Origin of the sequence: Sphingobacterium sp. UBA7038, assembly GCF_002494055.1 — a bacterium.
Classification (GTDB): Bacteria; Bacteroidota; Bacteroidia; order Sphingobacteriales; family Sphingobacteriaceae; genus Sphingobacterium; species Sphingobacterium multivorum.
In genome coordinates this window covers 115,344-173,014 of the sequence record NZ_DLAV01000020.1, presented here as the reverse complement: position 1 = coordinate 173,014, position 57,671 = coordinate 115,344, and the positions used below count along the sequence as shown (strand labels likewise).

The 57,671-nt window shown below is 39.3% G+C and carries 51 protein-coding genes, 1 pseudogene and 1 riboswitch (2 of these 53 cut by a window edge); of the genes and pseudogenes, 29 read left to right on the top strand and 23 right to left on the bottom strand.

All coding sequences use genetic code 11. From position 1 onward, the window contains the following. The 7 genes from B3H30_RS14355 to B3H30_RS14325 all read left to right on the top strand — a co-directional run. On the top strand, positions 1-316 hold the 3' portion of the coding sequence (locus tag B3H30_RS14355) for an arsenate reductase family protein (RefSeq protein ID WP_070565675.1). The gene continues 38 nt to the left of window position 1, outside the view; the window shows 316 of its 354 coding nt (coding positions 39-354); its start codon lies off the left edge, out of view; its stop codon occupies positions 314-316. A gap of 715 nt (positions 317-1,031) precedes the next feature. Beyond that, positions 1,032-1,430 carry a hypothetical protein gene (locus B3H30_RS14350; RefSeq protein ID WP_217493528.1) on the top strand — a complete coding sequence of 133 codons (399 nt, stop codon included), beginning with the start codon at positions 1,032-1,034 and terminating at the stop codon, positions 1,428-1,430. 72 nt (positions 1,431-1,502) lie between these two features. Further along, on the top strand, positions 1,503-1,679 hold the full coding sequence (locus tag B3H30_RS14345; RefSeq protein WP_217493527.1) for a hypothetical protein: 177 nt from the start codon (positions 1,503-1,505) through the stop codon (positions 1,677-1,679). 33 nt (positions 1,680-1,712) lie between these two features. After that, positions 1,713-2,450, top strand: a complete 738-nt coding sequence (locus B3H30_RS14340; protein ID WP_070565427.1) for a DUF1266 domain-containing protein — start codon at positions 1,713-1,715, stop codon at positions 2,448-2,450. Between the two features lies 1 nt (position 2,451). Beyond that, positions 2,452-2,649 (top strand): hypothetical protein, encoded by a 198-nt coding sequence (locus tag B3H30_RS14335; RefSeq protein ID WP_070565425.1) that lies wholly within the window; start codon positions 2,452-2,454, stop codon positions 2,647-2,649. Positions 2,650-2,787: 138 nt separating this feature from the next. Beyond that, a complete protein-coding gene (locus B3H30_RS14330; protein ID WP_139144972.1) occupies positions 2,788-3,162 on the top strand; it encodes a hypothetical protein in 375 nt (124 codons plus the stop codon). A 91-nt stretch (positions 3,163-3,253) separates the two neighbouring features. After that, on the top strand, positions 3,254-3,700 hold the full coding sequence (locus B3H30_RS14325) for a hypothetical protein (RefSeq protein ID WP_070565421.1): 447 nt from the start codon (positions 3,254-3,256) through the stop codon (positions 3,698-3,700). Position 3,701: 1 nt separating this feature from the next. Here B3H30_RS14325 and B3H30_RS14320 read toward each other — a convergent pair whose 3' ends face one another. Then, positions 3,702-4,151, bottom strand: a complete 450-nt coding sequence (locus tag B3H30_RS14320; protein WP_070565419.1) for a hypothetical protein — start codon at positions 4,149-4,151, stop codon at positions 3,702-3,704. Between the two features lie 303 nt (positions 4,152-4,454). Here B3H30_RS14320 and B3H30_RS14315 point away from each other — a divergent pair, with 303 nt between their 5' ends. Next, a complete protein-coding gene (locus B3H30_RS14315) occupies positions 4,455-4,889 on the top strand; it encodes an SRPBCC domain-containing protein (RefSeq protein WP_070565417.1) in 435 nt (144 codons plus the stop codon). Positions 4,890-4,934: 45 nt separating this feature from the next. Next, a complete protein-coding gene (locus B3H30_RS14310) occupies positions 4,935-5,720 on the top strand; it encodes an alpha/beta fold hydrolase (protein WP_046674583.1) in 786 nt (261 codons plus the stop codon). A gap of 34 nt (positions 5,721-5,754) precedes the next feature. On the opposite strand, the gene B3H30_RS14305 is transcribed toward B3H30_RS14310, so the two are convergent. Then, positions 5,755-5,955, bottom strand: a complete 201-nt coding sequence (locus B3H30_RS14305) for a YqaE/Pmp3 family membrane protein (protein ID WP_046674694.1) — start codon at positions 5,953-5,955, stop codon at positions 5,755-5,757. Between the two features lie 285 nt (positions 5,956-6,240). Between B3H30_RS14305 and B3H30_RS14300 the strand changes: the two genes are divergently transcribed. Further along, complete coding sequence (locus B3H30_RS14300; RefSeq protein WP_139144971.1) at positions 6,241-6,444, top strand: hypothetical protein; 204 nt, start codon at positions 6,241-6,243, stop codon at positions 6,442-6,444. A 106-nt stretch (positions 6,445-6,550) separates the two neighbouring features. On the opposite strand, the gene B3H30_RS14295 is transcribed toward B3H30_RS14300, so the two are convergent. After that, positions 6,551-7,096 (bottom strand): hypothetical protein, encoded by a 546-nt coding sequence (locus B3H30_RS14295; protein ID WP_070565414.1) that lies wholly within the window; start codon positions 7,094-7,096, stop codon positions 6,551-6,553. A 343-nt stretch (positions 7,097-7,439) separates the two neighbouring features. Between B3H30_RS14295 and B3H30_RS14290 the strand changes: the two genes are divergently transcribed. Beyond that, positions 7,440-7,790 carry a GNAT family N-acetyltransferase gene (locus B3H30_RS14290; protein ID WP_254667696.1) on the top strand — a complete coding sequence of 117 codons (351 nt, stop codon included), beginning with the start codon at positions 7,440-7,442 and terminating at the stop codon, positions 7,788-7,790. Between the two features lie 200 nt (positions 7,791-7,990). On the opposite strand, the gene B3H30_RS14285 is transcribed toward B3H30_RS14290, so the two are convergent. After that, positions 7,991-8,839, bottom strand: a complete 849-nt coding sequence (locus B3H30_RS14285; protein ID WP_286709993.1) for a transglutaminase-like domain-containing protein — start codon at positions 8,837-8,839, stop codon at positions 7,991-7,993. An 8-nt stretch (positions 8,840-8,847) separates the two neighbouring features. Beyond that, the gene (locus B3H30_RS14280) at positions 8,848-9,189 is read right to left on the bottom strand and encodes a hypothetical protein (RefSeq protein WP_286709994.1); all 342 of its coding nucleotides are present in this window, start codon (positions 9,187-9,189) and stop codon (positions 8,848-8,850) included. Between the two features lie 338 nt (positions 9,190-9,527). On the opposite strand from B3H30_RS14280, the gene B3H30_RS14275 reads away from it, so the two are divergent. After that, positions 9,528-10,313 (top strand): hypothetical protein, encoded by a 786-nt coding sequence (locus B3H30_RS14275; RefSeq protein ID WP_139144970.1) that lies wholly within the window; start codon positions 9,528-9,530, stop codon positions 10,311-10,313. A gap of 105 nt (positions 10,314-10,418) precedes the next feature. Then, positions 10,419-11,558: an acyltransferase family protein gene (locus B3H30_RS14270; RefSeq protein ID WP_070565408.1), complete on the top strand. Its 1,140-nt coding sequence runs from the start codon at positions 10,419-10,421 to the stop codon at positions 11,556-11,558. A gap of 135 nt (positions 11,559-11,693) precedes the next feature. Here the strand turns inward: B3H30_RS14270 and B3H30_RS14265 are convergent, their stop codons facing one another. The 3 genes from B3H30_RS14265 to B3H30_RS14255 form a co-directional block, all read right to left on the bottom strand. Then, positions 11,694-12,191 carry a hypothetical protein gene (locus tag B3H30_RS14265; protein WP_286834510.1) on the bottom strand — a complete coding sequence of 166 codons (498 nt, stop codon included), beginning with the start codon at positions 12,189-12,191 and terminating at the stop codon, positions 11,694-11,696. Between the two features lie 47 nt (positions 12,192-12,238). Then, positions 12,239-12,922 carry a dihydrodipicolinate reductase C-terminal domain-containing protein gene (locus tag B3H30_RS14260; protein ID WP_286834508.1) on the bottom strand — a complete coding sequence of 228 codons (684 nt, stop codon included), beginning with the start codon at positions 12,920-12,922 and terminating at the stop codon, positions 12,239-12,241. A gap of 140 nt (positions 12,923-13,062) precedes the next feature. Next, entirely contained in the window at positions 13,063-14,118 is a 1,056-nt protein-coding gene (locus B3H30_RS14255; protein ID WP_070565402.1) for an SDR family oxidoreductase, read from the bottom strand. Between the two features lie 88 nt (positions 14,119-14,206). Here B3H30_RS14255 and B3H30_RS14250 point away from each other — a divergent pair, with 88 nt between their 5' ends. The 7 genes from B3H30_RS14250 (at position 14,207) to B3H30_RS14220 (ending at position 19,788) form a co-directional block, all read left to right on the top strand. Next, the gene (locus tag B3H30_RS14250) at positions 14,207-14,995 is read left to right on the top strand and encodes an AraC family transcriptional regulator (protein WP_286709996.1); all 789 of its coding nucleotides are present in this window, start codon (positions 14,207-14,209) and stop codon (positions 14,993-14,995) included. A gap of 140 nt (positions 14,996-15,135) precedes the next feature. After that, positions 15,136-15,627, top strand: coding sequence for a DUF6624 domain-containing protein (locus tag B3H30_RS14245; RefSeq protein ID WP_083295905.1), 492 nt, complete (start codon positions 15,136-15,138; stop codon positions 15,625-15,627). Between the two features lie 106 nt (positions 15,628-15,733). Further along, positions 15,734-16,321 (top strand): TetR/AcrR family transcriptional regulator, encoded by a 588-nt coding sequence (locus tag B3H30_RS14240; RefSeq protein WP_070565398.1) that lies wholly within the window; start codon positions 15,734-15,736, stop codon positions 16,319-16,321. A 149-nt stretch (positions 16,322-16,470) separates the two neighbouring features. Beyond that, entirely contained in the window at positions 16,471-16,764 is a 294-nt protein-coding gene (locus tag B3H30_RS14235; protein ID WP_070565396.1) for a hypothetical protein, read from the top strand. A 7-nt stretch (positions 16,765-16,771) separates the two neighbouring features. Then, entirely contained in the window at positions 16,772-17,002 is a 231-nt protein-coding gene (locus B3H30_RS14230) for a hypothetical protein (RefSeq protein WP_046674596.1), read from the top strand. A 273-nt stretch (positions 17,003-17,275) separates the two neighbouring features. Beyond that, positions 17,276-18,331, top strand: a complete 1,056-nt coding sequence (locus tag B3H30_RS14225) for an NAD(P)-dependent alcohol dehydrogenase (protein WP_201639082.1) — start codon at positions 17,276-17,278, stop codon at positions 18,329-18,331. Positions 18,332-18,489: 158 nt separating this feature from the next. Then, on the top strand, positions 18,490-19,788 hold the full coding sequence (locus tag B3H30_RS14220; protein ID WP_115049318.1) for a cryptochrome/photolyase family protein: 1,299 nt from the start codon (positions 18,490-18,492) through the stop codon (positions 19,786-19,788). Positions 19,789-19,867: 79 nt separating this feature from the next. On the opposite strand, the gene B3H30_RS14215 is transcribed toward B3H30_RS14220, so the two are convergent. Further along, on the bottom strand, positions 19,868-20,650 hold the full coding sequence (locus tag B3H30_RS14215) for an alpha/beta fold hydrolase (RefSeq protein WP_204991071.1): 783 nt from the start codon (positions 20,648-20,650) through the stop codon (positions 19,868-19,870). Between the two features lie 221 nt (positions 20,651-20,871). Between B3H30_RS14215 and B3H30_RS14210 the strand changes: the two genes are divergently transcribed. Next, positions 20,872-21,426, top strand: coding sequence for a cysteine hydrolase family protein (locus B3H30_RS14210; protein ID WP_046674600.1), 555 nt, complete (start codon positions 20,872-20,874; stop codon positions 21,424-21,426). Positions 21,427-21,511: 85 nt separating this feature from the next. Here B3H30_RS14210 and B3H30_RS14205 read toward each other — a convergent pair whose 3' ends face one another. After that, on the bottom strand, positions 21,512-22,363 hold the full coding sequence (locus tag B3H30_RS14205; protein WP_286709998.1) for a helix-turn-helix domain-containing protein: 852 nt from the start codon (positions 22,361-22,363) through the stop codon (positions 21,512-21,514). 560 nt (positions 22,364-22,923) lie between these two features. Continuing rightward, positions 22,924-23,685: a type I methionyl aminopeptidase gene (gene map, locus B3H30_RS14200; RefSeq protein WP_286709999.1), complete on the bottom strand. Its 762-nt coding sequence runs from the start codon at positions 23,683-23,685 to the stop codon at positions 22,924-22,926. Between the two features lie 336 nt (positions 23,686-24,021). On the opposite strand from map, the gene B3H30_RS14195 reads away from it, so the two are divergent. Continuing rightward, positions 24,022-24,657: an NAD(P)H-dependent oxidoreductase gene (locus tag B3H30_RS14195; protein WP_070565384.1), complete on the top strand. Its 636-nt coding sequence runs from the start codon at positions 24,022-24,024 to the stop codon at positions 24,655-24,657. A gap of 67 nt (positions 24,658-24,724) precedes the next feature. Here B3H30_RS14195 and B3H30_RS14190 read toward each other — a convergent pair whose 3' ends face one another. The 3 genes and pseudogenes from B3H30_RS14190 to B3H30_RS14180 form a co-directional block, all read right to left on the bottom strand. Then, positions 24,725-26,746 (bottom strand): TonB-dependent siderophore receptor, encoded by a 2,022-nt coding sequence (locus B3H30_RS14190; protein ID WP_286777244.1) that lies wholly within the window; start codon positions 26,744-26,746, stop codon positions 24,725-24,727. A 66-nt stretch (positions 26,747-26,812) separates the two neighbouring features. Then, positions 26,813-27,049 (bottom strand): annotated as a pseudogene (locus B3H30_RS14185) (carboxypeptidase regulatory-like domain-containing protein); the annotation flags it as partial. A gap of 335 nt (positions 27,050-27,384) precedes the next feature. Then, positions 27,385-29,622, bottom strand: a complete 2,238-nt coding sequence (locus B3H30_RS14180; protein WP_070565380.1) for a glycosyl hydrolase family 95 catalytic domain-containing protein — start codon at positions 29,620-29,622, stop codon at positions 27,385-27,387. A gap of 515 nt (positions 29,623-30,137) precedes the next feature. Here B3H30_RS14180 and B3H30_RS14175 point away from each other — a divergent pair. From B3H30_RS14175 to B3H30_RS14160, 4 genes are all read left to right on the top strand, one after another. Then, complete coding sequence (locus B3H30_RS14175; protein WP_070565378.1) at positions 30,138-32,894, top strand: DUF1553 domain-containing protein; 2,757 nt, start codon at positions 30,138-30,140, stop codon at positions 32,892-32,894. A gap of 174 nt (positions 32,895-33,068) precedes the next feature. After that, on the top strand, positions 33,069-34,568 hold the full coding sequence (locus B3H30_RS14170; protein ID WP_070565376.1) for a DUF1501 domain-containing protein: 1,500 nt from the start codon (positions 33,069-33,071) through the stop codon (positions 34,566-34,568). A 4-nt stretch (positions 34,569-34,572) separates the two neighbouring features. Further along, entirely contained in the window at positions 34,573-35,445 is an 873-nt protein-coding gene (locus tag B3H30_RS14165; RefSeq protein WP_070565374.1) for a sugar phosphate isomerase/epimerase family protein, read from the top strand. Further along, on the top strand, positions 35,442-36,854 hold the full coding sequence (locus tag B3H30_RS14160) for a c-type cytochrome domain-containing protein (protein ID WP_286834501.1): 1,413 nt from the start codon (positions 35,442-35,444) through the stop codon (positions 36,852-36,854). Before B3H30_RS14165 ends, B3H30_RS14160 begins: the two co-directional genes overlap by 4 nt. A 279-nt stretch (positions 36,855-37,133) precedes the next feature. On the opposite strand, the gene B3H30_RS14155 is transcribed toward B3H30_RS14160, so the two are convergent. The 3 genes from B3H30_RS14155 to B3H30_RS14145 are packed head-to-tail and all read right to left on the bottom strand — an operon-like array spanning position 37,134 to position 41,605. Continuing rightward, complete coding sequence (locus B3H30_RS14155) at positions 37,134-38,432, bottom strand: hypothetical protein (RefSeq protein WP_286710002.1); 1,299 nt, start codon at positions 38,430-38,432, stop codon at positions 37,134-37,136. A gap of 30 nt (positions 38,433-38,462) precedes the next feature. Next, positions 38,463-40,217: a class I mannose-6-phosphate isomerase gene (locus B3H30_RS14150; protein WP_070565370.1), complete on the bottom strand. Its 1,755-nt coding sequence runs from the start codon at positions 40,215-40,217 to the stop codon at positions 38,463-38,465. A 50-nt stretch (positions 40,218-40,267) separates the two neighbouring features. Beyond that, on the bottom strand, positions 40,268-41,605 hold the full coding sequence (locus B3H30_RS14145; RefSeq protein ID WP_070565368.1) for a sugar porter family MFS transporter: 1,338 nt from the start codon (positions 41,603-41,605) through the stop codon (positions 40,268-40,270). Between the two features lie 27 nt (positions 41,606-41,632). Here B3H30_RS14145 and B3H30_RS14140 point away from each other — a divergent pair, with 27 nt between their 5' ends. Then, complete coding sequence (locus B3H30_RS14140) at positions 41,633-42,433, top strand: GntR family transcriptional regulator (protein WP_254667693.1); 801 nt, start codon at positions 41,633-41,635, stop codon at positions 42,431-42,433. Positions 42,434-42,497: 64 nt separating this feature from the next. On the opposite strand, the gene B3H30_RS14135 is transcribed toward B3H30_RS14140, so the two are convergent. Further along, positions 42,498-43,832 carry a hypothetical protein gene (locus B3H30_RS14135; protein WP_070565366.1) on the bottom strand — a complete coding sequence of 445 codons (1,335 nt, stop codon included), beginning with the start codon at positions 43,830-43,832 and terminating at the stop codon, positions 42,498-42,500. A 353-nt stretch (positions 43,833-44,185) separates the two neighbouring features. On the opposite strand from B3H30_RS14135, the gene B3H30_RS14130 reads away from it, so the two are divergent. Then, a complete protein-coding gene (locus B3H30_RS14130) occupies positions 44,186-46,516 on the top strand; it encodes a GH92 family glycosyl hydrolase (protein WP_083295903.1) in 2,331 nt (776 codons plus the stop codon). 63 nt (positions 46,517-46,579) lie between these two features. Here B3H30_RS14130 and B3H30_RS14125 read toward each other — a convergent pair whose 3' ends face one another. The 4 genes from B3H30_RS14125 to B3H30_RS14110 all read right to left on the bottom strand — a co-directional run bounded on the left by B3H30_RS14125 (position 46,580) and on the right by B3H30_RS14110 (position 52,770). Beyond that, on the bottom strand, positions 46,580-47,761 hold the full coding sequence (locus tag B3H30_RS14125) for a homoserine dehydrogenase (protein WP_046674614.1): 1,182 nt from the start codon (positions 47,759-47,761) through the stop codon (positions 46,580-46,582). A 37-nt stretch (positions 47,762-47,798) separates the two neighbouring features. Beyond that, complete coding sequence (locus tag B3H30_RS14120; RefSeq protein ID WP_070565364.1) at positions 47,799-48,842, bottom strand: homoserine O-acetyltransferase family protein; 1,044 nt, start codon at positions 48,840-48,842, stop codon at positions 47,799-47,801. 33 nt (positions 48,843-48,875) lie between these two features. After that, the gene (locus B3H30_RS14115; RefSeq protein ID WP_070565362.1) at positions 48,876-50,186 is read right to left on the bottom strand and encodes an O-acetylhomoserine aminocarboxypropyltransferase/cysteine synthase family protein; all 1,311 of its coding nucleotides are present in this window, start codon (positions 50,184-50,186) and stop codon (positions 48,876-48,878) included. Positions 50,187-50,447: 261 nt separating this feature from the next. Then, a riboswitch (SAM riboswitch) is annotated at positions 50,448-50,560 on the bottom strand. 182 nt (positions 50,561-50,742) lie between these two features. After that, positions 50,743-52,770, bottom strand: coding sequence for an FUSC family protein (locus B3H30_RS14110; RefSeq protein ID WP_070565360.1), 2,028 nt, complete (start codon positions 52,768-52,770; stop codon positions 50,743-50,745). Positions 52,771-53,112: 342 nt separating this feature from the next. On the opposite strand from B3H30_RS14110, the gene B3H30_RS14105 reads away from it, so the two are divergent. Then, the gene (locus tag B3H30_RS14105; RefSeq protein ID WP_175441982.1) at positions 53,113-55,563 is read left to right on the top strand and encodes a TonB-dependent receptor domain-containing protein; all 2,451 of its coding nucleotides are present in this window, start codon (positions 53,113-53,115) and stop codon (positions 55,561-55,563) included. Between the two features lie 108 nt (positions 55,564-55,671). Here the strand turns inward: B3H30_RS14105 and B3H30_RS14100 are convergent, their stop codons facing one another. Further along, positions 55,672-57,671 carry the 3' portion of a glutamine synthetase III gene (locus tag B3H30_RS14100; RefSeq protein ID WP_070565356.1) on the bottom strand. The gene runs 190 nt beyond the window's last position, so only the last 2,000 of its 2,190 coding nucleotides appear in the window; the start codon falls outside the window, past its right edge; its stop codon occupies positions 55,672-55,674.

Here is a 57,671-nt window from a genome sequence, read left to right as displayed (position 1 = left end):
TTGTAATGCATTGGAAGTGCTACAGCATCAAGCTCTGGATATAGAAGTGCAGGAGTACTTAAATGATGTTCCAACCAGAGACCAGTTGATTGAATTATTGGGGCAACTCAATTTAAAACCTTTGGAACTTATCAGAAAAGGAGAATCTGTTTTTCAGGAAAAATTCCAAAATCTTCATTTGACCGATGAGCAATGGATCGATGCGATGTTAACGTATCCGGTCTTAATTGAGCGACCTATCGTTGTAAAGGATGGTGTAGCCGTAATTGGTCGACCTATTGAAAAAGTTGTAAAGCTCATTCTGGCTAAACAATAAAGTTGGATTGATCCCTGTAACTTCTTTTTTATGAAGCATTTTATGAATATATTGACAGCTTTGTTCGATATTTTTTTTAAACTATTTGTCTGATCTAACTCATACTTATCTTCAGTGATCTGAACAGACTATTATTTGAGCAAATTAAGTTTATTGATGTCAAAGAGGCTATCTATGGTTATGTTTACTTAATCAAGGGCTTGCTGACGTATTCGGATGCAATATGCTGGTCATTTTTTTCTTATCATTTTCAAGGGCAACAAAGGAAAGATCAGACAGTACTCGGATTCTAGCTTTCGACAGTGCTTAGTCAGTGCTTGTTCAGTGATTACTCAGTGCTTGTTCAGTGATCATTCAGTGTAGACTGAATAAACAATGATTGACTACTGTCTAAAAATTGATTTAAAACTGTTATTAGATACAATTTGCTATCAATGTATTTCAGTTTTATCCTTGATGTCTATGACCTACTCTAGTAAATAAGGAAATCATACAGTCTACTTGTATTTAATTGGTTAAAATATTTGAAATTAACAATTGTCATGTTGTTTTCAAATATTGATTGTTAAGCTACAAATATCGCTAAGTTTTGACCTAATATGGGTTGCAGATTTAAGGGGTGAATAATTATGTGCAGATTTACGGTGATCAATGAAAACATGGGGTATGTTTTCACGATTTTACAGATTTAAATACTTCATTAAATATTTTTAGTTTGAAAAGAGTCCTCATTATCCTGTTCATATTGCTGGTTTCATTTTTAATTGCAGCGTTTTTTATAAAAGTCAACAAGAGGGAAACCTTACTCTATAAGATACAGCAGTGGGTTAGCTACGATGCAGCAGAATGGGAAAATTACAAAAAAAATAAGCAGCTATTGGCTTCCGGAGCCACCGAAGTAACGACGACAGAAGTGACGGCTGCCGAAGATGATCTATATCCGGTCGATACGAATCGCATATCGCCGGAATTTAGGGCTTTAGAAATCGAAAAAATTAAAAAGGCAGATTTTGGGCGAATAGTAATAGCAAAGTTACGACCCGATCATGAGGATGCACAAATTGCATTAATTCATCTCACAGATCGTAAATTGACCGATGTGATAATCAATTAGAAGATTAATATTAAAGTTGGAACTTGTTTTGAAAACCCAAAAACAGCAGGTAATTATCGCTGTGTAAGTTGTATGATTTTACTTTACAATCGAGAGAAGAAAGATTGGGTTGAAGCTCCAAACGGCGAGAATTTCTTGAAAAATGCCTATGATTTCTACCAGGCGTCCGAAGGGGATATTTGGCAAGCACGCGAGCTGTCCATGAGAATCCCGTACGATTATGCGCTGGTACCAAAATATAGTAAGTAAGATTTCTTTTAAGTAGTTAATATCAATACCGTTATGTTTAAATTTTTGAAAGAATTATTGAATGCGGCAAAGGAAGGTGTAAATGAAGCCAAAGATGAACTTACTTTGAAAGCCGAAGAGGAAAAAAGGGCGGGAAGTTTAGTATCTGATAACACTGTACTTCTGAATATTCCTTATGAAGAACAGTTTGGTAATGCGCTAGGAGCCGCATTTAGAGTGATTGTTTTTGGGGATTGGTTTACGGTATTCGGAAGTACCGGAGATGATGGTAGTTATCCGATTCACTTATATCAATTTGGTAATTATCCAAGAATTGATCAATATAGAAGTGATTTTATCAAATTGCTAAAGAGAGATTTTGGTATAACGGATAGAGAAACTTGTCTTCAAATGTTGAGTTCATACTTTACGTTACTTGGGATAGAAAAGACAGGGACCGCATTGGAGGGAAAAAACGGCAAAATTGATACATCCATTTGGGATATCTCCAAATCAGGGGTAAATGCCTTTGTTGTTGCTGTAGTGAGTCATATTACGACATCCGCAACGGACGTTGGATATTTAACAAAACCTGTGGCATTAAATGTTCTCAAGAGTTTGTCACTATATGCGAGAAAGCATTTTATTGATTGGTTGCAATTTTCCGATTATTTCCTGGAAGGAGAAGATCAAGTTGGTGTAAACAGTAAAATTGGGAAATCTTACTTGAAAAGGTATATTGGGTATCTTAAAGAAAAGAAAGGAAGTCCTTGGAATAATATCGCATGGTAGAATGGTAATCATTCCGTCTGAGTGTTGTCTCACGTGGCCTTCACATCCACTACATTTTACAGCTTTGGATTTGCTGTATCAATTTGAACAACAAATCGCTCAGAAACAACTCGGTGACCATAGCTATTTCGAAGGATTAGATGCTATCGAGAAAGATGAAGGGGGAATTCCGATGTTCTATCTGACTTGTGGAAGTTAATTTCTTTTTGTGGAATAAATGAATTCTAAAGGCATCATTTTGGTTCTCAGTTGTGTGTTGATCGTTGTCATGTTGATAGAAGTCTATAGGAAAAATGTAGCTAAGAAATATTTATACGGTGTTAAAAAAAGCTATGAAATGAATGATCATTTTGAGACAGATAAATTAAGAAAACTGTCATCACGTCCCTTTTTATTTGGTATAGAAGATAATCTGCTAAGTGACGAAGATTATTTTTTTGATGAAAATTATTTCTACGCTGTCGGTCGAAGAGGCGGGGCAGGTAGATCCTTTAGGTTAGTGGATATCATTGAGCTTCGTAGGACATCGACTCAAATTAATAATCACTATATCTGGCAAGTCGTCGTTCAATTGGATAGTAAGGGACAGTCCATTTTCAGTTTTACGCATAACTATTCCCTCTGGAATAGGAATTTCTATGCTTTTTATCAAAAAATACGGGAACTAAATCCACATGCAATCAAATCAAAATGGAGTTTGTGGAGGATGTAACAAATTCAATTTCAGCGTTTGTTTTGTACAGAAAAAGTTGTCGTAACTAAAACCGTAATCTAATAACTTTTGTTATCCTAAGTAAAAGTTTATGGGCAAATTACGATTATTGATCATGAATGTGTTGGCAATTTTTATTTATGGAGCTTGTCAATTTCCTCAGCGCCCACCACAATCCAGTACAAATGAATCTAATCACAAGGCACAAGAATTACCTTCTAACGTAACCTTTTTTGGTGGTGGAAGATCTAAGGAAATGAATATGGTATCAGGGAAAACAGATACTATTTTCATTTCAGTCCATCAGGCAGATTCGGTTCTTATCAAAATAAAAACTCCCATGGATACAGCCAATGTACGAATTAGTCAGCTTTTTCTGCCCGATGGTTCTTCTGATGGCCCTTTTGGCAAAGAGTTTACCTATAGATTTAAAGATATTGGCCAATATCATATTACTGTGAATGAGAATAAAATGATAGGGAATCATTATTCAGGGCCATATCTAGTGCAAATTGTGCCAATAGTTCAATCTTTCTAGGCTATTCGACATCACCTTTGTATTTAATCGTATTATTTACATAAAGTGCTGATTTTTTAGCATCATATTTATAGTTATCCTTTTGGTAAATGTCGTTTTCAACTTTATCTAGGATGACGGTTTTTTTACTGTCATCAGGTATGAATAATTCTACCTTTGATTTATCCTCGCTAAGGACAACAAAGGCACTAATGACAGCTTTTCCTTCTTCTTTCTCCGTTGGATTTAGGCGTAAGCCAACATTAAAGACCTGGATACATCGTTGTTTGATCTCACTCCAAGTTTGTCCTGCCGCGACCAAACAACCGTGCTCATCCTTGTTGCCGCCGATTGACGGGGTTACTTCTTCCTTGCTTTGATCACCTGCTTCTTTGGATTCATTGTTCTTGGGAGTATTATTACAGGCCGTGAAAGTAACAAGACTCATTGCTATAAATGCTAATTTTCTCATTTAAATCGGTTTTTATATGTTCCATGAGGTTCGTACAATAAATATACCACAGTCATCAGTTTATTCTTTAATCGACCCACTACGTTAAATTTTCCTCCTTTAATTAGCTATAAAGTGTATCTCTACAGTATCGCAGAAAAATGTGTAGCGTAGGTCAATATTGTCATAGGACAAGTCGAATTTCTGTATAGTTTATTAATATTGTGATGTCGTTCAATGTAGCCTTTTATCTCAGTACATTGAACGGAATGATTTTAAACCGGTGTAGATAGATAAAAGGATTCTTATCATTTAAAACATCCTATGAAACATAAAGATCAACCTGTAAAAAAATTGGTTTCGGTTATTTTAGTTGAAAAGCAGCTAGCCGATGTTTGGAAATACTGGAATGATGCTGATGCCATTATGCAATGGAATATTCCATTTGACGATTGGCACTGTCCGGCTGCTGGTATCGATTTTAGGGAAGGAGGGATGTTTAATTTTAGAATGGAGCAAAAAAATAGTCGCGAAGGATTTGATTATGTGGGTGTGTACGATGAGATTATTTGGATGGAGTCTATTGAAAGTAACAGTGGGGGAAGAAAGTGTATTGTGGAATTTCAGGCGATTGACAACAATACAATTATTCGCGAAACTTTCGACCCTGATCCGTTTACAAGTTTGGACCTGCAACAGTCTTTTACCGATGGGGTCTTGTTAAGTTTTAAAAAATTTATAGAAAACAAATCGCTGTAGAAGCGTGTTGCTAATGATAAAAATATAGACCATTTAGTATAAATTATGCGTGAAATAGAATCGAAAAGCGGTTATGCACCTGCTAACGGGATAAAACTTTACTACGAAATATTTGGCACAGGAAAACCTCTCGTTCTTATTCATGGTGGTGGCTCCTCCGGTTTTTCGGATTTTGAGGAGACTGTAAAAAGGTTGCATGATCAGTATCAGTTGATTTTGATAGATCTCCAAAATCATGGAAGATCCGATCATCGATCCTCAGCTGAAACATTCGAGCAGGATGCCAAAGATATTTTGGCTGTTCTAGATTTTCTTTCCATCGGAAAAGCTTCGTTTTTTGGCTTTAGTAATGGAGCGACAACCCTTTTGAAATTTGCGACGATGTATCCAGACAAGGTCGAAAAGCTGATAGCAGCATCTGGAAATACCAAAAGAGAGGGGCTTCTGGATGGTTTTTTTGAAAGTATGGAAGCGTCAACTATTAACGATATGCCGCCATTTCTGAAAGAGAATTTTATGAAGCTGAACCCAGATCCAGAGAAGTTTAGAAATATGTATGAAAAAGACAGCCAGCGCATGATACACTTTCAGGATTTTGACGCCGAATCCTTAACGCGTTTGACCTGCCCCGTATTTTTGCTAGGCGGAGACCAAGATGTTGTGAAAACGACACATTTAGCTGCTATGCAACAGCAGATTCCTGCTGCACGATTACTTATTCTACCGGCAAATCATGGCAACTATATGATGGCTGATTTTAATGGCGATGTCAACGTTGAACTGATTGATTTTACATTAAAACAAGTACAACAATTTTTGGAATCTAAATGATGTTCGGGTTATCGAATAACGGAGCCCTAATGATTTATCGGTAATTACGCATATTGCGTTCCAATTTACGCATGCGCTGTTCATTTTTCCCGTCAACACGCGATGCAACCGCCCATATGGCTGCGGGTATCCAACCAAGTATAGTTATCTGAAGGATCAAACAGAGAATGCCACTTAGAATTTTACCACGTAAAAAAAACGATAACCAAGGAAGTAAAACTGCTATTAGTATCATAAGTAAAAGGTTTATAAACATTAAAATACAAAATTACGGTATTCACTACTAAAAATTGCAAATAATATCAACTTAAGCAAAATAAGTAGTTTTTTTTAGAATTGTAATGTATTGATATATAACGCTTAGTGGTTTTGCCCTGTTAGCTTTTGTAAATGTTAAGAAAACTTAAAACATGCTATTGGATAGCCAAATTTAAAAATTTTAAGGAGGAGTGGCACCAAAGTTGATGTTTCCCTGTCGAATATTTTAGATGCAGATTACATATAATAAATGACGGAAAACATGGGAAACGATAATAATATTATTGAGAATTTAAACAGCAAATATCATGGATATCTAGAAGATGAGGGGAAATGGCTCAATGAAGGATTTAAGAATATTTTCATCGATGGGGAACCAAGTAAAGCAAATCTGAAAACCTCGGTTTATCTGATGTTACCCCAAGAGATCAGAGAATATGTCGATCAGTTGTTGCCCAACGATTGATTATAAAATTATACGAACAAGTAAATCAAATTAAAAGTTTACTAGGATCAGTTTGTCCTGATTTTAGTAAACTTTCTTCTTTAAAAAAAAGGACCAGTGAATCTTATTAAATGCCGAATTCTTTCACGGTTTGGCAAATTTGCTCTTTTTGTTTTCGGCTTAATACGTTCAACATGGTCAGGGTTTCTTTACCTTGAAAAGTCTCAAGCTCAAGTCTCGGACCCAACCAATTGCTTTCAATAATGCGGATATTAACGATTTGAATGTAGGGCACGAATACCAGCACATCCAAATCTGCCAAAGCCCAGACACTCCCGGTCTTTTTTTCGATCCGTTTAAAATACAATCCTTTTTTATCTGTCCGGGCTCGGATAACTTTCCTGCTGTTTTTTAGAAGAAGGAAGCCGCCGATAATAAAAGATAAGTGGAGTAACAGCATAAATAATGAGACTAAAAAGCGAAATACGTCTTTAAAGTCAAGTACCATGGCGCTGAAATTCTCTTTAAGTGAATTATGAGGATGATAACCGATAAAACAAGTCGATATCCCCATTAAAATCAAAATACTGCCAATGATAATGGATCGCCAATTTGGTAGGTAATAATTGATAAAGGTTTCACTGTCTGTAACTGCTAATTTTCTCCTTTTCATATCTAAATATAGGGACCTTATAAATTGACTGCATCGAAGAATTACAATTCGTTCAGAAGCATTTATAATTCGACAACTATTAGTTATAAGGGCATGAAGTCTGTTTTTGAAATTATTATGAACTTGTTTATTGGTCGCATCGAAATCCATGCTACCGAAGATTGGACCACTGTACATGTGCTATCTGGATGAGGTTGATACGAAAGAGTTAGGATACATTTACACTATAAATCAAACTATTTAATGAAATGAATTATAACATTAGAAAGGCAAGTCTTGAGGATCTTGATCAAGCAGCAACGTTATTCAATCTTTATCGAATTTCTATAGACAGGAATCGGATTTGGAAAAAGCCAAAGAATTTTTGAGGGAGCGATTTTTGAACGGAGAGTCAGAAATCTTTTTGGCAATTCAGGGCGAACATACGGTTGGTTTTGTTCAGCTTTATAAATTGTTTCATTATACTAAATTGCAGCGGCAGTGGTTGTTGAGTGATCTATTTGTGCATCCTGATCATCGGAGTAAAGGTCTTTCGGTTCGGCTTATAGATCGAAGTAAAGCTTGGTGTGAAGAGACTGGAGCTTGTGGTCTGATGCTTGAGACCGAGAAAACAAATGTTATCGGTAATAGTCTTTATCCGAGGTGTGGATTTGAATACGACGGCATGCATAACTATTATCATTGGTGGCGATAACTTTAATTGGATCGTCAGTGCACTCCAGCGCCTGGCGATCCAATTGGCAACTGAGATTAATTAGACGGCATCGACAGTCATTTTACCCCATTGGGCACTGCTGCCTGGATTAAGATTTTGAATCCGTGCTATCACTTCATCACCCACTGTTTTGTCAAAAATATTTTTCATAATTTCAATTTACGAAATAATAATCTACATTAATTGAAGTATAATATCACATTTAAAGGCTCATCGTTTACAGTTACTTTCTTTTCGGTAGGCCCACTTTTATTGCTGTACCTCAATGTATAAGACTGATTTTTTTTCACGATAAATGTTAAATGATCATTCGCATCCTGCAGTTTAGTAGCAGTCGAGCCTCCGCCAATTTGATCATTTCCTTGGAAGATATCTACATTGCATTTTGTTCTTCCTTCCGGTTGACATTGATCCTTACTGAGATACATGGTTACGTTTAGACGGGTGTAAGATTTGTCCTTCAATTGTTGGCTATATTGCTGATTGAATAGATCAATATAGCGCTGAGAAACATTATCGGCATACACTTCTGTTTCACTCCACGCCGGGAATGAGGTAGCTGCCGGTTTGTAGGAAGCCGCATAAATAGAATGTTCCTTGCTATTCGGATCGGCTTTACCCGCGTCTGCTAAAAACCAGCTGTAATTCAGGTCTTTGTCCGGATAATATTCAGTAAAATACCATTTACCATTAATCCACACCTCGACCCAACTGTGGTTACCACGGTTGTCATGCCAGTTTGGCGTTCCCGCAATCCGAGCCGGTATACCTACTGATCGCAATGCGTCGATCAATAAAATGGATAATCCGGTACAAGAAGCCATTCCTTGGCTTATCGATTCAGATGGATTTTGATCTGCTTTTTTTCGTTGCGTATTGTAATCGACTTTCACTTCATCTCTGATATTCTTATTTATGGCTACAATGGCATCTTTTATCGTTTTGCTATTTGTCACATATTTTGAGAAACGATCGTAGAAGTCACCACGCCAATCGTCGAGATCTTCAGAAAATACCCGATAGGGCAATACCTCATTTAGAAAAATTGAATCTGGAATTTCCTTTGCCCAGGAAAACGTTGATCTTGCCTGGTAAGCCTTTTCAATATTATGGATAAGATGCTCTTAATAGTCGTTAAATCATTCTTGGGCATATAAGCTATGAGAAAAGCTGCCCCTTCACGCATTTCTTTGGGTAGATTTGCTAGTACTTTCTCTAATTCAGTGCGATTCATGCCGGCAGCTTTTAGTGCATTTTTGACCGGTTTTTGATACTGACTTGGCAACGAGGAAAGCTTGAAATCTTGTGCAGATACGTTGAAAAAAATGGCTGTAGACAAACAGCAGAAAACGAAAGAAAATACCTTTTTGAACATCATATGAGCTTGCTTGTTCTTGATCTATTTAAATTAACACAATTTGTATATTTCAAACATAGATAAATTGATTTTTATATGTAAGAATACGTTTTATAGTCTGACTAGTAGCTTGGAAGCCCAATTTACTTAGTGATGTTTCTGAATTTGAGCAGAAGGACTCCCAAATAGCAAGCGACCACGAATGATGTACTTTTGGATTGCGCTGCACTTCTAAAAAGTCAAAAGGTGTTAATCCCGCACAATTTCATTTGCAAATGAATACAAATTTATTTTAGTTTGAAGATCTTTACGGCAAAGTAAAGATCATAACCCAAAAAATAATTTAAATGACAATTCCGATGAAGCCGTTTCATTTTCTATATTATAGTGTATGCTGTCTGATCCTTTTATCGGGTATGCTGTATTCCTGTCAATCGCAAGATCCAGACAGGGTGATACTTGAAAAATTGGATAGAACCTTTAATGCATCCAAATTTTATGGCCCCAAGATAAAAAGGAGCGAAGAGTTGCTGCATGCGGACGTTAAAAGTATGGATAAGAAAGAGTTGAAAGAAGTCTTTGAAACTGCCATATTTAAAAAGGATACGCTTGCTGTTTTTAATTCAGAAGGGAGTTTGCCAACACCATTTTATATCGAGTCTACTGCAGCCTGGGGAACACGAAAATTAAAGCCGGTCAGAGATTTCGGTTATCGTTACACCACGGTTTCTTACAATGAAGATAAGGACACCATAGCCATATTAAACGGAGTTCCTTTTCCAGCGTTGACAGTGGCAGAGGATAAAAATGGTGAATTTGCTTATCTATATGCACTGAAGACTTCAAAAAATAAAGATGATTTTCAAAATATTTACAACTATCTACAGAAGACGTTTACAAAATTGAAGGTTCAAGATGATGCGGGAAGTGATATAAAAGGTTGGGAAAATAAAGACTTTTACTATTTTTTGCATAAAAAAAATAGAAGGGAAGAACAGATTTTTTCATTTGGAGAAGATGAAGACGACAAGCCGACGACTACAGACATCACCGATATCCGTTTGGAAATTTATTCTAAAATTTACATCCAAAATATGCAAAAAGAGCAGGTTTACTTACCGGATTATATTCCCAGTGTTAATTAACAGCCTTTAAAAATGGGGCACCGGTAAACTTGTTACAAATCTGCATGGACGATTTTGTTTATATTTACGTCCTTGTAAAAAAATCAATCAAATCGTTTTGTTTTTATGTCCGATACTCAAATACCGACTTCCGTTTATGCAGATACCAAACCACATTATGCAGTACTTGACGGGTTACGCGGTGTAGCAGCTATAACTGTTGTTTGCTTTCATATTTTTGAAGCCTTTGCGACGAGCCATTTAGACCAGCGTATTAATCACGGTTATTTGGCCGTTGACTTTTTCTTTATGCTTTCAGGTTTTGTCGTGGGCTATGCTTATGACGATCGTTGGAAGACAATGACAATAAAAGAATTTATCAAGCGTCGGATAATACGTTTACATCCGATGGTTGTAATGGGTGCGATCATTGGAGCAGTCATGTTTTATTTTCAGGGATGTTCTGTTTGGGATGTGACTAAGGTGACATTTTCTTCGCTGGCAATCGCGACCCTTTTGAATGCCTTGTTGATTCCTGCCATTCCAGGGCAAGAAGTGAGAGGGCTTGGGGAGATGTTTCCATTAAATGGGCCGAGCTGGTCGTTGTTTTTCGAATACATCGGTAATATTCTGTATGCATTGATTATTCGTAGATTTTCAACCAAAGTATTGGCTGGGCTCGTTGTTTTATTCGGGATAGGGTTGGCGGCCTTTGCGATATTGGGACCTTTGGGAGATATCTGTGCTGGTTTTTCACTCACAGAAACGGAATTTACGGCGGGTTCACTTCGTCTTTTGTTTTCATTTACAGCAGGCTTATTCTTATCTAGAGTATTTAAGTCTTTACAGATCAAGGGCGCATTTTGGATTTGTAGTTTGATCCTAGTGCCACTTTTGGCTATGCCGCGCATTGGTGGTGCCGAGCAACTATGGATGAATGGTTTATACGACACGCTATGTTGTGTCGTGGTTTTCCCTTTACTCGTTGTGTTAGGCGCTTCTGGCAAGGGCGGTAATGGTATTACAAGTTGGCTTTGCAAGTTTTTAGGTGATATATCCTATCCTTTGTATATGGTACATTATCCCTTTATCTATCTATACTATGCTTGGGTTAAGAATGAAAATCTGAGTTTTGAAGAGTCGTTGCCCGGAGCAGCGGCTGTCGTGATCGGAAGTATTGTGCTTGCATACGGCTGTTTGAAGTTATACGATATACCCGTACGGCAATATTTGTCAAAACGATTTCTAAAGGCAAAAGGGAAATAGATGCTAGCAAACTAATCCTATTATTTATTATAAAATAAGAAAACACCATTTTTTGGTGTTTTTTTATGCATGTTACCTAGGACAGTGATCTGTACATAGAGAAAATATCTTGTCATGTTAAATAACGCTTCAATGTCAGTCTTTTTCAAAAAAAACGTTGTTATATTTCGACGAATAAAATACCAAATAGAAGCCTAAAGGGCTTCGGTATACCGTTGGATCTGAAGCAAGAATATGATGAGCGGGGAAGTCCATCCACAGTTTTAAGCGTGCGGATTGGTAAGGACAGACTGTTTCGATCTTGCCTTTGTAAACTTTGGATACTTTACCCGCACTTACGACGTTGAAATAAATCGAATCGTTATCCTTTATGACAAAATTGTAGCTATTATATTGCCAGTCAGCTTTTCCTGGGAACAGGTCACGCTTTATGTGGTAGGTACCATAATAATCTTCTTTTTTTAGGATTTTTGGGCTCGTGATCCATTGAAAAAATTGAGACAAAGAAAAAAGTATAATTGCGCCACCGATCAGAGATAAAATTGCATACCCGAAGAATCGTCTTTTTGTGATAACCCCGCATAACAGCAGAATTATCAGCAACGGTATAAAGATAAATACTCCAAATCCCATATTTTTAGACGTTGTGTAGAAAGCTCCTTTCTAAATTGAAAGTTTAACTAAAGTAGCCCCATAGCTACCAAATCGAATACAGTATGCCTTCTATTGGCTAATTTATTGTTGACACATGCTTCAAGGATTTTTTTGACACCATTTGAATAAGAATCATGTCCGAGGACCTTGGTCTCAATTTTAATTTCATCATTTTTATCTTTGATCACAATCTGATGGTAGGCATGCTTTTCTAAGTAGGCAACGGGAATATGGATTTTATAAGCTTGCGTTTTTGCATCGCGAATAGAGATAACGCGTTCATGAGCGACATGTAAAGAATTGGCTATATGATAAGCTGTACCTGGTTCAGTAAGCTTGGAGGACTGATGAGACTCCATAATAGATATTTCGTAGTCTTTGAAATTATGACCAAATTGTTGAAGCATATGGAGTGTTTTTAGCAAAAGTATGGAGGTATTTGGGCAAATGACAAGTGGAAACGCTGTCTCGAGCTTTTCGGTCTCTAGCCCTGTAGACAATTCAATGAATACCGAATCCGTACGTGCACAAAAATCAAGACAATCTTGCAGCTCCCGACCCGATCCGGCATGTATAATGATCGATGGCGACGACGTTGTAATGGATGGCTGCCAAGGTAGAATTTCTACATTGGGGATGGAATAATCGGCTTCCAGTATCGCGTTTGCCAGTTCTCCTGATCCAACTACAAAGGCTTTTTTTGTATTCATATTGTTTGTTTTATCAAAACATCTGCTATCCTTTTGACTATGAAACGATAAAATGATACCGGATGAAATTGCAATGAAGTAAAGGTTATGCTTGAGCCGGGTAAGTTACAAAAATAGACGGTAAAATTTAATCTTTGCTATTATGGAATTATTCTTTTTTTACGCATTTCGTCAAAGAGCTGATAAAACATTTGTTCGGTGTCAATAAATTCATGAAAGCCGAGACGCCTTGCCTTTGTGCCATCGGCAAAAAAATCATAATTCCAAGAAAATACAAAATCGCCAAAAGGCCAAGCTGAAACTTGATCATAGCTATAGCTTAATAAATGCTTTTCTTTTAATTTTTGCCATAAAGGCTCCTTGTCTGCCATCATTGTGTTGAGTGATAGCGGAATAGGATCAGCGCTTTCCATATCAAAATAGGCCGCTAATTTGGGCCATAGTTCCTTCCAGCGGAAGAGATCGCCGTTGTTAATGTTGAAGGCTTGATTGGCCGCTTGTGGATTGGTCGAGGCCCATACCGTTGCTTTGGCTAATAGTGTTGCATCGGTCATTTCCATCAATGTCTGAAAAGCGCCAATTTTTCCTGGAAATCGAAGTGGAATACCGAGTTCTTTTGAGATAGATGCATATACAGCAATGAGCATCGCTAGATTCATGGGATTATTGGGGGCCGTTCCACCAACAACTGACGGACGCATCGCTGACCAAGTCCATTTCTTACCCTTTTGCAATTGTTCGAGGTATTGCTGTTGGCTGGTATTGAATTCCGGCGGCATATGTCCGGCATCTGATTCTTTGGCTGGTGTCTTGAAAGGGCCCAGATGAGCACCATATACTTTATACCCTTGCATTAAGCTGATGTGCTGAAGATCACTTGCTACCGGTTCCACCGCGGTCAAAACATTGCTTAGCATTTTCATATTGGGCTCCACTAGCTCAGCCCAGGTCGGTCTATCCTGATAAGCAACGTAGTAAATATGGGTTACGGTATCCAAGTTGCCTAGCTTTTTGAGACAATCGGCTATATCCAATAAATCTACAGCGATAAAACGAACGTTAGCCCGATCGGCATTTGCTCGTCGTGATAAACCTATAATTTCCCATTCCTCCATCTTTTCAAGATAGTCTATGAGATTGTTGCCAACAACGCCATTGGCGCCAACAACTAAAGCGGTGTTTTTTCTAGTCTTCATCTTTCTATATTACTTATAGGGCCAAAGTTAGTTGGAAGCTTAGTGGGTTTTAATGTAAAAATCCAATATAATTAGGTATATTTCTGAAATGAAACGTTATCGTCAGTTTGAACCGGTGCTTATTTCAGGGTTTAAGATACTTGAATGGACTCATCCGGAACACAATCACAATCATTACGAGTTCATTTTTATTCGTGAGGGGACAGGGCGACATATTGTTAATGGGCATTCATTTCCTTACAAAGCAGGGTCGATCTTTCTACTAGGGCCAGATGACCAACATTATTTTGAAATCGAACAACTCACCCATTTTGTATATCTTAAGTTCACCGACGCCTACCTGGGTCGTAACAGTTCGGGTTCTACGTCCGCTATACAACAGCTGGAATATCTTATAAAAAGTAGAGAAACTCATCAGATGGGGTTTCAGTTAGTTGGAGAAGATAATGCGATAATAACACTGATCTTTGATACCCTTCTCTTATTAAGAAAAGATCAAATTGTAAATCAGGAGCTTATTTGGTTCCAATTATTCAGTGTTGTACATGTTTTGCAGCGGAATATGCCCGAATTGCGTAGCAATAGTTTTAAAAGCCGTGACCTGCAGGCCATGTTTTGTTATATCCATAAAAATATTTACGATCCCAATCGTTTACGGATACAAATAATGGCGGAGCATTTTAACATTGCCAACGATTATCTCGGTATTTACTTTAAACGTCAGGCAGGAATTACCTTACGCGAATATATTCAAAACTACCGCAATACATTAATACGTCAAAGAATAGCAACAGGAAGAGTTACCTTAAAGGAAATTGTCGCTGAATTTGGGCTGACTGATGTAAGTCACCTGAATAAGATTATACATAAAACGTAGTGTATTTCCGTCGATGTATTCAAATCAAATGTAATCTAGCAATAGTTGAGCAAAATAGCTTATGAATGTAATAGGTTACCGGCCGAGGCGGAAAGGATTTAGAGAAGTAAAATACGTATTAAAAATTTTAGAAAATTGAGATGTTATATAGAAATATTGCGGAAGAGATTATCCGATTAGCGCAGGACGACGAATCAATGCGGGAAAAGTTATTGCAGAGGGGAGAGCTTCATGGTGGATATCATGTGGAGATGGAAACAATTCACCGACGGAATGCAAAAAGATTACGTGAAATCATTGCCGAAATAGGTTATCCAACTATTTCAAAAGTCGGCGAAGCAGCTAGCAATTCAGCTTGGCTGATTGTTCAGCATGCGATAGGAGAACCTCAATTTATGCAAGATTGTTATCAGTTGCTTCTTGATAATATCTTGGACGTCAATCTCGCAAATCTGGCTTATTTGCACGATCGAATTCAGGTTTTCAAAAGTAAGCCGCAACGTTATGGGACACAGTTAAGCAGCTGTGGCAGTATTTATCCCGTGGAAGATAAAAATGCAATAAACAGCTTAAGGAGCACAATGAACCTTTTACCCCTTAATCCTAAAGAAATGAATAAATTGAAGATGTGAAGCGAATTCCATTTCTGGATCAGGAGAACGACACCTATAATGAGTGGCGAAAAAAAGTTGGCTGGGTGAATTGATTTTTCGACATTTTTTGTAGATTTGTCGATTAATGACAGGTCAACAAGAAAATATTAAAGAGGAAATTATCTTATCATCCATGAAAGTGTTTGAAACCTATGGATTTGCAAGGGTTTCCATGCAGGATATTTCAAAAGCTTGTGGAAAGGGGCGGAGCACGTTATATTACTACTTTACCAGTAAGATGGATGTCTTTGATGCGATTGCGGAGTACTTATGTCAGCAAGTGTTTGAGGTCGCGAGTAAAACTTATAACAGGGACGCTTCACTGGAAGATAATTTAGTTGGTTTTTTACAAGCAAAACTACGTCAGATTAATTTAATTACGAAACGTTTTCATCTCGCATTCGAAGATATGAAATCCGATCCGGCCCTGATGGTTTCAAAAACACGTTACATGCTGGACGACGAGATTAAGCTGATTCGTGAAATGATTGAATTAGCCGTTAGGAAAGAAGAAATTCAGGCCTTGGAGGAAAAGGATATCCTGTTTTTATCGGAAATGTTAGTGACAACATCACGTTGTTTTGAGCAGGAAGTTTTACTTTTTGATCGTTTTCCGGATTTTGAAGCTAGGCTTTCCTGGTTGACAAGTATATGTGTTAAGGGGCTGCGCTAGCCATTCGACAGGATAACGAGAAAAAGTTATTGTAAATAATAGGGACGTATATCGTTCTTTTTTTAGAAGGTGGTTTCGACAAAAATACAAAATATGTCTATTTTGATTGATCGATTCTTTTTATACAGACAATAAACAGGATGACAACTATGGTGTTAAATGCGAAAGTAGGCAAGTCGGTGGATAGCTTTGCATCAGAAAGATGCGTTTTGGTCATGGTGGAGACAGAGGAAACGATCCGCCCTGAAATGATGGGGGTACTGGATCCCGATATTGATTGTTATTTATTGATACACAATGATGTGGAGAGCTTGGATAGCCTCGCTCTTGCGCTGGAAAATGAAAATAAAAAGGTTCGACTAGCCCGAGATTTTGAGGAACTGAAACAGATGCCTTTTTTGAACCACCAATTACAACAAATTGCCGTTAAAATTTTGAAATAATCTAAATATGTATAAAGTTGTTTATTCTTTATCTCGTAAGCTGAAGTGGAAAGCCAGCGAGATTTATCATTTTCTCTATCAGAGTTTCCCGGAGATAAAAAATATTGATTTATTGTTGGATGATCAGCAATTTTTGCTTGTCCTGCGGATTAGTACCCGATTGGAATTTTCTATTCTGAACATCTGCCAGAAACAGGGGTTGGCAATGCAATTTGTACAGGTAGAAGATACTGATTAATCCGTCTGTACAGGTAGAAAATCCTGACGAACCCGTGCGGTTTACAAAGCTTAGCTTATCGCAGATGTTCAAGCATGATGCGGTGAGCCGTAAAGAAACAGCAACTTGAGCTTTATGGCAACATAATTCTGAAAGTTGCTTTTTACTTTTGTTATCGTTCCTTCAAAACATTTTTTCCATCCATTGGTTAATTTTATCGTGCGGATGGAATCTGTGTTGTACATAGGAATTTTATGCAGTCATTTAAAACAGAAAACAACAATTTTATCAAGTATGAGTACATTTTCAATTAGAGCTTTTGGAACAAGTGCACCAACGGCCGATCTAAAACAGATGGATATTGAACGTCGCGAAGTGACGGAGAAAGATGTCGAGATTGATATCTTATTTTGTGGAGTTTGCCATTCGGATTTACATACAGCGCGAAACGAATGGGGTGGGACCGTTTATCCGAATGTACCCGGCCATGAAATTGTGGGGCGAATTACTCAAGTTGGCTCAGCGGTGACCAAGTTTAAAGTCGGCGATTTGGCTGGTGTAGGCTGTATGGTAGATAGTTGTCGCGAATGTGAAAGTTGTAAGGAAGGACTGGAACAATATTGTGAAAGTGGAAATATTCAAACCTACAATGGACACGATAAGCACCTTAATAAACAGACATTCGGCGGTTATTCCGAACGCGTTGTAGTAGACCAGGATTTTGTGCTCCACATTCCTGAAAATTTGGATCTTGCAGCAACAGCGCCTTTATTATGTGCTGGAATTACCACTTATTCGCCTTTGAGGCATTGGAATGTGGGACCAGGAAAAAAAGTAGGTATCGTAGGTATCGGCGGCTTGGGACACATGGGGGTAAAAATAGCGAAAGCAATGGGAGCACAAGTTGTTGTCATTACAACGTCTGCGTCTAAAGTGGATGACGCCAAACGTTTAGGTGCCGATGAAGTGATCTTGTCAACTGATGCAGAACAAATGAAAGCGCATGCGGGAACTTTACATTTCATTTTAGATTGTGTTTCGGCACAGCATGACATCAATGCCTATTTAAGTTTATTGAAACGAGATGGTTCCCTGACTCTTGTTGGTGCTCCTGAGCATCCACTTCCTGTGGCTCCTTTTAGCCTGATTCCAACACGTAAGAGTTTTTCAGGTTCGATGATCGGGGGGATAGCCGAAACACAGGAGATGCTTGATTTTTGTGGTAAACACAATATTATATCCGACATAGAGCTGATTAAAATGCAGGATATCAATCATGCTTATGATAGACTATTGAAAAGTGATGTTAAATACCGGTTTGTTATTGACATGGCAAGTTTGAAAAACTAACACAATAAAATTATTCAATGCTGAACCATCAAGGGGAATTTCAAGTACCTTTGATGGTTCAGTCTGTTTATAGAGGTATTTTTACCTAATTATTGAGTTAACCTTTTACCCTTTAAAATTGTTAACATGGGTAATGATGGTAAATATTGGTCGTTTTTATGGAAAAAAATAAAATTATTGTGTTTTGGTTTCGTCGTGATTTACGGCTGGATGATAATGCCGGGCTTGCTCGCGCGCTGGCTTTGGGTTATCCGGTACTACCTATATTTATATTTGACGAGGAAATTTTGATGCAATTGGAGGATAAAAGGGATCGACGTCTTCATTACATCCATCAGGCTTTAACCCGTATCAATACTATACTAGGGGAAAGTGGTGCAACGTTGAATACGTTCTATGGTAAACCTATCGCTATCTACAGGAACTTGGTTGAAAAATTTGATGTGCAGGGCGTCTATTGTAATCGGGACTATGAGCCAATGGCAATTGCGCGGGACAAAGAAATTTTTGAGTTCTTTCAAGCTAAGGGAATTCCCTTCAAAGCTGTGAAAGATCAGGTTATTTTTGATAAAGCAGATATCTTAAAGAATGATGGGACACCATATACGGTTTATACGCCTTATGCAAAAAAATGGCGTGAGAAATTACGTCCTGAGGACCATCGTTCCTATACCTACGCAATGGAACCCTTCGTTCAGCAAAAGCATCAGCAGATCATTTCTTTGGAGAACTTAGGTTTTTTAGAGACCGATCTTAGCTTTAAAGAACCACACCTGGATGCTACTATCATTGATCACTATGATAAAACCCGCGATTATCCAGCGTTAATGGGCACTACTCATTTGGGGATAGCACTTCGTTTTGGAACAATCAGTGTACGTCGGTGTGTTACCTTTGCTTTAAAACACAATGCGACCTGGTTGTCTGAATTGATCTGGCGTGAATTTTTTATGCAGATTCTCTATCACTATCCGCATGTTGTTACCGAATCCTTTAGAAAGCAATACGACGCCATACAATGGCGGAACGATGAGGTAGAATTCCAGCAATGGTGTGAAGGACAGACCGGATATCCTTTAGTAGATGCGGGTATGCGCCAATTGAATACTTCCGGTTATATGCACAATCGCGTACGAATGGTCGTAGCCAGTTTTCTTTGTAAACACCTTTTGATTGACTGGAGGTGGGGGGAGGCCTACTTTGCGCAAAAATTAAATGATTATGATCTGTCGGCCAACAATGGTAACTGGCAATGGGCCTCAGGCAGTGGCTGCGACGCAGCCCCGTATTTCAGGGTTTTTAATCCGACGCTTCAGGCTGAGAAGTTCGATAAAAATCAGGAGTATATAAAAAAATGGGTTCCTGAATTAGGTACTCCAGCCTATTGTGAGCCTATGGTTGACCATCAGATTGCCCGTGATCGTGCGATAAAGACCTACGCAAAGGCGTTGAAATAATAGAATTGAATGTCTACATCTTACGAGAGGTTTTAAGGACCAACAAGTCGGAGTAGACATTCAATGTATCTCATTTTTATCAATCTAAAAACTCGGCAACGAATGCGTCGAATACCTGTGGATTTTCAGCTTGAACCCAGTGACCAGCATTAGGAATTGTTTTAAATACGGCATTTGGAAATTGTTCCCTGATCTTAATCTTATCTTCAGGTAATATGTATCTTGATTTTTCTCCTGGTAGAAATAATGTGGGGCCGTTGAATATTCCTGATTTTACCCCGACAGTAATAAACTCCGTATATTTATTTTTTAAAACATCCAGATTAAAGCGCCAATCTAATTTTCGATCTTCTCTGATATATACATTTTTCAATAAAAATTGGATAACACCCGGATCGCTCAAGTAGTGTTCAATCTTTACTTGTACATCTTTCCTGTTTTCTAGTGTTGTAATATCTACAGCAGATAGCGCGTCGAATATGTCCTCATGATGTGGAGGATAAGCTTTCGGAGCTATATCAGCGATGATCAGTTTTTCAATCTTTTCAGGATGGTCAATAGCAAATTGCATCGCTACTTTTCCGCCTAGAGAATGGCCCAATAGCAATACTTTATCTGCTCCAATGGATGCAATATAGGACAGCAGATCGTCTACCATAACTTCCACCGACATATCTTCACTATGGAAACTTCGTCCGTGATTACGAAGATCGAGTAGATGTACCTGTCTTTTCTCGCCAAAACTACGACCAAAGGATCCCCAGTTGTCTGCCATGCCAAAAAGCCCATGTAGGACAATTAATGGAGTGCCACCGTTATCTGCGCCATATATTTTGCTGTGTTGTAATTCTTTCAATGCCATGATATCTATTATTACGATTTATCACCTGTATGTGACGTGTATATGCAGCGAAGTTAGCTTTTGTTGGTGATTTTTTGATCGAAATTATGTAAAACATTACATAACTTTCTATCCATCCCGTCTTATCGCTCTTATCAAAATGGTAGTATTTGGTGATTTATTGGTAGGTCATCGCCGCTAAATCCAGCTTAATTTTGTATTAAACTTAATTCATAAAATAGATGAGAAATAGCGCATTAATAGTCATTGATATTCAAAACGAGTATTTTGAAGATGGCGGAATGGAACTTGTGGATCCCTTAAAGGCAGGGATGAACGCCAGAAGAGTGATCGACCAATTTAGGCGAGAAAAGTTACCTGTGGTTCATATCCAACATATTTCCTCAGATCCAAAAGCAATGCCATTCTTTATTGATGGCACAAGAGCTGCCGAAATTCATGAAAGCGTGAGTCCAATGCCAAACGAGCTAGTAATACGTAAACATTTTCCCAACAGCTTTAGAGAGACAGAATTATTGGATTACCTTCGCAGCAATAAGGTCGAGAAACTTGTTGTCGTAGGCATGATGACCCATATGTGTATCGACGCTACGGTACGCGCCGCTGTCGATTTAGGTTTTTCATGTACTGTAATTGCTGATGCCTGTGCAACGCGAGATCTTGAGATTAATGGTTCCGTAGTTGCTGCACTGGATGTTCAGCATGCCTTTCTTGCTGCTTTGGCGTTCTTTTATGCGCAGGTTCAGGATACCGAGACGTACTTGGCACGCTATTGATTTATAGGGAAATCGGGCCATGGGGAGGCCGATCTGCATGGCCCGATTTCCATAGCGACAATTTGTATAATAGATAATTCAACATTTATTTGGATTCCTGAATAAATGCACTTATGGTTTTTCCAGTTTGAGTTTTAAAAAAACGCATTAAATGATTGGGTTCTGAAAAGTTAAGATCAAAAGCAATTTGATTAACGGAATGGTCAGAGTGGATCAGCAGATCCTGAATCTCGAATAGTAACCGTTGTCGAAGTAAGTGGGCAGCTGTGGTATTAAACTGTGCCTTAACGGCCTGATTTAGTGTAATCCTACTTATTCCCATAAGTGTCGCATATTCGTTTACCCGTTGTTTCTTCCGAATGAACTGTTCCATAAGTTCTTTGAATTGATAGGCGAAGTTATTTTCCGCTTTTTGGTTCGGAAGCATATTTAAGCGTGCATATTTTCGGTTTAAAGTTTGCAATAGGTAATAAAGTAAAGAACGAATAATATGGACACTATCTGCTTGGGTTTCCATGAGTTCAAGTTTAATTTCGGCGAGAAGACCTAAGAATTTTGACATATGTGTGTCATCTGCTATAATCTGGGGTACATAACTAAGCTGGTAGAAATATAATAGTTTGTATGTGAATAATTTATCCGAAAAGAAATCATTTAAAAAGTCTTCCTGAAAAATCAATGTTGTAAACTCAAGGTGTTCAGGATCCAGTTCCCAGGTATGTTTCTGAAAAGCTGAAATAAAGATAATTGAATTGTCGGACAAGGAGAGGATCTCTTGCCCCAATATCAATCTGCCTTTCGCTTTTTTGAAAAATAGAATTTCAAAAAAGTCTTTATGGTAAGTTTCTTGATGTGTATAATCCGTTTCCATCTCGTTGAGGACATTCAACAAGAAGTCAACACCGCATTCTCCCTTATGGAATTTTATTGTTCTCAATCTAGATTACTTTAATCGATCAAAAATACTAAACTTTATAAGTTACACCAGCCGAAATACAAATATTATCGTAGCGTTTTATTCTGCATGTTTATTCAGGCAGCTGAGCAAGGAGTAAGGGTTGGAAGCGAAGAGTTTGGAACAAAGGTTTTCTAATGTTTGGTGTTTTTCAAAATAGTTTTCAAAACAGTTAAAAGACAATAGTTGAGGGAAATGTGAAGACGAGTGAAGCTGAATTTTGAACAGGAGAATAAAAATTTTATGAAAAGTGATTTTCATCACTTTTTTGTTGAGAAGAATAAGCTATTTTTACTGCTGTAGTCAGTTATCCAGTGGGATTAATCTTTGGGTTTGACAAAAATTATTTAGCCATAAAAATATATTATTTGGGGGTTTTCTCATTATGAGAGGCCCCTTAATTTTTTTAACAACCTCTATCCTGATGTAAAGGGTTGATGCACTATACCACAAGTTTGGAGTCTTATTTAAAGAAAATAGGTCTTTTCGATAGCTTTCAATAACTTGTTCGAAAAGACCTATAAGGATTTTCTTATTACGGGCTAGTAAATTGCATTCTGTACAGTTAATATAACGGGATAGCCATCGGTAACGAGAATCGTATGTTCGTGTTGTGCCATGAATCCACCTTTGTCACCAACCATTGTCCAGCCATCGTTGAGTTCGGTTGCGTAGGTGGAGGTCGTTGAAATAAAGGTTTCAATAGCAACAACGGTATTTTTTCGAAATCTTCGTTGGTCGAAGCGGTTTTTATAGTTAAGCAGTTCGTCGGGCTCCTCGTGCAGACTTTTTCCTACACCATGTCCGCCAAGGTTCTTGATGACTTTATACCCTCTTTTTTTAGCCTCAGTTTCGATTAGATGCCCAATATCGGCTATTTTCACACCACCACGAATATTATTGATTGCCTTTTGAAGAATTTCTTTCGATGCATTGACCAATTTTTCGTGTTCAAAGATGTCCTTTCCTATAACAAAGGAACAACCATTATCAGCCCAATATCCATCTAATTCGGCAGATACATCGATATTGATCAAATCGCCCTCTTGCAATATCCTTTCCGCCGTAGGTATTCCGTGGCAAAATTCGTTGTTTATACTGATACACGTGTAACCTGGGAAACCATAAGTGAGAGCGGGAGCAGAATTTGCACCCATACCTTTCAATATTTCGGCTCCATATTCGTCAAGCTCCTTCGTGGACATGCCCTCTTGAGCATATTCTATCATAGCCTTTAAGGTGATGGCAACGGCATCGCTCGCTTTTTGTATGCCTGTTAGCTCAGTTTCATTCGTTATAGACATCGCTGATGTTTTTATTTTTGAGCATGAAAGCTCAGTTTTCTATTTTGTTAGGGTATTACCACCGAGAACAAATAGTTCAAGGTCATTTTGTTATACCGGATATAAACCAATACAAAGGTCTTAATAAAATTGAATAAAATAGGCATTTATTTGCGATTAGAAGTAAATATACTGTGTTTTGGCTTTAAAAGTTTAGTAATAAATGCTGAATGCCAGTCTGTTTTTGTCCTAGTTTTTATTGTTTTATTTCTTGATTTTGATGTTTAGACATTTATTTTTTTATGTATCTTTATATAACTTTATGAAATTGCTATTGATCATTTAAATTAAAACAAAATGGCTTTATTGGATACTCTAGAATGGCGTTATGCCACAAAAAAATACGACCCTACAAAAAAGGTCGCTCAGGAAGATTTGGATAAGATTTTGGAGGCAGCACGGATGGCACCTAGCTCTTCTGGACTTCAACAGTTCCGTGTAATTGTGATTACGAATCAGGAATTAAAAGAAAAAATTGTGCCTGTGGCTTGGGGGCAACAAATAGTGGCTGATAGTTCACATCTATTGGTGTTCGCAGGATGGGATAGATACACCGACGAACGCATTGATAAAACCTTCGACAAGATGAATACCTTGAGAGGTTTACCTTTAGACAGCACTGACGAGTATAAAAATAGGTTGAAAGGCCAATTAGCAAGTTTTACAGAAGAACAACAAGCGGCACATGCGGCGAAGCAAGCTTATATTGCTTTTGGTTTGGCAATTGCGCAGGCAGCAGAACTAGGCGTTGATGCGACGCCTATGGAGGGTTTTTCAAATGCCGAATTGGATGAATTACTTGGTTTAGACAAGCTGGGATTGAAGAGTGCGGTTATGCTTCCGTTGGGTTATCGGATGGAAGAACAAGATTGGTTGTTGAAGCTGAAAAAATTTAGACTTCCAAAAGAGGAATTTTTGATTGAGCTCGCATAAATTGTAGTTCACGTTAAAAAAAGCGTTTCCACCATTGTCGAAACGCTTTTTTTATAGAAAAATATTTTTAAAATTGATAGGCAAAACTTCCAAGTATATTTCTAGGCATTTGCGGGTTTACCGTTGTCCATCCTTTGAAATAAGTTTGATTTCCTAAATTGTTTGCTTTGAAGGCGAATTCAAAATGTTTAAATCCATAAGATAGACTCGCGTTCAAGAGTGTGTAAGACGGAAGGGTAAATGTGCCAGTTGCAACACTATTGGTAATTACATTTTCACTTGCATAATTCATTCCGATACCAAATCCTAGTCCTTTTAGTTTTCCTTGCTGTAAGCTATAGTTTGCCCAGATGTTGGAAAGATGTTTAGGCCCAGCTTCTGTCGGACGTAGGTTGTTGACATTCTTGTCTGCTTTAGTCATCTTACTATTGTTATAACTATAGTTCATAATGAGGTTTAGACCTTGAATAGGGGCCAATGTTACATCAAAGTCAACTCCCCGGCTCAAGCGCGTTCCGTCCTGTACACTAATATTATAGGTTTGTCCGTCAATGGTAACTATGTCAGGACGAAGCATATTATCTACTGAAATGTCATAGTAACTTGCTGTCAGGCCTAATTTGTTGTTTAAAAGGTCTAATTTGACTCCGGCTTCCCATTGTTTGGCTTGTTGGGGCTTGAAGTCTCCCGAGATGCTGGGATGTGGCTGTACAACTGGAGATACATTTTTAAACCCATTTTGATAATTGGCGAATAGTGATACCTGACCTTTTACAGCTTCATAAACCAAACCGAAACGGGGTGAGAACGCAGTCTGATGGTAAGTCCCAGTTGTTGTGTCTTTATCGAAGTTGTAGGTTCCTTTGTTATCAAAATAATCCATACGCAACGCTAGGTTTAAATGTAGCTGCGACGTGAGATCCAATACATTTGAAACATAGGCTCCCAATACTTGATTTCGACCTCTATTGTTCGTTTTGGCTGCCGTTGAAGCGCTTATGGCTGCGTCAATGGTTCCTGCATTAAATTTATAGTAATCTGGATCATCTATTGCTGTGTTGATCTGGTCTACAAGGACATAGGGCGAATTATGTGTTTCTGTTTGCTGGTATAAATAATCCAGACCGACAAGTAGTCTATTGCGAAGCTCACCGATATGAAAATCACCAATAAAGTTCTGTTGAGCATTGATATTTTTTGCAGCATAATTTTGTTTACAAGCATATCTGTTAATAAGTGTGTCATTGCTGTTTTGTAGGTACATCACATATTGAAAGTAGCCATCTGCCTTCCGGTTGTTCCAGTTTACAGTGGTATTGGACGTCCACCGCTCATTAAACCGGTACACTACATTTCCGCGGAGGTTGGTGGTTGGGTTTTTGAATGTGACGTCGTTAGCAGTATAGGACTTATCAAAATCGAATTGGAGTGCCTCGGGGATTCTGGCAAATAATTGACGTGAACGATTGAGAAAAACCATCAGTGGATTAGTAGCCTTGTTTTGGTAAAGTTCAACATCGAGTTGGATATCCAGTTTCTCGTTTGGTTTATAGGTTAGTGAAGGTGTAATAAACACCGACTTATTAAATCCTGCGTCTTGATAGGTACCTGTATGGGATAATGCTGTATTGATTCGTCCGAGCAATTTTTTATCTGCTGTTAATGGGCCATATATATCTGCTGTAAGGCGATGTTGTGCGAAACTTCCAAAAATATAATTTACCCGACCGCCCACGGTATCTAAAGGTTTTTTCGTGATATTATTGATTAATCCACCGAAACCAACAGCCGCACCGCCATATAATGAACCAGAGGGCCCTTTAATCACTTCAATTGTTTCGAGATTCGCAGGGTCTGGACTTGTACTGGAAATACCGACTACACCATTAATCATGGCAGCCTGCGTACTAAAACCGCGCAACGTGTAGTAACTAACACCGTCTCCGGGCCGTCCAGTCGCCGACCAAAGCTTATCAATTCCTGAAACGTTGGCTAATGCATCATCATAATTTGTATTCACCTGACTTTTTAGCAACTCTTTGGTAACGACAGCATACGACTGTGCGTTCTCCATATTTTTCAGTGGCATTTTGGAAACATATAAACTCTGTTTCCGTGTGAATTTGTTATTTCCTTTACCATTAATAACGATCTCTTGCAGTGTCGCTTGATTTTCAATTAAATAAATATCAGGAACCCTATTTTTACCATCCGTAATTTCGACTTCCTGCTCATGTGGTTGAATACCTATGGCTGAGATGGCTAATTTTGCCTGACCCGGCTTAAGTGATTTAAATTGATATGAACCATTAGATCGTGTAGAAGTTGTTATGTTTTGCGGTTGTAGTCTGACGGTTATCCCTTCAATGGGCTTTCCGTCGGACGAAAGGATTTTACCCAGTATTTCTGCTTTGTGCTATGCTTGCGCAAGTAGAGCTCCTGGGACAAGCAACATAAGGTAGATGATGATGCGATTCATTGAATATTTTATTTAGATTAATTATAAACAGAGGCAAAGTTATTGGTCCTATTGCATTTTTCAAAGGATTATCTGTTATTTTTTATAATCATTCTAAATAATGTAATGTAACAATGCAAAGAGCCCAAATTATCGCTTTGGATGATTTGGGCTCTTTGCATTGTTTGCACGTTATCAGCTGACTTAAATTGACTGTATCGGTACTGTGTAAGGTGTTTTTTTTATTTGGTAAGGCAAATCCATTGTTTTTATAGGCTACATAGGTTGACCGTTTGTCCCTTTTTTAATTTCACATATTGTATGGTGTTATCTCTCTGTATGAGCTTCTTAGTGCTGATGTGCATGAGTGCCTTGGGTTCAAAAATTCGAAAGGTACCATCTTCGGTAGCAGTTATTTTCAGCAGAACAATTTTATTTTCTTTTTTTTCAGCGCTTACGATAAATCCACCCATCGTTCTCAAATTTTTGAAAGACGCTGTTGCCCATTCAGCAGGTAAAGCCGGAAAAACTTCTACATAGTTATTTTTGCTCTGAATGAGCAATTCGTGTATTCCTTGTGCAAATGCAAAGTTACCTTCTAAGGTAAATGGTCGATACGTAAAGTCTGAATATTGCCCGTCTTTTTGGTCGCCATTCAAATGAAAGGAATTGGAGGAACAAAAGTTCTGCGCAAATTTTCGAAGATTGGTTACGGCTTCCTTTCCTTGTTTAGCGCGCGCGTGTAAACAAGCCATCCATGCAAAGGAATAACCAACCCACGCACGTGTACCCAGTTTTTTAATGTGATCTAGGGAGCTCTCAATGAGCTCTTTTTCCTGCGGATTATTGATGTCTAATAAATCCAATGGATAAATTGCCATATAGGGAGACATGTGACGGTGGGAATGTTTCATTGGAAGATTTACAGCAACTTGTAGCCCAGTTTCATCGGTCGCATAGTGAGGTAGTTGTGCCTTGCATTTTAACCAATTCTCTGCTTCTTGCGGTTTGCCCATTGCTGTACTCACCTCTGTAGCAGCCTGGAAAAGAAAATGCGCTAAACTAAGATCGAAATTAGTCCAATTGTCAAACCATGCTGATACACTATTCTCGTTGTATTCGGGACTGCTGCTCAAGAGCAGGTAACGGCGTTCATTTTTTAGTGTGGTTATATTTTTAAGGTAAGTTGCAGATTCCATGATATAGGGATAGGCTTGTTCTTTTAGAAAGGTTTTATCCATGCTATATTTCCATTGCCAATAAAAATGCTGGGCCGCCCATGCACCAATAGTAGGAGAAAGAGAATACTGAATCCATCCACCCATAGGGTCTCCATTTAACGTGAGGACACCGGGTACATTCAGCCCATCGACACCAAAATATTGCTTTGTAAAGTTCTTGTTTTTTTTGCGGATCTTCCAGAGCCAATCCGTATAGCTTTTGGCTTCGGCCAATCTATTTCCCGAATAGGCTGGCCAGTAGCTTAATTGTGTATTAAGGTCATTGTGAAAGTCGCCTTTCCAAGGAGGAAGACCACCATTATCCGCCGTCCACACGGCCTGAAGCGTAATTGCTGGAGCACCTTCTCTTGCGACAGCACCGAGTTTATACATATCAAGATAATATTGTTTTTCAAGATTTTTATCAGGAATGGTTATACTTGATTTGGACCAATAGTTTGACCACCAATGCAAATGGCTTGCTTTTTCTTCGGTGTATTTTTTGAGGGAAAGTGCAGATGGGGTTGCCTTTTGATCATTGACGATTGTCCAATAACCAATCAGCTTTTTAGCTGATATTTTTTCCCACCTCAATACAACTTCAAAAAAATGATCATCATACGTATTTTGGTGCAGCACTTCATAGTTGCTGGTGCGGATTATATTTCCTTGCTTATACCCTAATCTTGCTAAATCTTGACCTTCGACAACGCTTTTGTTTTCGTCTTTGTTTGTGTTATTTTCATATTGATGTGGAATTAATTGAGGTAAAAGGTCACTAACATTGTTTCCTGTGATTTCAAAATAGCCAAATGGTTTATAGGCATGTATGAAGGTTTTTAATATCCTACCATCTTTAAATCTAAGAATATTGGTGGCCTGTTCCAGATCAAGTACGTTTGAAACGACAGTGCCAAATTTCGCCAAGTCAAAGAACAGCGACGCTGCTGGAAGCTTAGTGGGATAGGGGGATCTGTCATAAGGAGCGTCTCCCCACTGTTGTACACTGCCGTAGCTGTTGTTTTTTATTTGTTGTTGGACCCAATTGAAATTGTGGTTTTCTATTGCAAAGGCCTTTCTTTCGTCCCATAGATCTGCGCGATCAAGTGAAAATCGAATCGTATTGTCTTTTTTCCAAATCAGTGCACCCAATTGACCATTTCCCAAGGGAATGGCTTCATCCCATCGCGAAGCCAACTGATCGAAATGGAGGTTGTTGTCAGGTGTTGGTTGCCCGAAAGAGAACAGGGTAAACGAACAGCATAGTATTAAATAAAGATATTTCATAATTGAAAGGGTTAGCTTGTAAATTTAAAACTCTGGATGGGGAGGTACTGACACTATTGTTACTTTTTTGCATACTATTTTAGCAAAGCGATGGCCCTGATACTGGAATCACGTTTAAGCAAATTTAACTGAGATGTATGCAGTGTATGAAATCAAAAAAGTGAGTTCGTATCGAAATTGTTATACTTTTTGAGACGAAAGAATATGGTATAAAAGTACCGTTTTTAGGGACTGCAGTTTAACCGAAAAAAGTACATCATGCTGTTTTAAATCAATCTTTTGAGCAAGTGGGAATATAGTATCCAGAAAATCTTGCAAGAGCAAAGGGTAATATTGTTTATGTTTCTGTTAATCCAGTTTTAGTATAATCCAGTGTTGTTATCTAATTTTATCCTACTCGAAACTAGCACATTTATCGGATAGTTTCGGCTCCACTTAACGAAAAAAACAATCATTATTTATTTCGTTGTAGTGCGTAAACCTAAAATGTTATAGAGTAGATATATCCCAATGCTATGAGAAAAAAGATTGTGGTGCTAACATTATTGGCGCTTGTGCTTATTGGTACGAGCATTTTGACCTTTGGAAAGAAAGAGCCAATTGATTTTAGCGCTGATGTTAAACCGATATTGAATAAACATTGTATCACATGCCATGGTGGGGTTAAAAAAAATGGCGGACTAAGTTTTCTTTTTGAAAATGAGGCTTTCGCCAAAGCCGAGTCTGGCAAACCAGCAATTATTCGTGGCGATGGCGAACATAGTGAACTGGTAAAGAGACTGATTTCCGATGACCCTGAATTGCGTATGCCTTACAATGCCCCTAAACTGAACGATGATGAAATTGATATACTCAAAAGATGGATCGATGAAGGTGCCAAATGGGGAGAGCATTGGGCATATACAACGCCCAAGGAGACTGAGGTACCTAAACCTTTTTCATTGCTCGGCATATTTGGTGTCAAACCTAAAGGGGTGAATAATACGATTGATTTTTTTGTTTTGGATAAGATGAAGGAGAAGAAATTATCCTTTGCTGATGAGGCCGATAAAGCACTGTTGTTACGGAGAGTGTATTTAGATCTGATTGGTATTCCACCCACGTTGGCAGAAATTCAAGCCTTTGAAGCAGATCAGCGTGATGATGCTTATACCTTGCGTGTAGATAGTTTGCTGGCGTCGCAGAAATATGGCGAAAAGTGGGCGAGTTGGTGGTTGGATATGGCGCGATATGCAGATACGAAGGGTTACGAGAAGGATGGTTCGCGCACGATATGGTCCTATCGGGATTGGGTCATTAAGGCCTTGAACAAGGATATGCCTTATGATGAATTTACGATTGAACAGCTCGCTGGGGATTTGCTCCCGGAGCCAACCAAGGATCAACTTATCGCAACCGCCTTCCATCGCAATACCATGAATAATGATGAAGGGGGGACCGATAGTGAGGAATTTCGGATGGCTGCGGTTTTGGATCGCTTAAATACAACCTATCAAGTATGGTTGAGTACAACCTTCGAATGCGTGCAATGCTATAGCCATACTTATGATCCCTTTAAATTTGAAGAGTATTATAAATCGTTAGCTTTTTTTAACAACACCAGAGATGAAGACACCCAAGGTGATCATCCTAAACTTCGTTTTTATACGGCACAAGATGAAAAGCGAATTGACAGTATAAAAAGGTGGTTGTCGACGACAGGAAATACAAGCTTGGTAAAATCAACAGATCTATTCCTTCACACTCTTGAACCCAAAATACATGCGCATTACAGCGATCAAATAGTAGATGGTGCGCTTTATGATACGAAATGGTTGGGGGTTAGAACTGGAGGATCGGCTCGGTTAAGGGCAATAAACTTGGATAATAAACAGCAATTTTTTATGAATTTCTGGACAGGCGCGGTAGGTGGAAAATTAGAAATTCACGTGGATAAACCTACAGGACCAATTCTCGCCGTTATTGATTTGCCGAGTACAAATGGAAGACAGGTTATTCAGTCTCCCATACTCCCGACTCGCGGTGTACATGACTTATATCTGGTTTTCAAAAATCCATCTGTGGCGCATGGGCAGCCGATCTGCATGATTGAATGGTTTGCATTTCGTGAGAACTTTCCACATGAAAAGTCACTGGATAATATGAATTTTCAAAAGACTTTTCTCCAGTTGGTCAACATGCAACCCGAAGGTGTGCCAATCATGATTGAAAATCCCAAAGACATGCATCGTAAAACAAATGTATTTATACGTGGTAACCGTCTGTCTCTGGGGGCGGAAGTACAGCCTACAGTTCCGGCTTCACTGAATAGTTTCCCGAAAGGCGCTCCGCGCAACCGTCTGGGGTTTGCGCAGTGGATTGTCAGTAAGGAAAACCCCTTGACAGCACGAACCTTAGTTAATCGCGTATGGGCACAGCTATTTGGCCGGGGCCTAGTTGAACCATTGGGAGATATGGGCACTCAGAGTATCCCGCCAATTCACCGAGAGTTATTGGATTACCTTGCCCTAGATCTGATGAATACCAAAAAGTGGAGCGTTAAAAAACTGATCCGCGAGATTGTCTTATCCGGAACGTATAAGCAGTCCTCTAGCTTGAACAATTCCAATTTTGAGAAGGATCCACAGAATTATTATTTGGCAAGGGGACCTCGGTTTAGATTATCTGCCGAACAGATTCGTGACCAAGCTTTAGCTGTAAGTGGATTGCTCAGCAACAAAATGTATGGACCAAGTGTAATGCCCTACCAACCTGATGGGGTATGGATGACTGTATATAGCGGTGAGTCCTGGGTGAAAAGTGCTGGAGAAGATCAATACCGAAGGGGCATCTATACGTTTTTAAAGCGTACGAGTCCTTATCCGTCTTTTGTTTCTTTTGATGCTTCTAGCAGGGAGGTTTGTTTGGTCGACCGTATTCGCACCAATACACCGCTGCAAGCGCTTGCCACATTAAATGATCCTGTTTATCTCGAAGCGGCTAAACATCTGGGGACTATTATGGAGAAAGAGGGAAATGGAAACCTTAGAAATGGTATTCGTGTCGGTTATAAACGTGCCATGTTGAAGGATGCCGATGAAAAGAAACTCAAAGAGCTGGAACATCTTTATCAAAAGGCATTGGTTGATTTCAGCAAAAAACCTGATTCGGCAGCCAAATTTTTGAATGAAGATTTAGCAAAAAGCAATGTAAAGGTCCTGCCTTCAAAAGCTGCCTACATGCTTGTTGCGAATGCAGTGTTGAATTTGGACGAATTTTTAACGAAATCATAAATATTGAAATGATAAATATGGACCGAAACTTCTGAATAAGGACTATCGTATGAAAACGAAGTCTTTTATTGAGAAGGTTAGACCTATAAAATAGTAAGAATATAAACCGAAATGAGCTAAAGCTGCGCACTAAAATTTTAGAGACACAGCCCGTTCATACGTAATGATAGTCAGATGAAAGACCTAAATAAGCTAATAAAAGAAGCGCAACAATTTGAATTGCAGGCTGTCACCAGAAGACATTTTCTAAAAGATTGTGTGGCCGGTATCGGCGGTATTGCTTTGGGGAGTTTGTTAACGAGTTGTAATGGATGGGGACAGTCAAAATCAGCAGAAAAGTTGGATCTGAATGCACTCAATCCACTTGTGCCCAAGCCACCTCATTTCCCAGGTAAGGCTAAAAGTGTCATTTACCTGCATATGGCTGGCGCTCCATCACAATTGGAGTTATTTGATTACAAGCCTGCCTTGCAGAAATTACATAATCAACCTTGTCCGGAGTCCTTGCTTGCAGGAAAGAAATTTGCTTTTATTCGTGGGATTCCAAAAATGCTGGGACCACAGGCTACTTTTAAACAGTATGGAGCAAGTGGGGCTTGGGTATCAGATCATTTGCCTCATTTTAGTAAAGTCGTTGATGAAGTGAGTTTTCTGAAGGCTGTGCATACCGATCAGTTCAATCACGGCCCGGCCCAATTGTTTATGCATACAGGAAGTGCCCGTCTCGGTCGCCCTAGCATTGGTTCATGGGTAACTTATGGTCTGGGATCTGAAAATAGCAATTTACCCGGTTTTGTTGTGTTAACATCGGGAGGTAAAACGCCTGATGCTGGTAAAAGTGTCTGGGGAAGTGGATTTTTACCATCGGTATACCAAGGCGTTCAATGTCGTTCAAAGGGTGATCCCGTATTGTACATTGCCGATCCTGAAGGAATGGGAAGGGGTATGAAGCGTGATTTGATTGATGCCATAAATAGCGTCAACAAAACAGAGTATGATACCTTTAAAGACCCCGAAACCTTGTCGCGGATCGCACAATATGAGATGGCTTATAAAATGCAGGTAGCCGTACCTGAAGTGATGGACATCAATAATGAACCGGCTTATATTCACGAATTGTACGGAACAGAGCCTGGTAAGGAATCGTTCGCCAATAATTGCCTATTGGCTCGGAAACTCGTAGAACAAGGGGTACGATTCGTTCAGTTATTTGATTGGGGCTGGGACAGTCACGGTACTAATCCAGCAGATTCGATTGATCTCGGTTTTAGAAATGAATGCCGAGAGATTGATCGACCTATGACCGCATTGATTATGGATCTAAAGCAACGTGGTTTGCTGGAAGAAACACTGGTGGTGTGGGGCGGGGAATTTGGGCGCACACCGATGCAAGAAAATAGGGACAACAGCGACATGCCATTCCTGGGACGTGATCATCATACCGATGCCTATACCATCTGGATGGCAGGTGGAGGAGTTCGTAATGGTATAAGTTACGGTCAAACCGATGATATCGGGTTCGCCGGGGTAGAAGGGCGTAGTTCTGTACACGATGTCCATGCGACCATGCTTCATCTTTTGGGTTTTGATCATGAGAAATTTACATACGATTTTCAGGGAAGGCCATTCCGATTGACAGATGTGGAGGGTGAACTAATTCAAGCTATAATTTAAAAAAATGAAACAATTTCTAGTATTAATTTTATTTATGAGCAGTTTTCTATCCATGACTGCCCAGCAGTTGCACATTAAATATTATTGCACCAATTGGGGAAATAGTGATTCCTGGGATACGTTCTGTCTCCGTGTGAAAAATGCAGGTTACGATGGTGTTGAATCTTGGTTACCTGGTAGTCCCAAAGAGCGCAAAGAGATGATCGATGCATTACATAAACATGGATTGAGTTTAGGGTTACTTTCAGGGGGATCTGGTGGAACTTATGAGGAATATAAAGAAAGTTTTAAGCGTAATTTGGATGAAGCAGCACAGCTGAAACCCGATTATATTAATTGCCATACAGGTAAAGATTATTACTCGTTTGAACAGAACAAAACATTGATTGAGCTTGCTGATGCAGCTAAAAATAAGTACCATATCCCCGTTTATCATGAGACTCATCGCGGAAGATTTAGTTTTGCAGCCCATGTAACAAAAGAATATTTAGAGAAGATTCCGACGTTACAACTTGCGTTGGATATTTCGCATTGGTGCAATGTACACGAATCAATGCTTTCTGATCAGACCGAGGCTGTAACAAAGGCACTTTCTAGAACTGAGCAAATTCATGCACGCATTGGGCATCCCGAAGGACCACAAGTCAACGACCCCGCCGCTCCCGAATGGGAGAGTATTGTTGCACAACATTTGGCTTGGTGGGATAAAGTTGTTGCTAAACACAAGGAAAATGGGATGAAGTTATTAACCATAACAACCGAGTTTGGCCCAGCGGGTTATTTACCCACATTGCCATTTACACAACAACCGGTGGCCGATCAGTGGTCAATCAATGTCTATATGTTGCATTTACTCAAAGACAGATATAAAGAATGATGGTTTTCTTTGATGAATTATTGGGCTTTTCGGGACGATTTCATCCTCTTTTGGTCCACCTACCGATCGGCATATTGTTGTTGGCTTTTGTTATGGCAATTATTGCGCAGTTTAAAGGCGGAGCTATGTATTTGCCTGCTATTAAGCTCTCCTTATTCCTAGGGACTATAGCCGCCATAGTGGCTGCTTTATCGGGTTATCTGCTTTCACGAAATGGAGGTTATGAGGAGGATGTACTGAGCTATCACAAGTGGTTAGGAATTGTCGTGGCGTTGAGCAGCTTATTATTGTGGTTTCTCTATCGTAAAGAATCTTCTGCTGCATTTCGCTTTTGGCTTTTTTTTCTCGTAGTAATCATGATTGGGGTCACTGGACACTATGGTGGAACATTGACGCATGGAAAGGGCTACTTTGTCGAAGCTATGCCAGTGGCACTAAAAAAGCTGTTTAAAACGGAAGAAGACAAAGAGGAGGTTCTTATCGTTCAAAATGCACAGGAAGCAGATGCCTATAATGGAATTATTCAACCTATTCTTAAACAGCGTTGTCAAAGCTGCCATGGGAAAAAAAAGCAGGAAGGGGGGCTGGCATTGGATACAAAAGAGAATTTGTTAAAAGGAGGAGAGAATGGCACAGTACTGCATGCAAGCGATTCGAAAAAGAGTGAATTATATGCCAGGTTGGTATTACCTGAGGGACATAAGAAGCGAATGCCACCTAAAGGTCGTACGCCGATAACTCCTGATCAGATCAGACTGATTGCCTGGTGGATAGATCAAGGAGCCAATTTTGATAAAAAAGTGCGTGAAATACCACAAACGGAGGAAATCGCTCATTTGTTGAAAAAATTGGAAACAGGGGAAAAAGACACTCCATCGGTATTATATGCAGATTTACCTGCAGCGCCAGCTTTGCCAAAAGATAAAATCGATGCTTGGCAGGCTAAGGGTATTAAGATCATCCAAGTTGCAAAAGATAATAACTTTGTGTTGGTTAATGCCATTAATTATCCTCAATTTAATGATAAGGACCTACAGGAATTATTAAGTATTAAGGATAATATTGTACAGCTGAAATTAGGAAATACAGCTGTTACAGATCTTGCTTTCTCAATATTTTCGGCAATGCCGAGTCTTTCCCGCCTACATCTAGAAAATACAGAAATTTCCGATGCCGGATTGAGCCAGTTGAAAGGTCTGTCAAAATTAACGTATTTAAATCTGACGGGAACAAAAGTTACCTCAAAAGGTCTGTCAAAACTGAAGGACCTTCCGAGTTTAAAAAACGTCTATCTCTATAAAACCGCAAATCAGGAAGTCGCTACGATAAATCAGTTGAACGCTAAGATTAAGGCAGATACCGGTAATTATAGTTTGCCTTTTATTGAAACCGATACAATCAGGTTTTGAGCTGTTGTTGGAATTGCTGGCTATACGCTGGAAATCCGCAATCCGAATGAAATATTATTGTATAATTTAACGATTGGGGCGACATGGACAAGTAATTTAAGGAAAATAAACAGGATTTTTTAGCAGATGTGAAGCGAATGTATAAGGGGAATGAGACAAAATGCGCTAGAGTAGGATAGGAGGAATAGGAATAGGAATAGGAATGCGGAGGTGACGATTTCAAATAAAAGAGCAGCAAGGAATTTCCTGCTGCTCTTTTTACATCACGATAAGCTGTTTTTATTTCGTGCCAGCACCTTCTAATAACTCGATGGCATCGTAAAGGACACCTGCTTCACCTCTAAAAGTTCCAGAGCCCTCTAGTTTGTTATCTTTTGTGTACCATTCATAAAATCCTTTGTTTTTGATAACACGGGCAAGCATCGGCTGTATTTGCGCATAAGCTTCCTGTTGAAAGCCATTTTTAACAAGCTGCTGAATCATACGACCACCAAACCAAGTCCAGTCCCCACCATTTTGATAACCGTAAGGATACATGCCTTTGTTCTTAAACGAGCCTGCCGGATAAGTCGGGTACACAGTAAGTCCAATTGTTGCTGCACCAGCATCTTTTACATTTTTAATCATTTTATCCAATGAAACTTTTATTTGCTCTTTGCTGAGCAAATTAGCCTCAATAGCAATTGCTGTTCCACCATGATAATAGATTTGATTTTCATCAAAATCAGCCGCAAATGGAGAGCCTTTGATATAAATATGGGGAATAAACTTTTGGTTCTTTTCGTCCCAAAGGTGTTTCATGGTATTACTTGCTATAGACGCTCTGATTTTTCCCCACTTTTCTTTTTTCTCAGGGAAAAGATCCATGTAATTGTCAAGCGCGATCAAAAACATTGCATTGTCGTAGATGTCCAAAGCAATATGCGAATTTTCATCCAGGTGGACACCCCAATCGTGTTCAGGTTGAACGTCACCCCAATCGACTGTAGTTGCGCCCCAAAGTAAACCATAAGTAGCATTATAACGTTTGTCCAATAAAAATTGTAAAGCATGCTCCATGCGATCCTTTACAGCCGCATTTCCAATTTTTTCATCGAGAAAAGCCTTATCTTTCGTTGCAACGATATATTTATGTACCGCTTGGATCAAAGAAGACTCCTGGTCCGTTTCAACTGTATTTTTGTGTGCTGCATAATCAGGAGCTAAGGGACTAGTGATGGTATAATAGTCCGATACGCCATTTTTTAAGCTGGATTTTTTGACAAAACCATCGGCAATATTACCATCAGGACCTTGTAGCTTAAAAAACAAAGCTAATTGATCTTTGATCTGTTCATGGGGATGGACTTTTGTTGCTAAGGTGATAAATGTATTGTAATCTCTAATCCACACCTCACTGTATCCATCCCCCGCATTGAATCCACTTTTAATGACGTTCGTAGCCATATCTTTGACAAGATTGAAGCTGCTGTCTTTTTGGATGCTGTCCTGTAAATTGCTTGTCGAAACCTTACCGCCAGCATTTTGGCAGGACAGTAATAGGAGAGACGAAGATAACGCAAAAAATAGAGTTCTCATTGTGCTGTTAGTTTATAGTAAATGGTTTGATTAACATTTGGATTCTTTGACAAAAGATTGGATAACCTTTGCCTTATCGTTTCCTAAATTACGCAATGTATAGGATCCGGCAGCAGCAGGAACAGCAAAAGTCTCAGCATAATGAAAGACTTTCTTCATGCCATTTGCTGTCATCAGCTCAATTGCCTCCCCCTCCACAAGCATCATGATGTGACACTGTCCTTGTGTTTCAATTGCAACATCCTGATCGAATTCGTATCTAAAAACATCGTAGAAATGATCTTCATGCGTTGGCAAATGTATTCTTGTTGCTTGCGCATCAAGGGCTACTTCAGTGGGCTGAGCAAGCAGCGTGTTTTTTACGACATCACCTTTTCGGCTAAAATTGAGGTTGGCGAATGCTCTATCAATATTTAATGGGCGTGGTTTCCCATCTAAATCCGGACGCACCCAGTCGTACATTTTAAAGGTATAATTGTAAGGTGTTGCACTGATTTCGAGTACGAGATTATTCACGCCGGAAGAATGTACAGTACCATGTGGTATCAAATACAATTGGTGTTTCTTGGATTCGAATTTTTGAACGTATTGCTCGATATCCATGGCTGTTCCGGTATGGAAGCTCTCTTCTAAAGCTGAGCGAAATTTGTCTGCATCAATGGATTGCTGAAAGCCCAGATACACTTGTGCGTCCTCTTTTCTATCAACGATATAGTATGATTCGTCCTGTGTGGAGTTTTCTCCAAATTCTGTTTTTGCATAGGCTGGACTAGGGTGACATTGAATGGATAGGTTGCCGCCATCAAAGGTATCCAGAAAATTGAAGCGTATCGGGAATTCAACATCGAAACGTTGCTGGGCATGACCAAGCACATTGGCACTTTCTTGAAACATCAATTGATCAAATGAAATTTCAAGTGTATGTCCATCTGCTTCGAGCAAAATGCCATTCTCAGGGACAATCATTTCGAAGGACCACGCATAGTTTTTGACATGCTGATCTATGCCTGAAAGGTGCTCTTTCATCCACTGTCCACCCCATACGCCGGGTTCAAAAGTTGGTCGTACGCGGAAGTAATTTTGGGACATGGCCAGCAAAGTAGCATGTAGATCCTTCCCTGTGATCCATGGTAGGTTTTGGGACGATTGTTGATCGGCAAGAATTTCGACACGGGAAAGGATAGACCTTTTATGTCTATTCAATATTTCCCAATCGACAAAATAGTAACGCTTGTAGGTTTCCTTTTGATTGGTCTGTGTTGAACAACCTAAGTTTAAAGCTTCTCCCGCACGCATACGTTGAATTAGCACGTTTTTGGGCAGATCAATAAACATCAGCTGACTAGACGTATCGACTAATGATGCTCCAGGGCCATAAAAGATGGTATACTCAGCTTGTATTGATTCGGCGTTTGCTCGTATGGTTTGAAGGTCCGCAAGCTTTTGGGTGTCAAAGTATTCAATGAGTTGAATCCCGGCCTTTTTTCCAAATAATGGATCGTCGCCACCGAGGTATGGTGCGACAAGCTCCTGGATCGCTGATTCAGTTTTTAAAGCTGAATCCATGGCAATAAATCGGGGAGTTACGCCCTGTTTTTCAAATTCTTGCTTTAGCTTGAGGATGATTGTAGCCCAGTCAACACCTACAAAACCATCAATGCTATGTATATTATGTGTAATGAGATGTGCAACAAGATCCGTGTAGGAATTTGATAGTGTTCCTTGAACCGGAAACGTCGGTGTGATTTCGTACTGAAAAGGTTTTGTTTGAGTATTAGAATACATATAATGTAATTTATTGCAAATGAATGATGTTGGATTAAGTCGCTTTTTGCTTACTTGTTTGTTGATTTTTTATTGTGCTTTTCAATCCAGAATTTTTCGATCTCTTCCAAAGGTTTGCCCTTTGTTTCCGGAAGGAATGCAAGTACAACAAGGAATGCGATGGCACAGAAAAATGCAAACAACCAGAACGTATAGCGGGCCCCCCAGGAAGCGAGTAGAATGGGTGTTAGTTGTCCCACGATAGCATCGGAAATCCACATCACCATAATACTGATACCCATGGCACGAGCCCGGATGGCATTTGGGAAGATTTCGGCCGCCACAACAAATTTTAGCGGGCCAATGGAAAAAGCAAAGAAAAATAAGAACGAAAGTATAGCGATAATCAATGCGATATTATTGACTTGACCTTGATTAAAAAGATATCCAGTAACCAGCAAACTCAGGGTAGCACCTACCGTTCCCAAAAGATATAAGGGACGTCTACCCCAATTGTCAACCTTCCAGATGGCAAAGAAAGTAAATAACACATTGGCGGCTCCAAAGAATAGTTGAGCATGATAGGAATTATTTAATGAAATACCAGATTCAAGCAATATGCTCGGACCATAGTAGACAATTGCGTTTATGCCACTGAGCTGTGAAAATAAAGGAAGGAATAAGCCCAATAGGAAGGCCTTGCGATAAATAGGCGAGAAGAGATCACGTAGATTTCCCTTCGAGGAAACGTTGCCGACCTCTTGTATATCCGATAGTCCTAATGCGCCACTGATCGCTGCAACTTCCGTGTTCCGCCCATTTTTAGATAGCCAACGTGGACTTTCAGGAATAAAGTAAACTTTGATACATAACAATAAAGCCGGTACTGCACCAATTAAAAACATAGTTCGCCAGAGTTCATTTTGCTGTGCGGAGCTATATTCGAGAATCAAATAATTGCTGATATACGCAAAAAGAATACCGAATGTAATAGCGAGTTGGTAACAGGTGACTGATCTTCCTCTAAATTTACTTGGCGATATTTCCGCGAGATATAAGGGCACAACGATTGAGGCTATTCCAACACCCAAGCCCCCAATGCTTCTACTTGCAATTAATATGCTATAAGAAGGACTGAATCCACAGCCAATTGCTGAGCATAAAAAGAGCAGGGCCGCAGTAACAAAGGCTGGTTTTCGGCCGTATTTATCTGTTAATGGTCCTGTGAAAAATACACCAACAATACAGCCTAGCAGGGCTGAACTGACAAAAACGCCCTCTTGAGCAGGAGATAGTCCGAAAAATTGCTTTACTAACGGCAATGCACCTGCAATTACAGCCATATCGAAACCGAAAAGGAGTCCTCCAAGTGAAACGATACATAAAATGATGATAAATCTCTTTGACATCTGCGGTTTATATTAATATGTATATACATGCAAACATATATCTATTTTTTTAATTATGCAAAAAATCTTATTTTAGCACAAGCAATCCAACTGATGAATTTAAAAATAGATCATAAAAGCCCTGTTCCGCTGCATATACAAGCAGAGAATCTGTTACGCGAATTAATTAAGCAGCCTGAATATATAGAGGGTAAGTTATTGCCCAACGAAATTGAATTAGCAAAAAGATTGGCAATTTCCCGTTCTACTTTGCGTTTGGCGATCAATAAACTAGTCTACGAGGAGTTGCTCATTAGAAAGAAGGGAATAGGCACGAAGGTGGCCAGTTCCAAATTTAGTTCCAAATCCAAGAATTGGCTGAGTTTCTCACAAGAGATGAAAAACCGAGGAATTGAGGTAAAGAATTTTGAGCTTCACGTCAGCTGGGTTGTTCCGGATAAAGCAGTCTCGAAGTTTTTTAATGTAGATGAGGACCAAAAGCTATTAAAACTAGAACGTCTGAGAGGAAAGAAAGATGACCCATTTGTTTATTTTATCTCTTACTTCCATCCGCGTATAGGTTTAAACGGCGATGAAGATTTTAAGAGACCTTTATATGAGATCTTAGAAGCAGATTATCATGTCGTTGCAGATCTTTCTCAGGAAGAGCTGGATGCAATGGCCGCAAATAAATTTATAGCTGATAAATTGGAGATTAATATCGGTGATCCTATTCTGTCCCGCAAGCGCTTTGTATTTGACCAATCTGGGAAGCCGATTGAATATAATTTGGGGTTCTACCGCGCGGAAAGTTTTACCTATACTGTCGAAAGCAGAAGAGATTATTAGGGAATTCACTCATCCTTTTTGAATGGATCAATTGGATGAGTGAATAGCTAATTTATTTATTCTTTTAATGATTCTTTTCCAGGGTAGTTTCAGCCCAGCTTTCTAGGAGAGCTATTGCTTTACTCAGCACGCCTGCTGAACCTTTGAATTTTCCTGATCCACTGGGTACGTTATTTTGATCATACCATTCGTAAAATCCTTTGTTTTTCACAACCCGATCGATCATCGGTTGGAGTTCGGTATAGGCTTCCGGATAGAAACCGTTTAAAACGAGTTGCTGGATCATCCGTCCGCCAAACCAGGTCCAATCACCACCATTTTGGTATTGGTAAGGCTGAGCCATTCCGCCGATGAAAAATCCAACTGGATAGGTTGGGTATAAGGTCAATCCAATACTCGGCATGCCAGATAACCGCACGTTTTCAAGCATTTGTTTGTTGACTGTTTTTATTTCTGAAGGTGTTAGTAGCCCCGCTTCTATAGCGATGGCGGTGCCGCCATGATAATGGATCGTATTTTCATCAAATCCTTTAGAAATAGGTGATGTCTTAGGGTATATGTGCGGAATGAATTTTTGTTTTTTCTTATCCCATAAAGAACGTCTACTGTTCGTTTCGAGACTCTTTTTTAATCCTTTCCATTCCACCTCCTTGGGAGAGTTGGGCTGGATTTCAATCAAGGTCTGCAATGCAATAATAAACATCGCGTTGTCATAAATATCGATTGCCTCATTGGAAAGTTGGTCATTCCAATCACAACCAAAGCTGTCGTTGGGCTGTACATCTCCCCAATCTGCTGTCATCGCACCCCAAAGTAGCTGATACTTTTGGTTGAACCGTTCCTTTTTCAGATAATCCAACATAAGTTGGATACGGTCTTTTACAGAAATTCCACCGATAGACTCTTCCAAGATACTGTAATCCTTTGTTTTTATTATGTATTTACCCAACAATTGGATGAGTGACGTTTCCTGGTCGGTTTCTACCGTGTTTTTAAAACCCACATGATCAGGAGCGTTTTTTGAATAGTAGGGTGTATCATCATGCCAGGTAAAGTCTTTCTTTAGTACATAGCCGTCTACCATTTCACCATTGGTCTGTTGCATCTTAAAAAATACTAAAATAGCCCCTCTAATGTCCGCTTGGGACCGCTCTTCCAATGCGGTTTCGATGAATGTATTGAGATCTCTGGCCCAAATTTGTGAGTAGCCACTTCCCGCATTGAAACCTTCTTTGATGACCTCTCGGGCAAGGCTGTCCACATATTTTAGGTTTTGATCCGCTAGAATGCTTTTTGCTAACTTAAGTTGCGCGATACGGTCGGGTTTTGTTTGTTGTGCTGATAGTTGGGTTCCGAGTAACAGAAGTATTAGACTAAAAAATGTGGTGTTTTTTTTCATTGTGGTTGTATTGTAATTAATTAGGATTGACAAGTGTACCTGTCAATCATTGGTATTTATTTCAACGTTAATTTGTATTTATTTCAGGCTTGTGATCGAAGATCAACCGTTCGATGTGTATTTTTTTGAATTTATTTACTGGTTATATTTTAATATGTATGTACAATCAAAGTTATGGAAAAATGTCAGTATTTAAGCTTTAATAGTGTTTTATTTGATTAGTATTTAAAATTTTACAAATCTAGGCGTTGCGATGCAATCTGTTAAGTCGTTAAATTAAGTAATAAAATCTAACTCATGTTTATACATACTCTATTTTTTTGTAAGTTTGCTGTAGAATCTAATTGAGAACAATGTTAAAGCGTATCATTTATTATTTTTGTAGTTTATTTGTGAGTACGGCAGCTGTTTCCGCACAGCAGAAAACAGATTTGACCGTTTTTGTAAAACCTAATATTGGATCCGTCCATAGTCGGTATTTCTTTTATACACCAGCAGCCGTACCTTTTGGAATGGCTAAGCTCGCTCCGAGCACAAATGGAAGCTATGGGAACAAGTCGGGCTGGGAGGCCGTGGGTTATGACGATAGGCATACCTCAATAGAAGGCTTTGCTAATTTTCACGAATTTCAGGTAGGCGGAGTGGTATTTGCACCATCCGTCGGAAAATTGAAGACAATGCCCGGTCAACTTGATCGTCCAAAAAGCGGTTATCGTTCCGATTTTGACAAGAAGGATGAATTTGCCACTTCTGGCTATTACCGTGTCATGCTAAAAGATTATAATATACTTGCTGAGCTTACGGCAACGAAGCGTGTCGGTTTTCACCGCTATACTTTTCCAAAAACGGAAGAAGCCAACCTTATTTTCGATATTGGCCATGTGATGGGGGAAAGTGGACCGGTCGTTGATGCCGAAGTAAATTATGACAAACAGCACGTCTGGGGATATGTGGTTACCAATCCTGTCTATGTACAAAAATATCAGCAGGGGGCTACGGTCAAAATGTTTTTCTTTGCGGAGATCAACAAACAACCGAAGTCTTTTGGGACATTTAGAGATTCTATAACTTTTGACCAACATACGCGCATAAAAGGAAAAGGAGCTGGAGTATATCTGAAGTTTGGCACTGAAGCAGGCGAATCAATAGACATCAAGACGGGTTTATCTTATACTTCTGTAGAAAACGCACAACTGAATTTGCTTAAAGAGGCGAAGGATATGTCGTTTGATGCTGCAAAGAATAATGCCTTGCAAACCTGGAATAGTGAACTGGGAAGAATTTTGGTGGAAGGGGGCAAAGCGGACGACCGCATTAAATTTTATACGGGATTGTATCATGCTTTACTTGGCCGTGGGCTTGCAAGCGATGTAAATGGTGCATATCCCAAAAATGACGGCTCGGTAGGGCAGATTGCCCTAAATAAGCAAGGGCAACCGATTCATCATCATTATAATACCGATGCTATCTGGGGCGCATTTTGGAATTTGACACAGTTGTGGTCTATTGCGTATCCAGACTATTACAACGACTGGATTCAGAGTCAATTGTTGGTCTATCGCGATGCAGGTTGGTTAGGAGACGGTATTGCCAACAGTAAATACGTTTCGGGTGTAGGAACTAATTTTACGGGTTTGGCAATCGCAGCGGCCTACAATGTCGGTATTCGTGACTATGATATGAATCTTGCTTATGATGCGGTACGCAAAAATGAATTGGAAGCGAAGGACCGTCTGCCTGGAGCAGGAAAGTTAGATGTGGGAGTTTTCGTCCGCAAAGGCTACTCACCGTATATAAAAGATGATCATGGCAGTCCCGAATTAATGACCAATGGATCTCCTTTTGGCGCTTCGCATACCTTGGAATATGCTTTTTCCGCTGGAGCGGCTGCGCAATTTGCAAAATCATTGGGGCGTCAAAAAGACTATGTTAAATTTCAGGAATTATCCAATGGATGGCGCAATCTGTATGATACCGAGACGAAGTTTATGCGGCCAAAGGATAGTACTGGACGATTCATTTCAAACTTTAACCCTTATGAACCATGGCGTGGATTTCAGGAAGGAAATGCATGGCAGTATACGTTCTATGTTCCGCATGTCCCACAAGAATTGGTTAAACTCGTTGGAAAGGATCTGTTCAATCAGCGGTTGGATAGTATCTTTACGGTGTCGCAGAAGAATGTGTTTGGAGGTGGTACACAAATTGACGCCTTCGCAGGGATTGAAAGTCTTTATAATCACGGTAATCAACCGAACCTGCATATCTCTTGGCTGTTCTATTTTTCTGGTAGACCTGATCTGAGTCAAAAATGGGTACGGGCAATTTGCAATGAGTTTTATGGTAACGATGCGATACATGGCTATGGCTACGGACAAGACGAAGACCAAGGACAGCTTGGAGCATGGTATGTCTTGTCGAGTATCGGCCTATTCGATGTCCGAAGTCTCACCACCGAGAAGCCCGCACTTCAGATAGGCGCGCCACTTTTCGATCGGGTAACGATACAATTGCCGAAGAAATTAAGAAAAAATAAATTTATCATTCAGGTGAAGAAAGAGCAACCCAATAGTTCTATTGTTGATCAAGTTCGGTTGAATAATCGCCTGTGGAAAGGTTGGCAACTTCCTTTTGAACGTTTGGTGGAAGGTGGGATTTTAGATCTCAAGTTGAAAGGTGACTAAATATAAGATAAAAAAATAGCCCCATTCAGGGCTATTTTCAAGGTAGGTTGGTTTGTTGATTGCCTACGCGATTTCAGCAATAAAATTGCCCTCTTGATCCAAATCAGCTTTATGGGCTGCGATTTGTTGAAGATTAATATGTCCGATGACATATTTGAAATCTGGTGCGTAATATCGTTCTGTGATTTCACTGAAATTTAACTTTTCAATCAGTGTATCATCTGTATATCTCAAATAAACCTTAATTAAATAATCTTGGCTATAATTTAATGTGCTGGATTCTAAATGTTTTTTATACTCATAGCGGTATCCATAGCGAAGAGCCGCGATATCCGATAGCACAGCAGAACCTGTTGGGTGGCCACCTGCTCCTTTACCATAGAAAAATTGTTCGTCTGCAAAGGCCGCTTTCACCAATACTCCATTGTTCTCATTTTCTACATTATAGAGCATGCTGTCTTTGCCTACTAGGCGTGGTAATACATAAAGTACAACTTTGTCGCCGTCGATCTCTTTTGCCGTCGGTATCAATTTGATCTTGAGGTTCTTTTCTTTCGCAAAACGAATATCTTGCTGTCCCAATTTATCAATACCAATATTGAACACATCTTCTGGTTTGACATAGATACCGTACGCATGCGAAGCAACAATACATACCTTAAATTTGGGGTCAAATCCACCTACATCCAGCGTTGGATCTGTTTCTGCAAAACCAAGTTCTTGTGCTTTCTTTAAAGCATCTGTATATTGCTGATTTTCGTTGAAAACTTTAGATAAAATGTAGTTGGAAGATCCATTAAAAATACCGCTGACAGAATGCAGTAATTCATTGTCATAGTATTCTTCTAAATTCCGTATAATGGGAATACTTCCGCAAACGGCACCTTCATATAATAAACTGGTCCCGTATTCATGTTGGATATCAACCAGCTCTTCCAAATGGCTGGCAATCATTTTTTTATTGGCAGATACCACATTTTTCCCCGATTTCAAAGCACGAACAGTTAGTTGGTATGCTGCTTCGGCATCATCGATTAGTTCGACAACAGTATTAATTTCTGGATCACCTAAAATTGTTTCGGCATCGGTAGAAAATAAATCTGCTGGTAGCGAGCGTTTTTTATCTCCGTTTTTAATGACAAATTTCTTGATCTCCAGATTAAGATCTTTGGTTTTGATGATATCGTAAAGACCTTGGCCTACGACACCAAACCCAAACATCCCTATTGTTAATTTATTACTCATATCTCTTCTTAAATTCTCTTATATATTATTTACTCTCTTATACTAATTCGTTTATGTATTCTTTTTGTTCCCGCAGAAAGCTGCTAATGATTTTTGTGAGTTTTTTTGTTTCGATCAAAAAGCCATCGTGGCCATAGGTCGATTCAATCTCTTGATAATGGGCATTGGGAACATGTTGCGCGATGAATTGTTGCTCTTGTGGCGGAAACAACAAATCTGTATTAACGCTCAGGACTAAAGTTGGACAATCAATGCTCGCCAAAGCAGATTCAATAGATCGTCTTCCCCGACCTAAATTGTGACTGTCCATTGCTTTGGTCAGGAAATAATAGCTGTACGCATTATAGCATTTCACCAATTTTTCACCCTGATAGTTCTGATAGGAGGATGCTTTATAATGATCGAGTTTTTCGTTATCATCTTCCTTTTGCGTGTTGGCATACGTTGTATAGTTGCGGTAAGACAACAGTGCCATAGCGCGTGCAACTTTCAATCCTTTAGCTCCACCATCAGGGTGATTGGCGTAAAAGGTTCGATCAGTTGTAATGGCCAGACGTTGACTTTCATTGAATGCAATACCCCATGGTGAGTGGACGGCATTTGTTCCAACCACGATGAGATGGTTGATGGCTATACTGTGCGATACGGCCCATTCCAATGCTTGTTGACCGCCTAATGACCCCCCGATAAGGATCTCTATTTGTTTGATTTCCAGGTGGTCCGCAAGGACTTGATGTGCGTGAACCAAATCCCTCACTGTGAATTCGGGGAAAGATAGGTAATAGGGTTGTCCGGTTGCTGGGTTTACAGATAGCGGATTACTGCTATTATATGCTGATCCTATGACATTGGCACAAATAATATAATAATCGTTTGCATCAAACAACTCACCTGTTCCAAAAAGACCGGACCACCAATCCAGCACATCTGCATTGGCCGTTAATGCATGGCAAACCCAGATCACATTGCTGCGATCTGCGTTGGGTTTGCCAAATGTTTCATAACTGATTTGTAAATCAGTAAGCTCTCTTCCATTTTCAAATACAAAAGGCTCCGGGTGCAGATATATATGCTTACTCATTTCACGTTTAAGTTTTAAGCCGAAAAAATCTGATTATTTAATTTTATCAAAAGCTTGTTGTAAATCAACTTTGATATCATCAATATGCTCTATTCCTACAGAAAGACGTAATAAGCCTTTGAAGACTCCGGCATTGGCTTGATCTTCATCACTCAATTGTTGATGGGTTGTAGCTGCTGGATGAATAATCAATGACTTCGTATCACCAACATTGGCTAAATGACTGATCAATTCTAAGCTGTCGATAAAGCTATTGGCCTTTTGCGCTGCGTCACCTTTAAGCTGGAAAGAAAGTACCGCGCCATAGCCATTTTTAAGGTATTTTTGTGCGTTAGCGAAGCTCGGAGAGCTTTTTAATCCCGGATAGTTTACTTTTTCTACCTGTGGATGCGCCTCAAGCCATTTTGCGACCTCTAAAGTGTTGTCTACATGGCGTTGCACCCGCAAAGACAAGGTTTCAAGTCCTTGTAATAATAAAAATGAATTGAAAGGGGAGAGTGCTGGTCCGAAATCCCGGAGCCCTTCCACACGCGCCCGAATGGCAAATTGAATATTTCCGAATGGTCCGCTTTCACCGAAAACTTCGGAAAATACTAAACCATGATAGCCTTCAGATGGTTCGGAAAATTGCGGGTATTTTCCATTGCCCCAATTGTAGTTTCCGCCGTCGACGATGACACCGCCAATGCTTGTGCCATGTCCACCGATCCATTTAGTTGCCGATTCAACAACCACATTTGCACCATACTCCAGAGGTTTAAATAAATAACCTCCGGCTCCAAAAGTATTGTCGACGATTAATGGTAAGTCATATTTTTTTGCTACGGCAGCAATTTTTTCAAAGTCGGGAATATTGAAACTTGGGTTTCCGATTGTTTCAACATAGATTGCTTTTGTTTTATCATCAATGAGCGCTTCAATTTTATCGGCTTCGGCGTCTGTTGCAAAACGAGCTTCGATGCCTAGGCGCTTAAAAGAAACTTTAAACTGGTTGAATGTACCGCCGTATAAGTTGGATCCCGCAACAAAATTGTCACCACTTTCCAAAATATTATTTAAAGCTATAAACTGTGCCGCCTGGCCGGATGCAACAGCAACAGCTGCAACTCCACCTTCCAGTGCCGCAATACGTTGTTCGAAAACATCCGTAGTAGGGTTCATAATCCGTGTATAAATATTACCGAACTGCTTTAATGCAAATAAGTTTGCGCCGTGTTCGGCATTTTCAAATACAAAAGATGTTGTTTGATATATAGGAACTGCTCTAGATCCCGTAGTAGGGTCAGCGACTTGGCCAGCGTGAACCTGAAGAGTTTCGAATTTTAAATTTTTGTTTGAAGACATAATATATCAGATTTTAAGGGTTCAAAAAGAAATTGCAAAGTAAAAAGAGAAGCATACACACCTCCTTGAAGGGTCTGTTAAATCTTTATCCAAGAAAACGGAAATGATTTTTAACAAGCATGGAAGTGCATATGCATACGCATTCGCATTCGCATCGATACAATTGTACGATGGGTTACACTTTCGCTTATCGTGCGGTTCACTTGTGTTGAACCTGAATTTTTAATGGACTTCAGTAATTTAATAATCATTGTCTTATGTCATTTATATGCTCCAAAACGATATTGTTTTGGACAGGAATTGGCACCTTTTCAAACAAATTGAAGGTTGCCAGTGGGTCATTGAGCCAGTCTCTCGCCACTTCTTTATAAATCAAGACCTACTGATGAAGGGAGGTGTTGATTAGAAATCTTCTTTCGAAGACGACACAAATATAAACTCTTTTTTTATTAAAGCAAAAGAAATGGTATTTTTTAGTTAAAGGAATTTTGAATAACATGCCGATTGGCATCGCATATCTTCCGATGAAACCGCAAAAGTAACTGTCAATCGGGTATTATGATTTCTTTAAATTGATCCGTTCTGCAGTTTGATTTAAATCTGTTAGGAGAGGTTTAAGCGCATCGATTCTACTATGGATATCATAGGCGAGGTGGCGATTCGTCTTTTTGTTTAACGATAGCGAGAGGCCCACCAAATGGGAATTGACCTGATATGCGAGTGCCTGAAAATGGTGAATATGTGACCAATCCATCCATTTGTGCTCGGGTTCTTTTTTCATTTGATTAATGGCGTCTGAAAACAGGGCCATGGCGGTCTGCGCCTTTTTACGAGCCAGTCGTATATCAAACGAACTTTGTCTTTCGTCCGACAGACGGTTATTGATGATCTGGAAATAATGCGCGTTGTAAAGGGATACCTCTTTTGCCAGCTGAACCATGCCTGTGCTCTGGCGTACAGGTATCAAGAAATAACCCGCTATAGCCAAGAATGCTCCAATCAGTGTGAAAAGTATTCGGCTGCCTAAAATGAGATTGATGTTGCCTTCGAACAGATTGAGTGCAATCACAATTCCCAAGGTAATGAAGATGACACTGACCATATAGTTAGATCGGTTGAACAAAAAGAATCCAAAAAGACCCAATGCAGCTATGGTTAGGAGTGCTGGAAGAAAATGAATAGAAATTAAGCAGAACACACCAACTATAATACCCGAGAATGTACCGACAATACGTTCTATATTACGGGTTTTTGTCATTGAAAATGCTGGCCTGGCAACAATAGCGATCGTCAGTAAGATCCAATAGGTATATTTAAAATCCAAAAATAAAATACCGATCAATGCACCTGTTCCAAAAAGAAGAGCCATCCGAACCGCAAATCGAAAAAGCGGATTATTCAGATGGAGTTTACTTTTTAGATCAGCGAGATTACGTAATGGTCGACTGATAAATTGTTGGTACTCGCTGGTGTCAATCTTATCCTGAATTTCCTGATTTTGATAAAAAGCGACCTGGATTCTGTTGAGTACATCAATAATTGCTTCGATGTTGCTTATGATCGAACATAATATACCTTTTGCTGGATCGGCCTGTTGTTCTTGAATTTCTTTTAAATCCCGTAAGAGGGCATTAATTTTAAAGTTATTATGGTATAATTGATGTGCATACCGGAACCTCTTGTTGGGTTGTGAAAAGCTATCGATTTCTAACGCTAATAATTTGATTGTGTGACGAATTAAGGGGAGGCTGCCCGTGTCTGCAAGATTTTTGCGAATTGCATCGTAGTCATGATCAAGCGCAATAATTAACTCATGGAGGTCAATTAATCCATAAACCTGACTGAGCCAATAATTGCTTTTATGCCACTGTTGGCTTATGATTTTTTTTTCTCGAAACAGAAGAGACCTGATTTGTTCCTGCTGTTCGCTGATCTGGCCATGAATTTTTCCTACGCGACTGTACGTAATATTCAAAGGAATATCGGGATCGTAAGACTGTGATCGTATCAATAGAAATTGGGACAATCCATGAAAGCCATTAGCCATGGCATGTTTTAAAGAGCGATAAGGTTGTATATAGGCTTGTAAAAGGCTAAAAAAGTAATATATTATGGACCCTGTTGTAATCTGTAAGCTAACCGCAAAGGGGTGTTGTGGGGCCATTCCGATCACAAAACTCATGAGAATCAATGTCATGTTTCCAATTGCAGCATAGCGGGCTCCAAAAATGCCGTATAAGGTGCATATAAAACCGGCTGACGCTAGCACGATAACCAAGGGCCAATGATAGGGAAATACAATAGCTGTAAACAATGATGCAATAAAGAAGGTGGGAATACATACCAGAGCTGAAGAAAGTTTATCTTTTCTGTTGCCAGGAGGATCGGTGAGTGTCGTTAACAACGATCCGACACCGATTCCGATAGCCGTGCTCGCTTGCGCTCCCAATAAATAGATCGCCAAACTTGGCAAAATACTGACTGCAACATTACGTAATGCGTCTCCAGCATGCTCGCCATGCATAAATCGTATTATAAGGATATAAATACGGTAGAGTCTTTTCTTCAATGATACAGTGCTCATGAATCAGTTTACTAATTTTCGATGCAAAAATACAAATATTATGCTTAATATTTTTTGTATACAATTTATTTGTTTTGAATTTTATTTGTTTTTTGAATTTTTATTTTGATTCGATGTCATTTTCCTACGATATGTTTCAGAAGATTCAAAATTATCTCGCATGATCCTATCCGCTGTAAAAGCGATCAGCGAAGGATAGGGTTTACCGATATTATTTGGTTGTCTACCGAGTGAATCGCACTACCTGTCTATTTCTGCTAGTCAACGTGTAATGAATACACGAGGTTTGTTGTCATTATTATGAAGTTGACTATCCGATCGATAGCCCAAAGAAATTACATTATGAAACCACAAAAAATTAAATTGCTCTTATTTTCTATTGTTTTATTCCTGTGTTCTAATGCCGGACCCGTTTCAGCACAGTCTGACGGGGGGAAATTACGTACTGTCGTTGTTGGGCAGGACAACAAGCCCATTGCTGCCGCAAATATTTCACTGTTTCGTAAACCCAATGATGTCTTGTTAAAAGGAACCTTATCCAACGAAAATGGAGAAATTGTGTTGTTTGCGATACCCGAGGGGAAGTACAGCTTACAGGTGTCCACGGTGGGTTATGGTACTTATCGTTCTGGGGAAATAATGCTGCGTGCGGGTGATTTCAAGGTGCTGGATACGATTCGATTACAGCTGGAAAGTAAAGTGCTGGATGAGGCGCAGGTAATTGGCAAGAAGCCATTAATTGAAAGTCACCTTGATAAAGTTGTGCTCAATGTCGAGAACAGTATTTTGGCAACCGGAAATAACGCATTGGAACTCTTGCAAAAGGTCCCGGGGGTAACTTTAGACAACAAAAAGATCAACCTACGTGGAAAAAGTAATGTGATCATCATGATTGATGGTAAGCCTACTTATCTTTCTGCAGATGAAGTGTCGCGCTTATTGGAAAATACAGCTTCAAATGCAATAGCCTCGATCGAAGTACTCACCAATCCACCTGCAAAATATGATGCGGCAGGGAATGCAGGAATTATTAATATTAAGACGAAGAGGAATACGCAATTTGGAAGTAATGTTAGTTTAAACCTCAATTTAGGGCAGGGTAAATATACAAAGGCTGATGGTGGCTTTCTCATAAACCATCGTAACAATTGGGTGAACTTATTTTCTTCCTATAACTATGCAACTGCCTTAGGCTTTAATGATTTAGATATCGATAGGGCTGTAGATACCAAAAGCGGGACGACTTTTTTCAATTCGGATTCTTATTCGAAATTCCGCTATCGAGGTCATAATTTCAAATTTGCGGCAGATTTTAACCTGGGGAAACAGGAGGTCATTGGATTTGTGGTTAATGGTAATGTAAGCAATGGTCATTCAACACGGGAGGGAAGCAATCTGATCGCTTCTCAAAAAGGAAAGCTTGATTCGGTAGTATTAGGAAGTAATTTGTCAGATTTTAAATACCATTACCTCACTTATAATCTGAATTACAAAAAGACATTTGATACCTTAGGGACTGAATTGACGTTTAATGGGGATTATTCATATTCGAAAAATAATGACAATAGCACTGTTGGAAACCATTTTTTGGACGCAAACTGGGAAGAATTTAAATCACCGCATATTTTCCGGAATGATATGCTTTCTAAGGCAAAAATATTAGTTTTTAAAACCGATTTTGTGCATCCTTTTAATAAAACGACGAAACTCGAGGCGGGGTTAAAATATAGCCGCGTAAAAACAGATAATAATTTGTTGTACGAAGATCAGGATCAGCAAGGCGAGTTTGTGCAAAATAATGGTCAAAGTAATCATTTTTTGTACAATGAAAATATAGCAGCAGCTTATTTCAGTTTAAATAAATCGTTCGGAAAGTTTTCGGTACAAACTGGACTGCGTGTTGAAAATACGAGCTCCCTAGGAAACTCAGTGACGCTTGGGCAACAAACAAAACGTACCTATACCGATTTTTTTCCATCAATATTTGTACAGCAACAAATTAATGATAATCACAAGCTTGGTGCGAGTTATAGCAGACGTATTGACCGCCCTGATTATGGGTCATTGAATCCCTTTGTGTATTATTTGGATCAATACACGTATCAGTATGGCAACCCTTATTTAAATCCACAATATACCAATTCGTATGAAGTAAATTATACCTTTAAAGATCGCTATTTACTGAGTTTGGGCTACAAGAGGACCAACGATGCAATCACTCAGGTGATAGAAAGTAATTCAGAGACCAAAGCTATTGCACAGACCGATCGAAATCTGGCTTATTTTGATTATTACAACATGAATGTCAATATACCCGTTAAGCTTTTTAAATGGTGGAGTATTTCTAACAATGCCAGCGCTTTTTATAATAAGTTTAGTTTTGATGAACACTCCGGAGCACAACGCCAATTGGAAAAGTTATCGTTCCAGGTAAGTTCCAATCATGATATCCGAATTGGGGAAACAACAAACCTGGAGCTGACGGGCAATTATTTCTCGCCAGCAGTATATGGCGTATTTAGTTTTCAGTCTTACTATGGCATTGATCTAGGTGCAGGTAAAACATTTCTTGACAAAAAATTGAATGTCAAGTTGGGTATAAATGATGTCTTGAATACAAGAGGCCAGCGCAGATTGTCGAGTTATCAGGAAAATGGATACTATCGTATACGAAATGCATATGATAGTCGGGTTATCCGATTGTCTGTTTCTTATCGTTTTGGTAATATGAATATTAAGTCAGCCAATAAAAAGGGAGGGAATAATGACGAAGATAATCGATTAAAAAAATAGGAGCTATTGTTGTGAGAGGAGATAAGGAGCAAGAGATGACGAACGTTCCCCTAAAACAAAAAGAGCCAGCAATATCGCCGGCTCTTTTTGTTTTATTGGGAAGTTATCTTAACTTAAAAATAAGATCTCTCTCAATTTTGGAAGAGGCCATTTTTTGTCATCAACAATTTTCTCCAATTTGTTGACATGATAACGGATCACATCGAAATATGGTTTAACTAATTCATCGTAAGCGATTGATCTCTCACGTACATCATCAATTTGGTTTGCTTTTTTACGTTCTTGACGCATTGCTTCAGCTTGCTCCAAGATGGTATTTACGTGTGTTGAAATACGTTCTACAAAGTTCAATTGAGAGCTGAATGCTGCTTGTGCCAGACCCAGGTCTTTTAATCCTTTGACGTTTTCAATCAATTCATTTTGATAAATGAAACATGCCGGGGCGATTTGGTTGTTAACCATCTCTTCGATGACACGCGCCTCAATTTGTAATTTTTTATAGAAGTTTTCAAGCAAAATTTCGTGGCGAGCTTCTGATTCACGTTTGGTATAAATACCTAGTGATTCAAACAGGGCTAAAGATTCTTCTTTTACATAAACATCTAATGCTTTAGGTGTCGATTTGATGTTAGAAAGACCACGTGCTTCGGCCTCTTTTTCCCATTCTTCGCTGTATCCATTGCCTTCAAAGCGGATAGCTTTTGAATCTTTGATGTATTTGCGGACAACATTTAAGATCGCAAGATCTTTTTTCGTGCCTTTTTTGATTTGTTTATCTACTTCTGTTTTGAACTCGATCAATTGCGCTGCAACGATCGCATTCAACACGGTCATCGGTAAAGCGGAGTTTGCAGAAGAACCAACAGCGCGGAATTCAAACTTGTTACCTGTAAAGGCAAATGGTGAAGTACGGTTCCGGTCTGTATTGTCCAGTTTTAATTCAGGAACTTTAGGAATACCATGCCATAAGTTTGCCTCTGCTTTTACTTTTTTAGCAACACGAGCAGATTCAACTTCTTCCAAAAGCTCATCCAATTGAGAGCCTAAGAAAATTGAAATAATTGCTGGTGGAGCCTCATTTGCACCCAGACGGTGATCGTTGCTTGCACTAGCGATAGAAGCGCGCATCAAATCAGCGTATTCATAAACAGCTTTGATGGTATTGACGAAGAAAGTCAAGAACATCAAATTGTTTTTAGGTGTTTTTCCAGGAGATAATAAATTTACACCAGTATTTGTGATTAAAGACCAGTTGTTGTGTTTACCAGATCCGTTGACACCAGAGTATGGTTTTTCATGCAACAATACTTTGAAGTTGTGTCTTAAAGCAACTTGTTCCATGACATTCATCAACAATTGGTTGTGATCGATGGCCAAGTTGATTTCTTCGTACATTGGAGCACATTCAAATTGAGAAGGTGCAACTTCGTTGTGACGAGTCTTTAAAGGAATACCTAATTTTAGCGCTTCGTTTTCCAAGTCCACCATGTACGCTAATACGCGCTCTGGAATCGCACCAAAATAGTGGTCTTCCAATTGTTGGCCTTTGGCCGACATGTGGCCAAATAACGTACGGCCCGTTAACTGAAGATCTGGACGAGCATTATATAAGGAAAGGTCAACCAAGAAATACTCTTGTTCAATACCTAGAGAAGCGTTTACTTTAGTGACCGATTTGTCAAAATATTGAGCAACATCCGTTGCCGCTTTATCTACTGCGTTGATGGCTTTCAATAAAGGAGCTTTATAGTCTAATGATTCACCCGTATAGGAAACAAAAACTGTTGGAATACATAATGTTTTACCAGCACCTGTTTCGTAAATGAATGCAGGAGAAGATGGATCCCAAGCTGTATATCCTCTAGCTTCGAATGTATTACGGATACCACCATTTGGGAAAGAAGATGCATCGGGCTCTTGTTGAACTAATGCGTCAGCAGTAAATTTTTCAATGGCTTCACCGTTTTCGTCTGGCTCAAAAAAAGCATCATGTTTTTCAGCAGTCGAACCCGTTAAAGGTTGAAACCAGTGTGTGTAGTGAGAAACGCCGTGGTTAAGTGCCCAAGTTTTCATGGCCTGTGAAATGTGTTCAGCCAAATCTCTTGAAA

Bases quoted from the DNA above. Each gene is read 5' to 3' on its own strand.
- B3H30_RS14345 (WP_217493527.1), top strand. From the start codon at position 1,503: ATGATTTTACTTTACAATCGAGAGAAGAAAGATTGGGTTGAAGCTCCA.
- B3H30_RS14340 (WP_070565427.1), top strand. From the start codon at position 1,713: ATGTTTAAATTTTTGAAAGAATTATTGAATGCGGCAAAGGAAGGTGTA.
- B3H30_RS14335 (WP_070565425.1), top strand. From the start codon at position 2,452: ATGGTAATCATTCCGTCTGAGTGTTGTCTCACGTGGCCTTCACATCCA.
- B3H30_RS14330 (WP_139144972.1), top strand. From the start codon at position 2,788: ATGAATGATCATTTTGAGACAGATAAATTAAGAAAACTGTCATCACGT.
- B3H30_RS14325 (WP_070565421.1), top strand. From the start codon at position 3,254: ATGGGCAAATTACGATTATTGATCATGAATGTGTTGGCAATTTTTATT.
- B3H30_RS14320 (WP_070565419.1), bottom strand. From the start codon at position 4,151: ATGAGAAAATTAGCATTTATAGCAATGAGTCTTGTTACTTTCACGGCC.
- B3H30_RS14315 (WP_070565417.1), top strand. From the start codon at position 4,455: ATGAAACATAAAGATCAACCTGTAAAAAAATTGGTTTCGGTTATTTTA.
- B3H30_RS14310 (WP_046674583.1), top strand. From the start codon at position 4,935: ATGCGTGAAATAGAATCGAAAAGCGGTTATGCACCTGCTAACGGGATA.
- B3H30_RS14305 (WP_046674694.1), bottom strand. From the start codon at position 5,955: ATGATACTAATAGCAGTTTTACTTCCTTGGTTATCGTTTTTTTTACGT.
- B3H30_RS14300 (WP_139144971.1), top strand. From the start codon at position 6,241: ATGGGAAACGATAATAATATTATTGAGAATTTAAACAGCAAATATCAT.
- B3H30_RS14295 (WP_070565414.1), bottom strand. From the start codon at position 7,096: ATGAAAAGGAGAAAATTAGCAGTTACAGACAGTGAAACCTTTATCAAT.
- B3H30_RS14280 (WP_286709994.1), bottom strand. From the start codon at position 9,189: ATGATGTTCAAAAAGGTATTTTCTTTCGTTTTCTGCTGTTTGTCTACA.
- B3H30_RS14275 (WP_139144970.1), top strand. From the start codon at position 9,528: ATGAAGCCGTTTCATTTTCTATATTATAGTGTATGCTGTCTGATCCTT.
- B3H30_RS14270 (WP_070565408.1), top strand. From the start codon at position 10,419: ATGTCCGATACTCAAATACCGACTTCCGTTTATGCAGATACCAAACCA.
- B3H30_RS14265 (WP_286834510.1), bottom strand. From the start codon at position 12,191: ATGGGATTTGGAGTATTTATCTTTATACCGTTGCTGATAATTCTGCTG.
- B3H30_RS14260 (WP_286834508.1), bottom strand. From the start codon at position 12,922: ATGAATACAAAAAAAGCCTTTGTAGTTGGATCAGGAGAACTGGCAAAC.
- B3H30_RS14255 (WP_070565402.1), bottom strand. From the start codon at position 14,118: ATGAAGACTAGAAAAAACACCGCTTTAGTTGTTGGCGCCAATGGCGTT.
- B3H30_RS14250 (WP_286709996.1), top strand. From the start codon at position 14,207: ATGAAACGTTATCGTCAGTTTGAACCGGTGCTTATTTCAGGGTTTAAG.
- B3H30_RS14245 (WP_083295905.1), top strand. From the start codon at position 15,136: ATGTTATATAGAAATATTGCGGAAGAGATTATCCGATTAGCGCAGGAC.
- B3H30_RS14240 (WP_070565398.1), top strand. From the start codon at position 15,734: ATGACAGGTCAACAAGAAAATATTAAAGAGGAAATTATCTTATCATCC.
- B3H30_RS14235 (WP_070565396.1), top strand. From the start codon at position 16,471: ATGGTGTTAAATGCGAAAGTAGGCAAGTCGGTGGATAGCTTTGCATCA.
- B3H30_RS14230 (WP_046674596.1), top strand. From the start codon at position 16,772: ATGTATAAAGTTGTTTATTCTTTATCTCGTAAGCTGAAGTGGAAAGCC.
- B3H30_RS14225 (WP_201639082.1), top strand. From the start codon at position 17,276: ATGAGTACATTTTCAATTAGAGCTTTTGGAACAAGTGCACCAACGGCC.
- B3H30_RS14220 (WP_115049318.1), top strand. From the start codon at position 18,490: ATGGAAAAAAATAAAATTATTGTGTTTTGGTTTCGTCGTGATTTACGG.
- B3H30_RS14215 (WP_204991071.1), bottom strand. From the start codon at position 20,650: ATGGCATTGAAAGAATTACAACACAGCAAAATATATGGCGCAGATAAC.
- B3H30_RS14210 (WP_046674600.1), top strand. From the start codon at position 20,872: ATGAGAAATAGCGCATTAATAGTCATTGATATTCAAAACGAGTATTTT.
- map (WP_286709999.1), bottom strand. From the start codon at position 23,685: ATGTCTATAACGAATGAAACTGAGCTAACAGGCATACAAAAAGCGAGC.
- B3H30_RS14195 (WP_070565384.1), top strand. From the start codon at position 24,022: ATGGCTTTATTGGATACTCTAGAATGGCGTTATGCCACAAAAAAATAC.
- B3H30_RS14190 (WP_286777244.1), bottom strand. From the start codon at position 26,746: ATGCCACTGAAAAATATGGAGAACGCACAGTCGTATGCTGTCGTTACC.
- B3H30_RS14180 (WP_070565380.1), bottom strand. From the start codon at position 29,622: ATGAAATATCTTTATTTAATACTATGCTGTTCGTTTACCCTGTTCTCT.
- B3H30_RS14175 (WP_070565378.1), top strand. From the start codon at position 30,138: ATGAGAAAAAAGATTGTGGTGCTAACATTATTGGCGCTTGTGCTTATT.
- B3H30_RS14170 (WP_070565376.1), top strand. From the start codon at position 33,069: ATGAAAGACCTAAATAAGCTAATAAAAGAAGCGCAACAATTTGAATTG.
- B3H30_RS14165 (WP_070565374.1), top strand. From the start codon at position 34,573: ATGAAACAATTTCTAGTATTAATTTTATTTATGAGCAGTTTTCTATCC.
- B3H30_RS14160 (WP_286834501.1), top strand. From the start codon at position 35,442: ATGATGGTTTTCTTTGATGAATTATTGGGCTTTTCGGGACGATTTCAT.
- B3H30_RS14155 (WP_286710002.1), bottom strand. From the start codon at position 38,432: ATGAGAACTCTATTTTTTGCGTTATCTTCGTCTCTCCTATTACTGTCC.
- B3H30_RS14150 (WP_070565370.1), bottom strand. From the start codon at position 40,217: ATGTATTCTAATACTCAAACAAAACCTTTTCAGTACGAAATCACACCG.
- B3H30_RS14145 (WP_070565368.1), bottom strand. From the start codon at position 41,605: ATGTCAAAGAGATTTATCATCATTTTATGTATCGTTTCACTTGGAGGA.
- B3H30_RS14140 (WP_254667693.1), top strand. From the start codon at position 41,633: ATGCAAACATATATCTATTTTTTTAATTATGCAAAAAATCTTATTTTA.
- B3H30_RS14135 (WP_070565366.1), bottom strand. From the start codon at position 43,832: ATGAAAAAAAACACCACATTTTTTAGTCTAATACTTCTGTTACTCGGA.
- B3H30_RS14130 (WP_083295903.1), top strand. From the start codon at position 44,186: ATGTTAAAGCGTATCATTTATTATTTTTGTAGTTTATTTGTGAGTACG.
- B3H30_RS14125 (WP_046674614.1), bottom strand. From the start codon at position 47,761: ATGAGTAATAAATTAACAATAGGGATGTTTGGGTTTGGTGTCGTAGGC.
- B3H30_RS14120 (WP_070565364.1), bottom strand. From the start codon at position 48,842: ATGAGTAAGCATATATATCTGCACCCGGAGCCTTTTGTATTTGAAAAT.
- B3H30_RS14115 (WP_070565362.1), bottom strand. From the start codon at position 50,186: ATGTCTTCAAACAAAAATTTAAAATTCGAAACTCTTCAGGTTCACGCT.
- B3H30_RS14110 (WP_070565360.1), bottom strand. From the start codon at position 52,770: ATGAGCACTGTATCATTGAAGAAAAGACTCTACCGTATTTATATCCTT.
- B3H30_RS14105 (WP_175441982.1), top strand. From the start codon at position 53,113: ATGAAACCACAAAAAATTAAATTGCTCTTATTTTCTATTGTTTTATTC.